The organism is Myroides sp. WP-1 (assembly GCF_014145635.1).
Lineage (GTDB): Bacteria > Bacteroidota > Bacteroidia > Flavobacteriales > Flavobacteriaceae > Flavobacterium.
This window is the reverse complement of the sequence record NZ_JACHTC010000016.1, coordinates 1-57671: the sequence shown is the minus strand read 5'-3', so window position 1 is coordinate 57671 and position 57671 is coordinate 1. Positions and strand designations below refer to the sequence as shown.

Here is a 57671-nt window from a genome sequence, read left to right as displayed (position 1 = left end):
TAGTAGAGGTAATGAAAGAATACCTTACCCTGAAAATTGATGTTCGCTCTCATACGGATAGTAGAGGAAATGACGAGTACAATAGGATGTTATCCGAGCGTCGTGTAAAAGCAACAATTCAATGGATGGTTAAACAAGGTATTAACCCAAGTCGCTTGACTGGAAAAGGGTATGGAGAAACTCAATTGTTAAACAAATGTAGTAATGGTGTTTCGTGTACAGACGAACAACACCAAGAAAACAGACGTAGTGAATTTATTATTCTCGAAATGTAACACACAGGAACACATAATTTAAAATAGCTAATCACATGAAAAAGAGATGGATTTTACTCAGTGCTTTTTGCACTGGGGCAGTAAGTTATGCTCAAGTTGGAATAGGTACGGCTACCCCTAATCCATCTGCTCAACTTGAGATAACTTCCGATAAACGAGGGGTTTTGATCCCGCAAATAGCACTGAAAAACCTTACAGACAATACAACAATAAGCAGTGGCAATGTAGAAAGTTTGTTGGTGTATAATACTACAAATAATGGAACGGTAAAGCCTGGTTATTACTATTGGAAACAAAATAGTTGGACTCGACTCTTGACGGAAATAGATGATAAAGGATTAAATTTTCCTACTAATAGCAAATTTGTAGTAGAAGATGGATTGTTGAAATTATACGATACAGAGGATAATTTTGTATTTATTGCTATTGAAGAATTAAATATAGTAACCACTTTAGTGAAAGACGCTAGTGGTAATGGTCAATACACCTATACCAACGAGGCGAATGAGAAAGTAATTATCGACGTACCAGCTGATGTGATCAACAACTTTGAAGAGATCATCAACAACACCGATGTACAGGAAATCATCAATAACATCGTCAACACTGTAGGCGGTAACGTTCACTACGACGGGAACTCTTTTACGTATACGGATGCTTCAGGTACACATACCATTGATATAGAAGCAATGGTCAAAGCCAACGAAACGGTTACAACCTTAGTGAAAGACGCTAGTGGTAATGGTCAATACACCTATACCAACGAGGCGAATGAGAAAGTAATTATCGACGTACCAGCTGATGTGATCAACAACTTTGAAGAGATCATCAACAACACTGATGTACAGGAAATCATCAATAACATCGTCAACACTGTAGGCGGTAACGTTCACTATGACGGGAACTCTTTTACGTATACGGATGCTTCAGGTACACATACCATTGATATAGAAGCAATGGTCAAAGCCAACGAAACGATTACAACTTTAGTGAAAGACGCTAGTGGTAATGGCCAATACACCTATACCAACGAGGCGGATGAGAAAGTAATTATCGATGTTGTAGGTGATGTAATCAACAATCTTGAAGAGATCACTAACAATGCGGAATTCATCACGGAGATCATCGCTAAACTAGAAGGAAAATACGGAAACGTTTTCTACAATGTAACCGAGAAGAAATTTTACTACATCAAAGCCGATGGCACACAAGAGCCGATTGATTGGTCTATCCTAAATACAACCAACGTTAGCTTTACATTGGTCAACGACAAGTTAACCGTTACCGATTCAGATGGCAACAACGTAGAGTTGGCTGTTAGTGAAATCGCGAATAACTCAAAATTTATTACCGAGCTTACCAACAATACGGAATTTGTAACGAGTATTACCAGCAATGCGGAGTTTATCACGGAGATCATTGCTAAACTAGAAGGCAAATACGGAAATGTTTTCTACAATGTAACCGAGAAGAAATTCTATTACATCAAAGCCGATGGCACACAAGAGCCGATCGATTGGTCGATCCTAAATACAACCAACGTTAGCTTTACATTGGTCAACGATAAGTTAACCGTTACTGATTCAGATGGCAACAACGTAGAACTAGCGGTTAGTGAAATTGCGAATAATTCAAAATTTATTACCGAGCTTACCAACAACACGGAATTCGTGACTAACATCACTAACAATGCGGAGTTTATCACGGAGATCATTGCTAAACTAGAAGGCAAATACGGAAACGTTTTCTACAATGTAACTGAAGATAAATTCTATTACATCAAAGCCGATGGCACACAAGAGCCGATCGATTGGTCGATCCTAAATACAACCAACGTTAGCTTTACATTGGTCAACGACAAGTTAACCGTTACCGATTCAGATGGCAATAACGTAGAACTAGCGGTTAGTGAAATCGCGAATAACTCAAAATTTATTACTGAGCTTACCAACAATACGGAATTCGTGACTAACATCACTAACAATGCGGAATTCATCACGGAGATCATTGCTAAACTAGAAGGAAAATACGGAAACGTTTTCTACAATGTAACCGAGAAGAAATTCTATTACATCAAAGCCGATGGCACACAAGAGCCAATCGATTGGTCTATATTGAACACGACCAACGTTAGCTTTACATTGGTCAACGACAAGTTAACCGTTACCGATTCAGATGGCAACAACGTAGAGTTGGCGGTTAGTGAAATTGCGAATAACTCGAAATTTATTACCGAGCTTACCAACAATACGGAATTCGTAACGAGTATTACCAGCAATGCGGAGTTTATCACAGAGATCATCGCTAAATTAGAAGGAAAATACGGAAACGTTTTCTACAATGTAACCGAGAAGAAATTCTATTACATCAAAGCCGATGGCACACAAGAGCCGATCGACTGGTCGATCTTAAACACGACTAACGTTAGCTTTACATTGGTCAACGACAAGTTAACCGTTACCGATTCAGATGGCAACAACGTAGAGTTGGCGGTTAGTGAAATTGCGAATAACTCGAAATTTATTACCGAGCTTACCAACAATACGGAATTCGTAACGAGTATTACCAGCAATGCGGAGTTTATCACAGAGATCATCGCTAAATTAGAAGGAAAATACGGAAACGTTTTCTACAATGTAACCGAGAAGAAATTCTATTACATCAAAGCCGATGGCACACAAGAGCCGATCGACTGGTCGATCTTAAACACGACTAACGTTAGCTTTACATTGGTCAACGACAAGTTAACCGTTACCGATTCAGATGGCAACAACGTAGAGTTGGCTGTTAGTGAAATTGCGAATAATTCAAAATTTATTACCGAGCTTACCAACAACACAGAATTCGTGACTAACATCACTAACAATGCGGAATTCATCACGGAGATCATTGCTAAACTAGAAGGCAAATACGGAAACGTCTTCTACAATGTAACCGAGAAGAAATTCTATTACATCAAAGCCGATGGCACACAAGAGCCGATTGATTGGTCGATCTTAAATACAACCAACGTTAGCTTTACATTGGTCAACGACAAGTTAACCGTTACCGATTCAGATGGCAATAACGTAGAGTTAGCGGTTAGTGAAATTGCGAATAATTCTAAGTTTATTACGGAGCTTACCAACAATACGGAATTCGTGACTAACATCACTAACAATGCGGAGTTTATCACGGAGATCATCGCTAAACTAGAAGGCAAATACGGAAACGTTTTCTACAATGTAACCGAGAAGAAATTCTATTACATCAAAGCCGATGGCACACAAGAGCCGATTGACTGGTCGATCTTAAACACGACCAACAAGAGTTTTACGTTAGAAAATGATATGTTAACGGTGACTGATTCTGACGGTAATTCAGTTCAATTAGATGTAAAAGAGATTGCTAACAATGCGACGTTTGTTACCGAGTTGAGCAATAATAATACGTTAATCACAAATATTGTCAACAAGTTAGCTGGTAAATATGGAAACGTAGTGTATAATGCAACAGAAGATCAATTCTACTACATCAAAGTGGATGGTACACAAGAGCCGATTGACTGGACTGATTTGAATACCATCAACGAGAGTTTTACTTTAGAAAATGATCAATTGGTTATTACTGATTCAGACGGTAATTCGGTTGAATTATCGCTTGCGGATATCGCTTCCAATAAAATCTTTGTAGAGCATATTGCAATAAACCAGAATTTCATTACCAAGTTGGGAGATAATACTGATTTTATTGATATTATTATCAATAAGTTAGAGGGTAAATTTGGTAATGTAGGTTTTGATGTTAATTCCCAAAAACTGTTCTATTATGACGAGGATTACAATATTGTCTTTATTGAATGGAAAGATATTTTCGAAGCCAATGAAACAATTACTACGATAGAAAAAGACTCTTTGGGTAATGGGAAGTACATCTATACCAACGAGGCGGATGATGTCGTGGTGATTGATATTCCGGCAGAGGTGATTAATAATTTTGAAAAAATCATTGAGAATAGCGAAGTGATCAACAGTCTAAATACGTTTATCACGTATAATGGTTATGTTAAGTTTGATGGAGAAAATTTTACCTATGTAAATCAGAATGGAGATGTTGTGATGATAAGCATTGGAGATCTTGTTAGAATGCATGAAACAGTAACCACCTTAACGAATGTAGACGGAGTTTTAACGTATACCAACGAGGCGAAAACTGAGGTAAAAGTGGATATTCCAGCTTTAATTGCGGATAACGAAACAGTAACTACATTAAACGATGTAGATGGTGTAATAACGTATACAAATGAGGAGAACATAGCTGTAACAGTAGATATTCCTGCTTTAGTAACAGCAAATGAAACGTTAACTACACTTAAAAACGTAGAGGCAATAGAGGAAAATGAAGATGGAGACGAAATTAAAACGTATACATTAACCTATACCGACGAGGCTGGAGCGGAGAATCCAATTGATATTGAGGTTTTGGTTCGCGGACATGAAACGATAACTTCCTTAGAATATGATCCAGCAAATTACATTCTAACGTATACGAATGAAGCTGGTCAATCAACCATATTAAAATTAAAAGAGTTAGTAGAAGGCGGAGAATCATTAACCAAATTAGAATTTGATACAGCTACGAATTCCCTTTTATATACCGATGAGAATCAGGTTATTCACACCATTGAAATTGATGCAATCAACAAGCATCCTTGGTTAAATTCTTCAACACATAAAATTGCTACCAATCCAAATGATAATATTTATACCAAAGGATGGGTAGGAATAGGCTTTACAGAACCTTCAAGCTCACCAAGTGAAAAGTTGAGAGTAAATGGAAGTATTACGGCTGTAAACAGCTACTATGCCGATTATGTATTTGAAAATTACTTTGATGGATATTCAGCCTTGAAATACGATTATAAGTTCAATAGCCTAGATGTGGTTGAAGATTTCATTAAAACAAATCGTCATTTACCTGGAATTACGCCTATTCACGAATTGAATAAAACAGAGGAAGGATATGCTATTAATGTGTCAGAATTATCAGTTCAATTATTAGAGAAAACGGAAGAGTTGTACTTACACATTATTGATCAAAACAAAGCACTCGAAGAAAAAGAAGCTAGAATTAAAGAACTAGAGCAAGCAAATCAAAGTGTTCAACAAAAAGTAGAACAATTGGAGCAAATGGTATTGGAATTCATGCAAAAAAACTAACTTTTTAAAATTATTCAATATGCAATATAATCACACGATATACAAGGGAATAAAATATACACTGTCCCTTATTCTGATTCTTTTTATGAGTGTGTTTTCGAGTTTCGCACAAACGCACATGACTAAAATTAAGGATGGAACACTTTCTGGAACATCAACTACGCCAAGTCTTGGAGCTGTTTTGGAATTAGAAAGTGCCAATAAAGGATTCTTAACCCCGAGATTGACCACGCAACAACGCGATGCCATTAGCGTGGCAAATAGAACGGATGGATTGTTAATTTACAACAAAACAACAGGGTGTTTTAACTATTGGAGCGATGCTCAAGATACATGGTTGAGTATGTGTGGAACACCACCGCCTGCTGTATTTGAAATTACAGATGCTCAATGTAATGCCATTAAAGCTCATGGAGTATTTAAGCAAGGAGAATTTCTGACTGCAGCAAACTATTTGACGATTCCCGTGACAGTAACACAACATGGAACTTATGAAATTACTGCATTAACGGATAATGGTTATTATTTCTCAGCAAAAGGAACATTTCCATCTGCAGGAAGTTACACGTTAGTTTTACAGGGGGTAGGAACGCCTAATATTGGATATGCTGTAGGAGAGCAAGGGGATTTGTTGACCATAACGTTAAACAATAAGACGGAGAGCTGCCAAGCGTATGTACAAGTAGAGAATGCCAATGTAAGTTATACTGTAACATGTGCTCAGATTACTGTTGCAGGTGATTATATGATCGGACAAGTTTTAGGTGATACACATAAAATGACGTTGGAAGTCAATGTAACTTCTACTGGTTATTGGAGTATCGCAACCAATACCGTAAATGGTTACTCCTTTAGAGGATCTGGGATCTTCGATGCTCCTGGAGTACAATATATTGTATTATTGGGAACAGGTACACCGTTGACTTCTGGTACAAATGAATTCGGACTAACAACAAATTCAGATGTAGATACTCGAATGTCGTGTACAAATATTCCAGTAACAGTGAAAAATACAAAATATACCGTCGATTGTACTGGGGTTTCCTTTACAGGGGTTTATAGACAAGACGAACCTGTAACTGCTTCTCATACCGCTAGAATTAGCGTGAATGTATCGGCTACTGGGGAAACACTGATTAAAACCAATACAGTAAATGGACTTTACTTTACTTCTGGACCGCTTTCACTTGATGCTTTAGGAACGAGAGAGGTAGTACTAACCGCTGTTGGAACACCACAAGCCTCGGGAAGTCATCAATATGTATTGGAAGCAGCCAATGGTATGGAAGCTATCTGTTTCTTTGATCTAGAAGTCATTGCTCAACCCGTATCATATTCAATGAATTGTCAGTCCATAACAACCTTTGGTACTTTCGCGCCAGGTGTGCCAGTAGACGCTAGAAACTTTATGACGATCAGTGTAAATGTACAATATCCTGGTCCTTACAATATTAGTTCCAATATGGTAAATGGAGTCAAATTTGAAGCAACAGGAACGTTTGCCACTACAGGAACCCAGACTGTTACGTTATACGCTACAGGTTTACCTTTAGCAGGTGGAACTCATCGTTATACAATCACTACAGATAGTTCATTTGGAGCCAATACTTGTAATAAAAATATTGATTTTACCTACCGTAGAATAAATATATTGGGATTAGGTGGAGCAGGATACCAGCCAGGATCAGCTTCAGCTAATTATTCTGCAGGTACATTGTTAAAAACACCATCTAACTTTGGACCAAATGGAATTGTAAGAGTAGAACAATTGAATGTAGTAGACGGTGGAACTAGTCAAGGTGCTGCGCTAGCTGCCCAAATCAACAACAACAAAATCGATATCATTGTTGTTGGATATAGTTATGTTGCTAATAGTCAGAGTATTTCAGTATTAGAGGATTTTGTGAAAAACAAAAAAGGAGTACTGTTTTATGGACAAGAAGGAGATGCTACTGCCGCGAGAAATTTAATCAATTCAATCGCTTATTCTGCAACGACGAATGTTATTACAGATGGTAGAAGTTATGTAAATCCAACAAGAGCAATTGATGATCCAACATTAAATGGACCGTTCAGAAATATTGCCGGAATGGATTTAGGAAGTGACTTAAATAACTCTATTTATGTTACGGGATTCTCTCCAGAATATGATGTTATTTCACATCAAGAAGGAAATACTACTCGTGCGTGGATTTTGAAGCATCAAACACTAGGTTTTGTCTTTATTGGAGACGGAGGATGGATTGCAGGTGATGTTAAGAATACACACACAACAAAATGGCCAGCCCCTAGAACAGAAGGAGGTTCTCCATTGAGTAAAGCCTATTATGGTGGAGCTACAGTACACAACAGTTTCTTCTATACTAATGGAGTCGCTTGGGCGATGAAATATGTTCAAGAACACACAATTGTCAATTACCAAGTTCAATAACTAGTATGAAATAAAAGAAGGGGAGCAGCGTGTGTTCCTCTTCTTTTTTTGCTTTCTATTAAATTATAACCTGAAGAAAAGAACATCAAAAGAAAAAAGATTCATTATCTTTTCAATTGTTTTGCAGTTTAATTAGAAAAAAAAATGAAATACTGCATAAAATGTAAAGAGAAGTCCAGCGGACCTTGTAAAAATAGTATATATTGCGCGTATGTTGTTTTAATTTTAAAAAAATGTAAAAAATACTATTGAATTTGCTTTTTATTTGTTAATAGGTTATTTTTGATTGTTGTTTAATGTGAAAAAGAGTAGTTAAAAATGGAAAACAGATTAATGTTTGACTATACAAAGAGAATACTAGAAAATGTAAGTTTCGATTCGGAACTTTTTGTAAAAGAATTTAATAAAGCCTTAATGCAGATGTTGCCTTACGATGTAGATCGCTTAGAACAATGGGTAGAAGATTATGTACAAGATAAGCCTACACTACATCAAAAATTAAGTCAATTGGAAATACAAGAAGTATAAGGCAGAACCAATTAGAACAATATTCATACAAATAAAGTAAGTTTGGTTACAGTTAGTTAAAAAAAAAGAGAGCAATTGCTCTCTTTTTTTGTTATTGTAAACCGTAAACCGCTATCTACTAATAGTAAGTATAACGTCTTACTTGTGCGATGTATTTCGCTAAGCGGATTACTTGGTGGCTATATCCATATTCGTTATCGTACCAAACGTATAGTACAACGTTTTTACCATCAGCAGAAACAATAGTTGCTTTACTGTCAAAGATAGAAGGAGCAGATGTTCCAACAATATCTGATGATACTAACTCATTGTTTAATGAATATTTGATTTGCTCAACTAAATCACCATTTAAGGCAGCTTTGCGCATCACTTCATTTAAAGCCTCAACTGAAGTTTCTTTTTCAATTTCTAAGTTTAATACAACTAAAGAACCATTAGGAACTGGTACACGGATAGCGTTTGAAGTTAATTTACCTGCTAATGAAGGTAATGCTTTAGCAACTGCACTTCCTGCTCCAGTTTCTGTAATTACCATGTTTAAAGCAGCAGCTCTACCACGACGGTATTTTTTATGCATATTATCAACCAAGTTCTGGTCGTTTGTATACGCGTGAATTGTTTCTAAGTGACCTTTTACAACACCAAAATTATCTTCCATTACTTTCAAGATTGGAGTAATTGCATTGGTTGTACATGAAGCAGCTGACCAAATGTTTACTTCTGATGGGTTGTATGCATTGTGGTTTACACCATGTACAATATTTGGAATTCCTTTTCCTGGTGCAGTCAATAATACTTTAGACGCTCCTTTTGATGATAAATGACGTTTTAATGCCTCTTCTGTAGTGAATGCTCCTGTATTGTCAATGATCAATGCATTGTCAATGTCATACGCTGTATAATCAATCTCTTCAGGTGTACTCGCAGAAATCATGTGAACTGTTGTTCCATTGATGATTAACGCATTGTTTGCTGGATCTGCAATTACAGAACCTTCAAAGTCACCGTGTACTGAGTCGTATTTCAATAAAGAAGCTCTCTTCTCTAATAATACAGCATCATTTTTATCACGTGTAACAATCGCTCTTAAACGCATTTGTTGTCCCTTTCCAATTTTGTTCATTAACTCGCGAGCTAATAAACGACCAATACGACCAAAACCGTATAGTACAACATCTTTAGGAACAATCTCTCCTGTGTTTTTAGCATCTTTTAATTTGCTTACAACAAAACCTAACGCATTGCTATGCTTGTTGTCTTCTAAATGATATTCATAGGTTAAACGACCAATGTCAATTCTTGAAGGTGGAAGATCAGCTTGTTGAATCGCTTTTGCTATTTCAACTGTATCAAAAATGTTAATTGGTTTCTCAACAAACTTAGCAGCATACTCATGTAAGTTAATGATGTCACTAACACTTCGGTCAATCAATTGATTGCGGAACATTAATAACTCAATAGATTTATCAAACCATAAATCACTGATGATCTTGATAAACTCTACACATGCTTTTCTTCTGTCTGCCTGAAAAGCCAATTCCTTTTCGTATAAACTCGTATCTTTCATATTGTATTAGATTGTGTTGTATAAATTAGTGCAAAAGTCCGCTTTTTTTATGAATAAAGCAAAAGTTAAATTCGTAATTAATAGGCTCAATCTTTTACAAATAGAGTTTGATTAATTCACCTTTTGGAGATAAAACATCTAATTTTATGCGTTGATTTTCATTTAGTTGCGATAATAATTGCTTAGCTTGTTCTATGTTGCTTATCTTTTTTTCTTGTATACTGAGTAAAATGGCATTCGTCAATTCTGCTTGATAGGGGAGAAATTTTTCTGCCGTTATAGCTGTTATTTTTACGCCATAATTGATGTTGAATTTTGCTTTTTCTTCTTTTGTTAGCTCACTAAACTCAATGCCTTGAAAGATAAAACTAGTTGAATTAGCTTGTACTAATTTAATGTCTTTTTGTTGCGTTTGGTTTTCTCTTTGAATGGTTAATTGAACAACATCCCCTGGACGTTTTGTATTGAGTACATTTTTGATATCGACAAAAGAAGAAATGTTTCTGCCGTTAATAGCGGTGATGATATCTCCTTTTCGTAGCTGTATTTTTTCTGCATCGGCGTTTTTATCGATGTCCTGAATATAAAAACCCTTGTCCGTTGATAGCTGTAATTTTTGTGCCCAAGCAGAGTTAAGCTCAAATCCACTCACCCCTAGTACACCGTGTTGTACATCTCCGTACTGTAAGAAATCTTCGACAATTTTTTTCGTCACATTGGAAGGAACAGCAAATGCATACCCCACATATGAGCCTGTATTGGAAGAAATCATTGTATTAATACCGATTAATTCTCCCTGTACATTGACTAAAGCACCACCGCTATTTCCTGGATTGACTGCCGCATCAGTTTGAATAAAAGATTGAATCCCCGTTTCGGATAAATTCCTTGCCTTGGCTGAAATAATACCAGCTGTTACTGTGGAAGTTAAATTATATGGATTCCCGACGGCCAATACCCATTCGCCAAGTTGTATGGCGTCCGAATCGCCAAAAGTAAGAAATGGCAGTTTTTCTAAAGCGTCAATTTTTATCAACGCCAAATCCATTTCTTTTTCTGTTCCTATGAGTTTAGCCTTATAGGTTTTATTGTTGTTTAAGGTAACTTCTAATTCGGATGCATTGGCGATTACGTGATTATTGGTTACAATATAACCATCTTCAGAAATTATGACCCCAGAACCTGTTCCGATTTGCGTTTGTGTACCTCCTTTATATCCATAAAAGAATTCAAGTAAAGGATTACTTCTAGTGGTGATATAGCTCAGATTTTTGACGTGCACTACCGCATTTACTGTGTTTTCTGCTGCGCTTGTGAAGTCAACAGGATTTCCTTGTACTAAACCAGATGACGACTGGATTGCTGAAGGAGTAGTAGTATTGCTTTGTGCCTTACTAGTGTTCTTTTCTATATAATAGGTGTAACCCACCAAGGTAATGGCAGCTGTAAGCAAACAAGTTAAAAAAGTAGTTAAGAATTTTTTCATCATACAATAAGAGTTAAAATGAAACGATAGTAAAAATAAAAAAGCAAAAAAGGAATTAAAAAGTGTTTAACCAATGGTTAACAAAGTACCAAATCAATGAGATTATTTGTAAATTTGGTTCCAAACTTAGCTAAAAACAATTGTTTATGTTGTCCTTTTGGAAATACCAAGGAACGGGAAATGACTTTGTCATGATAGATAACCGTCAAAAAACATTCGATGCATCCAATGTGGATCTCATTGCTCATTTGTGTGATCGCCGATTTGGTATCGGTGCAGATGGATTGATCCTCGTAGAAGAAGATGAAAAGGCCGATTTTAAAATGGTGTATTTTAATTCGGATGGAAAAGAAAGTACCATGTGTGGGAATGGAGGAAGATGTATTGTCTCATTTGCCAAACAGCTGGGAATAATTCATGAAGAATGTCACTTTACCGCTATTGATGGATTGCACTATGCAACGATAGATCAAGAACATAATGTAGCGCTACAAATGATCGATGTCATGCAGATAGACCGAAGAGAAAAAAGTGTTTTTCTCAATACCGGATCGCCACATCACGTCGAAATTGTACGCGATTTAATGTATTTTGATGTATATAAAAAAGGCAAACAAATTAGAACGAGTGAAGCCTATGCGCCTAAGGGAACAAATGTAAATTTTGTAGAGCAAGAAGGACCCAATCACTTCAGAATTAGAACTTTTGAAAGAGGAGTGGAAGACGAAACTCTATCTTGTGGAACAGGGGCAACAGCTGTCGCTTTAGCTATGCATGATTTGGGGAAAATCGATCAAAATGAAGTGAGAATTGATGTAGAGGGCGGAACACTTTTTGTCGCTTTTGAATATAAAAATAATACCTACCAACAGGTATTCTTAAAGGGGCCTGCAACTTTTGTCTTTCAAGGGAGTATTAGAATATAACACATGATTAGATTAGAAACAGACACCATTTATTTGCGTGCTTTAGAACCAGAAGATTTAGAATTTATCTATCAAATAGAAAATGATGTGAGTTTGTGGGAAGTCAGCAATACACAAACGCCCTATAGTCGTTTTTTGATTCACCAATACTTGGAAAATGCACATTTAGATATTTACGAAGCCAAACAATTGCGATTAGTAATCTGTGCAAAAGAAACAAATGAAACATTAGGATTAATTGATTTGTTTGATTTTGATCCAAAAAATAGTAGAGCAGGAGTGGGAATTGTAATTCAAAATGACGAAAATAGAGCGCAAGGAATTGGTGCTCAGGCATTAGAATTAGTGCTAAATTATAGCAGAGAATACCTATATTTGAACCAACTTTATGCTAATATTGCATCCGATAATCAAGCGAGTATTCGGTTGTTCGCCAAGTTTAATTTTCAACAGATTGGAATAAAAAAAGCGTGGACCAAAGTGGGACAAACGTTTAAAGATGAAATAATGTACCAGTTAATATTTTAAAGAAAATATGAAATTAAAAAATATACTGATTGCACTTTCTGTAATAGGTGCTTTTGTTTTTCTAGGTTATTTGTATATGTGGTATCAAAAGGCCTTTTTACCCAATGTGAAAAATTGGGATGAAAAAGAATACTTCTACATTAAAACCTCAGATAATTTTCAGGATGTTTTGCAAACATTGCGTCCGTATTTAAATGATCCAGAAGGATTTGAAGAAATTGCAAGTCAGAGAAGTTACAATAGCAATCTAATTGCGGGTCGATTTAAATTGACTAATGGAATGGATAGCTATAGCTTGATAGAGGCTTTGCGAAAAAATGTTCCTGTTCGATTGACATTTAACAATCAAGAGCGAATTGAGAATTTGGCAGGTAGGATAGCCTCTCAAGTTGAAGCAGATAGCCTTGCCATGATGGAGGTATTTTATGACGCTCAATTCCTAGAGGAAAACGGATTTACCAAAGAAAGTGTTTTAGTTTGTTTCTTGCCAGAAACGTATGAGTTCTATTGGACGGTTACGCCTCTAAAAATGCGCAACAGAATGCACAAAGAATACTTGAAGTTTTGGAATGAAGAAAGAAAAGAAAAAGCAGCTGCATTGGGTTTAACTCCAGTGGAAGTAGCTATTTTAGCTTCGATTGTACAGAAAGAAACAGGTAAAAATGACGAAAAATCCAAAGTCGCAGGTGTATATTTAAATCGTATGCGCATTGGTATGCCTCTTCAAGCTGATCCAACTGTAGTGTATGCAAAGAAATTGTATACGAACGATTTTGACCAAGTAATCAAAAGAGTCTACCTCAAAGATACAGAAATTGTGTCTCCGTATAATACATATCAAAATGTAGGACTTCCTCCTGGACCAATTTTTATGCCTGATAAAGGTACGATTGATGCCGTATTGAATGCAGAAAAACACGATTATGTCTATTTCTGTGCAAGTGTTGATCGTATGGGATATCACGAATTTGCTACAACATTAGCACAACACAATCAAAATAGTAGAAAATACAGTGCTTGGTTAAACCAATCGGGAATTAGATAGTTTACAGTTTACAGAATATATACAGTTATACAAAAACCATCCTTGTAGGGATGGTTTTTTTTGTTCGTTGATCATTGTCAACGGATAACTCCTAGTAAGAACCAACTATAGATGGGGGTTCTTTGACATGAATCTACCTTGACTTTATGATGCATCCATAGTGAGTCTATTAAAAACATCATTTTAATAGACTCACCATGGACTTACTATGGACTTACTATGGACTCATCTCGAACGAACTAGATTGAGTACTGCCCTGACTGTACAACTATAGTTCTTAAATTCAACAACAACCAACCACCGACAATCAACAACAAGCTATCCATTCATCAATCGTTGAAATTCCTCAACAAATAACCCTACATGATAACCATCAACTAAGGCATGATGTGCGTGAATTGAAATAGGCATACTCAGTATTCCTTGATTTTCTGTTACCTTGCCAAAGGAAATTTTTGGGGCACTATCAGGAAAAGAAAAACTTCTCGCATGAGAAAGTGATGTGAAATTTAACCAAGGTACTGCCGAAAAATGAATGACATTTTCACCTGTTGTAGCAGGTAATAAAACGGTTGATTCCTGCGTTTTTTTTATCTCTTCTTGAGCGCGTTGAATAAAGGTTTCTTCGTCTTCGTGGTAATTCATATACGCAAAACCAAAAGTGCCATTCGGTCTGTTTATCGTTGGCGATGCGTGGATGTGATCATATAAATATACCTGATTATCTGCTATGCGATAACGGAAGTTTTCAATGTGATTGGCAGCTTGTAAAGCGCGATATAAATAGTATAAGAAAAAAGATTGCCCTTTTTGCTTTGCATGGGTATAAGCTGTAGTACAATCTACGGTTATCGTGATGCCAAAAAAAGGTTCGTCAAAAGTAGAAAAGAAGGCAAATTGTTCTTTTCTATTCCATGTTTCTATGTTGATTAAATGTTTCATAAAGCTTATAAAAAGAGTAATAACTCGTCGAAAGTTTGTAAGGTAATCAATTTATCGTGCTGGACAGGAGCTTCTTGTTGTTCATGAGACCACGTTACAGCATAAGGGATAAAAGCAGCATGACCTTCTAGATCTAATACTGGTAGAATGTCGGATTTCATCGAATTACCCACCATGAAAAATTGTTCAGGCACACAGGCTAAGCGATGCAATAAACGTTGATAATCTGCTGTTTGTTTATCACTCATTATTTCAATGTGGTTAAAATAGTCGCCTAAGGCAGAGTTTTTTATTTTCCTTTGTTGATCGAGAAGATCTCCTTTTGTGGCAAGGATCAAATTGTATTTCCCATGCAAGGCATCGAGCGTTTGTTGAACACCTTCAAGTAATTCGATGGGTTGTTGTAGTAAATCCTGACCGAGGTCAATAATTTTAGATATAATTAGTGGGGACACTTGATGTTGACTCACGCGTTGTGCTGTTTCGATCATGCATAAAACAAAACCTTTAATTCCAAATCCATATAAAGGTAAGTTCTTCATTTCGGTCTGATACAACTCCTTTGAAAGCTGAGTCGGCGTATTATAATCTTGTAAAAAATGGACGAATTGCTGTTCCGCTTCTTGAAAATAAGGTTCATTTACCCATAGCGTATCGTCGGCATCAAAGGCAATGGTGGTTATTTTATTTTGTAGTCGCATGTTTTGTATTTTTGCAATTTATGCGGTAAATTTCTACAAATAAAAATAAACAAAAGGGACAATTGTCTCAAAAGCGTATGATACGAACCAACGAAACCTTTTTGCAGTATGTTGATGAACTTTATCATCAACAGCATTATGCCCATGATGCTATAGCTATTGTGACTTATGCTCCAGGAGATTATTTGTTTATTCAAGATGAAAAAGCTTCTAGTATTTTGCTTATTAAAGGAGGAGTAACAAAAGTTTTTTTTGAAGAAGAAAATGAAAAAGAATACATCGTTGAGTTTTTAAGTAAAGGAGAGGTGATTGGCGATATCGAGTATATTCGAAAGATTGATTCTCTTTGTAATGTACAAGCTTTGGATACAGTGGAAGCATATGTATTGTCTTATCCTTTTTTTCAATCGCTGTTAACAAAAGACAGTGTATTGTGCGAGTTGTTGTTAGATTCCTTTGCGGAGCGTATTGTCAATACAGCAAAACGCGCTTCTTATCAACAGTTGTACACCATAGAATATAGCTTACACCAATTGGTAGAGATGCAGAAAAAACAAGATCTCAACCTGAGCAAAGAAGATATGGCGGCGTATTTGGGAATCTCTGTTCGCAGTTTAAACCGCAGTTTGAACCAATTGAAAGACCAAATGATATAAGACGTTAGAGATTTAGCTAAATCAGAAGAAGAAAAGAGTAGATGATGTAATTAGGAATAAAAATAAAAGAGGGTATCAATGACACCCTCTTTTTATTTGAACAATACTCGCGTATCTATATAACTAATTATTTATTAATCTCTTCTGACGTAAAACCTAATTTTACAGTAGGGAATTTACTCTGTGTCATTTGGATAGAGAATTCGCTATCTGCTAAGAAAACCAATTGTCCTGATTTATCAAAAGCTAAGAATTTTTGTTTGATGCGTTTAAATTCTTTGAATTCCTCATTTTTTGGATCTTCTGGTCGAACCCAACACGCTTTATAAGCAGGAAAGTTTTCATACGTACATTTAGCACCGTATTCATGTTCTAAACGATATTGAATTACCTCATATTGTAAAGCACCAACGGTTCCGATTACTTTACGACCATTCATCTCTAAGGTAAATAGCTGTGCAACACCTTCATCCATCAACTGGTCAATTCCCTTTTCCAATTGTTTAGATTTCATTGGATCAGCATTGTTGATGTATCTAAAGTGCTCTGGTGAGAAACTAGGGATTCCTTTGAAACTCATTATTTCACCTTCTGTCAAGGTGTCTCCAATTTTGAAGTTTCCTGTATCGTGTAATCCCACAATATCTCCCGCATATGAAATATCAACAATCTCTTTTTTCTCTGCGAAGAAAGCATTGGGACTTGAGAATTTTAATTTCTTGTTTTGACGCACATGTAAATAAGGCGTGTTTCTTTCGAATGTTCCCGAAACAATCTTGATAAAAGCCAAACGGTCTCTGTGTTTCGGATCCATATTTGCGTGAATTTTAAATACAAATCCGCTAAATCCTTTTTCTGTTGGTTCAACTACTCTTGTATCTGATTCTTTCGCTCTTGGTGAAGGTGCGATTTGAATAAAACAATCCAATAGCTCTCTTACTCCAAAATTGTTCAAAGCGGAACCGAAAAACACAGGCTGCAATTGTCCATTGATGTAAGCATCGCGATCAAAATCAGGATAGATTTCATGGATAATCTCCAATTCTTCTCTCAATTTATTCGCTGGTTTGTTGCCAATCAATTGATCTAATTCTTCCGATTCTAAGTCAGAAATATTGATAACATCATCGATGTTTTTTCTACTATCGTCTGTAAATAAGTTGATGTTCTTTTCCCAAATATTGTAGATTCCTTTAAAATCATACCCCATTCCGATAGGGTAGCTCAATGGGGTAACTTTTAATTGAAGTTTTTGTTCTACTTCATCCATTAAGTCAAATGCATCTCTACCTTCACGGTCTAATTTGTTGATGAATACGATCATGGGAATGTTGCGCATACGACATACTTCTACCAATTTTTCCGTTTGTTCCTCAACTCCTTTTGCCACGTCTATCACAACAATAACACTGTCTACTGCTGTTAACGTACGAAAAGTGTCTTCCGCGAAGTCTTTGTGACCCGGTGTATCTAAAATGTTGATTTTTTTGTCTTTATAATTAAAAGCCAATACAGATGTAGCAACTGAGATTCCCCTTTGGCGCTCAATCTCCATAAAATCCGAAGTAGCTCCTTTTTTAATCTTATTATTTTTAACTGCACCTGCTTCTTGAATTGCTCCTCCAAAAAGTAGTAATTTCTCGGTTAAAGTAGTCTTACCGGCATCGGGGTGAGCAATTACACCAAATGTTCTTCTGCGTTCTATTTCTGTTAAAAAACTCATCTCTAAAAAAATTAGGTTGCAAAAATACTCATTATTTGCTGAAAATAATAATAATGAATGGCAATCCTTCGTTAAGCAATGAGATTCATACAGTGTTAGCGGTTTTTTAGGTACTACAATAAACGGAAAAGATTGAAAAAATACGCCTTTACATCGTGGAAAAAACTAAATAGAATGTTAATCCTTAAGGTAAATAAATGAGGTATTAGTAATATTGTTAATTAAGTTTTTTAACTTGTTTATTTAAGCGTATTTTTATCCGTTTTTTTAAAAATAATCTCGTTTACAGCTTATAAATGTTATTTTTGTTGGCGAAGTAAAATCAAATGGAAGTATGGTAATGAAGGATATCAAAGGAAAGTACATAAAATACGGTGTTGTTTTATTGGCCGTGCTTTTGGGCTATACGAGTTGTGATAAACAGAAACAATTGGATGGTGATAACTATGTAGCTCGAGTAGATAATAAGTATTTAGAGCGTTCTTCTCTTCAAAATCTTGTTCCTCCACAGAGTACAGTAAAAGACAGTATCGCTATGGTGGAGCTGTTTATCAATAAATGGGCAACCAAACAATTGTTAATGGATGCCGCCGAATTTAATCTCTCTGACGAAAAGAAAAAAGAAATAGACGAATTGGTTGCGAATTTTAAATCGGAGCTTTTAATTAAAGGATACCTCGAAAAATTGGTACAACAATCTGTTGATACAGTTGTTCGAGCGAGCGATTTGAAAGAATACTACAATCAAATCAAAGGCGGATTTAGAGTAGATGATATGTTGGTGAAATTGTCTTATGTGAATATACTCAATAATAACACCCATTTCAATAAGATTAAAAACGGATTTAACGGAGGTAAAAATGTCAAATATGAGTTGTTAGATCAGTTGTCTTTACAGATGAAGTCTTATGTATTAAACGACTCACTTTGGGTGAATGTGTCTCAAATTTATGAGAAGCTACCTTTTATTAATACCGAAAATAGAGAGCAATATTTAAAAAATAACACCTATTTCGAGGTTAAGGATGAAAATAGTACGTACTTTGTGCGTATCAATCAAGTATTGAGAAAAGGAGATGTTGTTCCTTATTCTTATTTAGAACCCTCTTTGCGATTAATGGTTTTAAATAATCGAAAAATGGAATTGTTGAAACAGATAGAAGAAGATATTTTAAAAGATGCAAAAAAAGATAAAAGTTATGAAATTTATCAGTAAGAAGGTGATGTTTGCACTGGGATTGTCATGTGTGATGATAGGCGGTATGCAAGCACAAAATCCAACAGGGAAAAGAAAGATTGATGGTGTAGTTGGAGTAGTTGGAGATTATGTAATCTTAGAGTCAGAGATTGATAAAACGTTGTTGGAATTGAAAGCACAGCGTGTTCCTATTGATAATTTGTCAAAATGTGATTTATTTGAGCGTTTATTAGAAGATAAATTATATGCCCACCAAGCGGTTCAAGACAGTATTGAAGTGAGCGATTCAGAAGTAACAAGCTTTATGAATGAGCAAATCAATCGCATGGTTGAAGAAGTAGGTGGAATTGATCGTATTTTAGGGTTTTACAACAAAAAAACAGAAGAAGAATTTAGAGATTACTTCTTTGATATTGTAAAACAAAATAAACTAACGCAAGCCATGCAAAGACATATTGTCGAAAAGGTGTCTATTACTCCGGAAGAAGTAAGACAGTTTTTCAAGGCCATTCCTGAAGATGAGAGACCGACAATAGGGGACGAAATTGAAATTGCTGAGATTGTTGTAAAACCAGAAATTTCAAAAGAACAAAAGCAAAAGGTGATCGATCGCTTAAACGAAATGCGTAGAGATGTTTTAGAAAATGGTGCTAGCTTTTTTAGTAAAGCAGTATTGTTTACAGATGATAAAGGATCCGCAGCTAATGGTGGGTTTTATTCCATCACAAAAAAAGATCCTTTTGCCAAAGAATTTAAAGAAGTTGCCTTTAGCTTAGCAGAAGGGGAGATTTCAGCTCCATTTGAAACCGAATTTGGATATCACATCATCTATTTAGAAAAAATTAGAGGACAACATCTAGACGTTCGCCATATTCTATTGGTACCAAAACCAACAGAACAAGCACTAGAAGATGCAAAGAAAAAAGCAGAGAGTATTCGCGAAAAAATCGCCAATAAAGAGATTTCTTTCTCTGATGCCGCAGCTGCTTCATCAGATGATAAAGATACTAGACAAAATGGTGGGGTGTTGAGAGATCCTATGACCATGGATACTCGTTTTGACCTTAATAAAATGGAAGATAGAGATCTTTATTTTTTAGTGAATTCACTAAAAGAAAATGAAGTTTCTCCCGTGTCTTTAAAAACAGATTATAGAGATCAAAAAAGCTACCGTATCGTAACGATTAACAAGAGAATTCCTGCGCATAAAATTGACTTTGTTGACGATTATACCAAGGTAAAAAACATGGCATTGAACAAAAAACAGGAAGAAGAGTTACAAAAATGGATTGCTAAGAAGATAAAAGATGCCTATATTAACATTCAAGGGGAATATAGAGACTGCAAATTCCATAATAATTGGCTTAAAAACTAAGAAAATAATAATCTAAACGATTGAAAACGACATTTTAGCAATAGACTAAAATGTCGTTTTTTTATTAAATAAGAATGAAAAATTGAAATTTCTTAATTTTATAAGGTAAATAATAATTAATTTCAGATTTATTAATCATAAACGCTAAAAGTATTGTTGTTTCTTCATCAAAGTAGAATGTTTATAAATAATAATTTTTGGATTTGTGGGAAATATTAAAAACTTTTGAAAATTAATTAGATTGATTAAATTTGCGACGACAAAAAATAAATACAAGTCAAACGCTCTTTTTGAACAGCAGACTGTGGGTTTAAATTTTGCACGAAATAACAGGTGATAAAAGTTCTCATACAATCGCATAGAATTTTGAATCCACAGTTGTTTAGATATGACAAAAGAAGTGTTCTTCTGTTGCGCAAAAAATAGATCAACAATGTTGTAAGAAGAGAAGTACAAGTGAAAAAATAACTAATACAAAATAATCAGTTATGGGGGAGAGGAGATCTCTGATTTTCATTAACCTGTAAGTAATAGATCTGAATTATGAGCTTTTATAAGGATTACATCAACGAGATTGAAGAAAGAAAAAATCAAGGACTTAACCCTAAGCCAATTGATGGAGCTGAGCTATTAAGTGAAATTATAGCACAGGTAAAAGATACAGAGAACGAGCACCGCGCTGAATCTCTTAAGCTTTTTATTTATAACGTTTTACCGGGTACTACTAGTGCAGCAGGCGTTAAAGCTAAATTTTTAAAAGAAATCATCTTAGGTGAAGTGATAGTGAATGAAATCACTCCTGCTTTTGCTTTTGAATTGTTATCACACATGAAGGGTGGACCTTCTATTGAAGTGTTATTAGATTTAGCTTTAGGTAATGATGTTGCTATTGCACAAGAAGCAGCCAAAGTATTGAAAACACAAGTATACTTGTACGAAGCTGATACAGACCGTTTGAAGGAAGCATTCTTAAACGGAAATGCTGTAGCAAAAGACATCGTAGAGAGTTATGCAAAAGCGGAATTCTTTACAAAACTTCCAGAAGTAGACGAAAAAATTGAAGTAGTGACGTTCATTGCTGGTGAAGGAGATATTTCTACCGATTTATTATCACCAGGAAATCAAGCTCACTCTCGTGCTGACCGTGAGTTACACGGATTGTGCATGATCAGTACAGAAGCACAACAACAAATCAAAGCTTTACAAGAATTACATCCTGGTAAAAAAGTGATGTTAATTGCTGAAAAAGGAACGATGGGAGTTGGGTCTTCAAGAATGTCAGGGGTAAATAACGTGGCGCTTTGGACAGGTAAACAAGCAAGTCCTTACGTTCCATTCGTAAATATTGCACCAATTGTTGCAGGTACTAACGGAATTTCTCCAATTTTCTTAACAACGGTTGACGTAACTGGAGGTATCGGTATCGACCTTAAAAACTGGGTGAAGAAAACAGATGCTAATGGTGAAGTAGTTCGCAATGAAAAAGGTGAGCCAGTATTAGAAGAAGTTTACTCAGTAGCTACAGGTACTGTATTGACTATTAATACAAAAACAAAAAAATTATACAATGGTGACCAAGAGTTAATCGATATTTCGAAAGCTCTAACGCCACAAAAAATGGAATTTATCAAAGCAGGTGGTTCTTATGCAATCGTATTTGGTAAAAAAATCCAAACATTTGCTGCAAAATTATTGGGAATGGATGCACCTGTAGTTTTTGCTCCTTCTAAGGAAATATCAGTTGAAGGACAAGGATTAACAGCTGTTGAGAAAATCTTCAATAGAAATGCTGTGGGTGTAACTAAAGGAAAAGTACTACACGCAGGTTCTGACGTTCGCGTTGAAGTGAATATCGTAGGATCTCAAGATACAACTGGATTAATGACCGCTCAAGAGTTGGAGGCAATGGCAGCAACTGTTATTTCTCCTATCGTTGACGGTGCTTACCAATCAGGATGTCACACAGCATCAGTTTGGGATAAAAAAGCACAAGCAAATATCCCGAAATTGATGAAATTTATGAACGATTTCGGTTTAATTACTGCACGTGACCCGAAAGGTGAATATCATTCAATGACTGACGTTATCCACAAAGTATTGAACGATATTACAGTAGACGAATGGGCAATCATCATCGGAGGAGATTCACATACAAGAATGTCTAAAGGGGTTGCTTTCGGAGCGGATTCAGGAACTGTAGCTTTAGCTTTAGCAACAGGAGAAGCTTCTATGCCAATTCCAGAGTCAGTAAAAGTGACGTTCAAAGGAAACATGAAAGAACACATGGATTTCCGTGATGTTGTTCATGCTACTCAAGCGCAAATGTTACAACAGTTTGGTGGTGAAAACGTTTTCCAAGGTAGAATTATCGAAGTTCATATCGGTACTTTATTAGCGGATCAAGCGTTTACTTTCACAGACTGGACAGCTGAAATGAAAGCAAAAGCATCTATCTGTATCTCTCAAGATGATACCTTAATCGAATCATTGGAAATCGCGAAAAGCCGTATCCAAATCATGATCGATAAAGGAATGGATAACAGAAACCACGTGTTACAAGGGTTAATCAACAGAGCAAACAAACGTATTGAAGAAATTAAATCAGGAGATAAACCAGCGTTAACTCCAGATGCAAATGCTAAATACTATGCTGAGGTAGTAGTTGATCTTGATATTATCGATCAACCGATGATTGCCGATCCAGATGTAAATAACGATGACGTTTCTAAACGTTATACACACGATACGATTAGAGAGCTTTCTTTCTATGGAGGTGATAAAAAAGTTGACCTTGGTTTCGTGGGATCTTGTATGGTTCACAAAGACGACTTGAAAATCGTTTCTCAAATGTTGAAAAACATCGAAAAACAAACAGGTTCAGTGAAATTTAATGCACCTTTAGTTGTTGCAGCTCCAACATACAACATTATTGATGAGTTGAAAGCAGAAGGAGATTGGGAATACTTACAAAAATATTCTGGTTTCGAATTCAGTGACCTATTACCTAAAAACAACGCACGTACAGAATACGAGAATATTATGTATTTAGAGCGTCCTGGTTGTAACTTATGTATGGGTAACCAAGAGAAAGCAGCAAAAGGAGATACCGTAATGGCTACATCAACGCGTTTATTCCAAGGACGTGTAGTAGAAGATTCAGACCGCAAAAAAGGAGAATCTTTACTAGCTTCTACTCCTGTAGTTGTTCTTTCTGCGATCTTGGGTAGAGTTCCTACAATGGAAGAATACAAAGCTTCTGTAGAAGGAATCAACTTGACTAAGTTCAAACCTATTTCTACGAAATAATTCTTTTAATAGAATCGATTCAATAAAAATGAGACCTTCTTTTTAAAGAGGGTCTTTTTTTTTGTGCTGTTTGTTTTTTGTGAGGTTTGTTTTTTGTGAGGTTTGTTTTTTGTGAGGTTTGTTTTTTGTGAGGTTTGTTTTTTGTGAGGTTTGTTTTTTGTGCTGTTTGTTTTTTGTGCTGTTTGTTTTTTGTGCTGTTTGTTTTTTGTGCTGTTTGTTTTTTGTGCTGTTTGTTTTTTGTGCTGTTTGTTTTTTGTGCTGTTTGTTTTTTGCTCGTTGTAAGTTTGCTTAATAGATCAATTAGTTTTTTAATTTTTGACGTAAACTGATTAGTTGATTCGTAATATGTTCTAATTTTTTGCGGAGATTAGTGTATTCTTCAACAGATATAAATTCCAGGTCTAAACTTAAAATGAGAAAGTTAATTACTTCAATAGCGGAAGAGTATGAAATATTTATCATACGTGCTTTGTCTTTATTTGTAGTTCTTGCCATTCCTTCAGCTATATTTGCCATTACACTTAACATTGCTCGTCTAAGTTGTGAAACTAAACCATATTTTTCTTCAATAGGAAATTTCTTAGTGAGTATATAAATATCTTTGGTTGTGTTTCTGGCATTCTGCCATACAGTGAGGTTTTCAAAAAAATATTGGTGCATATAATATAGAAAATAGGGGTTACAAGTTTATAGTTTATTCAAAATTTATTCCAATTTTTATTGAGTTTTTATATAAGAAATAAAATTCCATAAATCATACAAACCAAATAAAGTACAAACCACAGAGCACAAACCGCACAAACCGCACAAACCGCGCAAACCGCACAAACCAAGCAAACCAAGCAAACCGAGCAAACCGTACAAACCGCGTAAACCGCGCAAACCAAGCAAACCAAGCAAACCGAGCAAACCGAGCAAACCGAGCAAACCGAGCAGACCGCACAAACCGAGCAAACCGCGCAAACTACAATTCGCAAAATAGAACCATTTTAAATACAGTGCTTTAACATTTGTATAGAACTTATTAGAGGTAAAAATCTGTAAATTGTTTAGAAATTTTAATTCGTATAAATAAAAAGAATTGTTATTATGGCTTTTGATATTGAAATGATTAAAAAAGTGTATGAAAAGATGCCTGATCGCGTAGCAAAAGCACGTGAATTAGTAGGTCGTCCCTTAACACTTGCAGAGAAAATTTTATATACTCATTTATGGGAGGGAGTACCTTCTCAAACGTTTGAGCGTGGCAAGGACTATGTAGATTTCGCTCCAGATCGCGTGGCTTGTCAAGATGCAACAGCGCAGATGGCTTTATTGCAATTTATGCATGCCGGAAAAGAAAAGGTAGCCGTTCCGACCACAGTACATTGTGATCACTTGATTCAAGCAAAAGTAGGTGCAGCAACGGATTTAAAAGTTGCAGAAACTCAATCGTCTGAAGTATTTAATTTCTTGTCATCTGTATCAAATAAATACGGTATCGGGTTTTGGAAACCTGGTGCGGGTATTATTCACCAGATTGTATTGGAAAATTACGCTTTTCCAGGTGGTTTGATGATTGGTACCGATTCTCATACCGTAAATGCGGGTGGATTAGGAATGCTGGCTATTGGAGTTGGTGGAGCAGACGCTGTAGATGTGATGTCGGGAATGGCTTGGGAATTGAAATTTCCTAAACTGATTGGAGTAAAACTAACAGGAAAATTAAACGGATGGACAGCCCCAAAAGACGTAATCCTTAAAGTAGCAGATATCCTTACTGTAAAAGGAGGAACGGGTGCTATTGTTGAGTATTTTGGAGAAGGAGCTTTATCGATGTCTTGTACAGGTAAAGGTACGATCTGTAATATGGGAGCTGAAATTGGTGCAACAACCTCTACTTTTGGCTATGACGATTCAATGCGTCGTTATTTAGCTGCTACAGGACGTCAAGATGTAGTAGATGTAGCAGATAAAGTAGCAGAGCACTTAACAGCAGATGCAGAAGTATACGCCAATCCAGAAAAATACTTCGATCAATTAATCGAAATAAATTTATCTGAATTAGAACCACATATCAACGGACCTTTCACACCAGATAGAGGAACACCTGTATCAAAAATGAGAGAAGATGCTGAGAAAAATGGGTGGCCACTAAAAGTAGAGTGGGGATTGATCGGATCGTGTACTAACTCTTCTTATGAAGATATGTCAAGAGCCGCTTCAATTGTTGAACAAGCAGTTAAACATGGAATTACGCCAAAAGCTGAGTTTGGAATTAACCCAGGATCAGAACAGATTCGCTATACGATCGAAAGAGATGGTATCATTGAGACCTTTGAAAAAATGGGAACCAAAGTATTTACGAATGCTTGTGGACCTTGTATCGGACAATGGGATCGCGCCGGAGCAGATAAGGGAGAGAAAAACACGATTGTTCACTCGTTTAACCGTAACTTCTCCAAACGTGCAGATGGTAATCCTAATACGCATGCGTTCGTAACTTCACCAGAAATGGTAGCTGCCTTGGCAATTGCAGGAGATTTAGGATTTAATCCTATCACAGATACCTTAATTAACGATGAAGGACAAGAAGTAAAATTGCTTCCACCTACTGGAGACGAGTTGCCAAAAAGAGGATTTGACGTAGAAGATCCAGGCTTCCAAGCACCAGCAAAAGATGGATCAAATGTTGAGGTAATAGTATCGCCAACTTCTAGTCGTTTACAGTTGTTAGAACCTTTCGCTCCTTGGAACGGACAAAATATTACAGGAGCTAAATTGCTAATTAAAGCTTTTGGAAAATGTACAACAGACCATATCTCTATGGCTGGACCATGGTTGCGTTTCCGTGGTCACTTAGACAATATTTCTGACAATATGTTGATTGGTGCTGAAAATGCATTTAATCACTTAACAAATAAAGTAAAAAATCAGTTGACAGGTGCTTATGATGCCGTACCTGCTGTGCAACGTGCATATAAAGCAGCTGGAATCCCTTCTATCGTTGTAGGTGACCAAAACTACGGAGAAGGATCTTCTCGTGAACACGCCGCTATGGAACCTCGTCATTTAGGGGTTGCTGCAGTATTGGTGAAATCATTTGCCCGTATTCACGAAACAAACTTGAAAAAACAAGGAATGTTAGCCCTTACATTTGCTAATGAAGCTGATTATGACAAAGTACAAGAAGATGATGTTATCAACTTCTTAGACTTAACTGAATTTGCTCCAGGTAAACAATTACACCTTGAATTCGTTCATGCTGATGGATCCAAAGATGTAATTGCTGCTAATCATACCTATAATGCTAGTCAAGTGAAATGGTTTAAAGCAGGTTCTGCATTGAATCTTATCGCAGCTGGTAAATAGTGGATTGGAAAGAGGAGAGAGAGTAACTTTTTCTAAATAAGTTGAATTTTTTTAAAAAGAAAATTCACATGCATAGACTCTCTTAAAAAATTAAAAAAGGGATCGGTTTTAACAACCGATCCCTTTTTGATTTTTAAAATTGACTATTAAATTCTCGTAGTGAAAGTTTAATGTTGTTATTCAATGATTCTTTAAAAATAGCATAATCATTTTTCTGCCATTTACCTTTCAATTTTACTTTATTTTGTTTGTTGTATTGTTGTAATTTTTGTTGCCTTTCAATATCACTTATCACGGAATCAATAGAAACAAAGATATACTTATCCGTTTCGATAAAACCGTAATAATTAATCATTACACCATAGGTGCACCAAATTTCCTGAACCTGGTCTACCTTGTATTTTTCTTTAATGTATTGGTAATCGATAACTTCTTTCTTACCAATGTTTGTTGTTGGCAAGGTTGCAATACTATCGAGAATTAGATACTTCTTTCCAGTATAATCATAAATTTTTTGACATTCTTCTTTTATAGAATTGTGTATGTTCGAAGTATAGGCTTCGCTTAATAGTTGAACTGCCTCTTTGTATTTTGTTTGAGGAGTAACTGCCATGTCCAATAAACCTTGTGAACCGCCTTTTCCTACATAAGTTGTTGGTTGGTGTATGATAACGGCTACATTATTGTGTGCGTGATAATCTACTTTGTTTAGTGTTAGTTGTTTAGGACCACAAGAACTAAAAAGAACAAGGATCAGAATGATAGGTAAAGATTTGATAAAATTCATGTTTTTTTTCGGGCTAAATTATGGAATATGTTTAATTGTTGCAATAATTTAGAGAATATGTTGTTGAATGTGATCTTTTGAGAAAGTGAGCAAGAAAAAGCTGTAGAAATACATAAAATAGGATATTTATGCGTATGTAAACGCTATAAATGGCGATTCATAAATTTTCTAATCTTTTCTTTTATCTCATTGAGAACAGCTATTTGCTTTGGTATTCGATGAATCTAGGCTTCGCTGCGATTTTTTTAACGTTTGATGAATCTTTACTGCGTGTCGATTTCCTCTCTCTTCTCTCCAATTCACAACTGATTATATTCTTCCTTATCTTCTGCTTTTAATAAATCAATAAAATACAGCGCAGCCTTTTTCTGATAGCTGTCTTTTAAGCGCAAGGTAACCGCCTCTCGTCTCATGTTTTTATCTCGAATCGGAATGGCACATAATTCTTTTTCTCCGTGAACCGTCGCTAAAGTAAGAATCGTTTGAAAAGCACCTGTTCGAACCAAGTCTACAATTGTGGCAGTATAATTAACCTCTACTGTGATATTAGGGTGTATTTTATACTTTTCAAATTGACGATCTAAAAAATCTCGCGTACTAAATCCTTTAACAGGAAGTGCTAAAGTGAGCTGTTCCACTTCTTTAAAATTAATGCTCTGTTTGTTTGCTAAAGGACTATGGGCAGAAACAATCACAGACATGTCTGAACTCATGATCGGTTCATGCACGAGTTCGTCGCTGTGTTTTCCTTCGTAAAAAGTAAGTGCAAAATCAATCTCTTGCTTGAGTAAGGCATCAATTAATTCAGTGGTTGTACCAAAGGTAACTTGAAGCTTGATTTTGGGGAATTGCTCAATGAAGTTTTTGAACGCATTGATGACAATTGACTTTAGTCCCCAAGTCAATCCGATACTCAAGGTTCCCGTGTTGATTTGTTTTAAATCCTCAAGGATTAGCTTACCGTCATTTGACGCTTGAAGACTCTTTTCTGCATACGTAGCAAAGAGTTCTCCTGCTTCTGTAATTGAAACGCGCTTGCCAATGCGATCAAATAACGGAATGCCCAATTCTTCTTCTAATTGTTTAATCTGTTGAGAAAGCGTGCTTTGTGTGATGAATAGCTCTTTAGCTGCTTCTGTAAAATTGAGCAGTTCTTTTGCTTTTAGAAAATATTTGAGTTGTCTTAGTTCCATGATTAATCGGTTTTATCGATTGATGTTATAGAAAAATACCGTTTTACAAATTTAGAACTTAAGCTTAACTTTACTTCAAATATCAAGAAAAAAATGGCAACAACGACGTATATTGACTTTAGAGATACCGAAAAGGCAGTCAAGGGCAGCGTGCGATATAAACGAATCAAATGGGGGATTTTTTTAATAGGAGTCTCTGTTTTTGCACAACTGTATAATTATCAACCGTTGTTGTCTGAGATTACACATTATTTTGCCGTTACTCCTGCTGAAAGTAGTTATTTAGTTTCGGCTTCGACTTTTGGAATGGCAATAGGATTGCTGTTATTTGCTTTTATTGCAGATCGTTATCCGAGAAAAGACATTATGCTCTTTTCGCTAATTACCTCAACTTTATTGACGTTAACTTCTGTGTTTGTTACGGATTTCTCACTTTTGATTAATATTAATCTAATCAAGGGAATTTGTATTTCGGGAGTATCTGCAGTAACCTTAGCGTATTTGGCAGAGGAAATTGATGCTAAATCCATCGGAACAGCTATCAGTTTTTATTTGGCAGGAAACACTTTTGGAGGAATGTTTGGTCGTATTATTGCTGCCTTAGTCAGTGGTTGGTTTAATTGGCAAGTAGCGGTTTTGACTATCGGTTTATTGGCCTTAGGAATTGCTATTCTCTTTTATTTTCTCTTTCCTGAATCTATTTTTTTTCAACCACAAAAGGTCAAATTTGACAAAAAACTAAGACAAATGCAACGCATTTTTAGAAATAAGAAAATTTTAGCTATGTATGTGGTTGCGATTTGTTTAATGGGAACTTTTGTTAGTATCTACAATTATCTCGGATTTAAGTTAGAAGCACCCCCTTATAATTTACCGCATTATATTATTGCGTTGATTTTCTTAATGTATGCCTTCGGAATTGTTGGCAATTTAGTAGCAGGGCGATTATCAGATCGATACGCCGCAAAAAATATACTTCTTTTAGCTCTTATCTTATTGTTTGTGGGATTGGGATTGATGTATATTTCTAATTTGTTCATCATCTTAATAGGACTGACAATTTTTACAGTAGCGTTCTTTAGTGGTCATACCATAGCGAGTAGAGTAGTCACTCAATTAGGGGGAAAAGCCAAGAGTTCTGCTACCGCGTTATATTGGTTTTTTTACTATATGGGATCTACGTTAATTGGCAGTTCTACCGGTTTTTTTATTAATAAGGATAATTGGGGTGGTTTCTTTTTAACCCTATTGGTTTTAGCTTCTATCGCCCTTGTGGCAACCTATATCACCACGCGCACTAAATCCGTTAAATAAAGAGTATCCTAATCGATTGTTTCCTTTTTGTTTGAAAATGATCTATTTTCGTATCAATTTAAAAAGAAAAACACGATGAATGACAATCAGGATCAAAAGATCGTCTTGGCAATTGATGAGAAACCCCAATTAGGACAATGGTTATTGTTGAGTATTCAACATTTATTTGCCATGTTTGGCGCAACGGTTTTAGTGCCAACTTTAACGGGAATGGATCCTGCCATTGCTTTAATATCTAGTGGAATAGGTACCTTAGTGTTTATTGCTATTACAAGGGGAAAAGTTCCTTCATATTTAGGTTCTTCCTTTGCTTTTATCAATCCTATTATAGCCATTAAAGCCATGGAACAAGTCACCTCGAATGATGTACCAGTAGGTAGTTTTCTAGTAGGTAGTTTTTTGGTTGGTGTTGTGTATTCTCTCGTTGCTCTTTTAATTGCAAAGGCTGGAACAAATTGGTTGATGAAATTATTACCTCCAATTGTCGTAGGTCCTGTAATTATGGTGATAGGCTTGGGATTGGCGAGTACTGCTGTAGGAATGATTACCAATAATCCAACAGGAACGTATGATATTACGTATGTGACAATTGGTTTAGTAACGTTGATGATTACGATTGTAGCTGCTATTTTTACACGTGGGTTTTTAAGTGTAATTCCCGTTTTAGTGGGAATTATTGGAGGTTATGTTTTTTCTGCCACTATGGGGGTAGTAAACTTCGCACCTGTATTAGAGGCTTCGTGGTTTCAGGTACCTAATTTTACAATTCCATTTGTCGATTATACACCTAGCATAACGCTCTATGTTATCTTTGTGATGCTTCCCGTTGCGATTGTTCCTATTGCAGAACATATCGGACATCAACTGGTGTTGAGCAAAGTGGTTAATAAAGACCTAATTAATGACCCAGGATTAGATCGTTCCATGCTTGGAGACGGTGTAGCAACCATGTTAGCTGCAATTATCGGAGGTCCACCAAATACTACGTATGGAGAAAATATTGGTGTTTTAGCTATTACACGTGCTTTTAGTATCTATGTATTTATAGGCGCAGCTTGTTTTGCAATTCTCTTTGGATTTTGCGGTAAAATAACAGCCCTATTGGCTACAATACCCTCGCCTGTGATGGGAGGTGTTTCGATTCTGTTGTTCGGAATTATAGCCTCTAGCGGTTTGCGTATGCTTGTCGAAAATAAAGTGGATTTTAAGATCAAAAGAAATTTAATTATCTCTTCTGTGATTTTAATCATCGGAATTGGCGGTGCAGCGATCCATATCGGTGATTTAATGTCAATTGAAGGGATGGCATTAGCTTCCATTATTGGTATTATTTTAAATATTGTATTGCCAGGAAGAAAAGAAATTACCTTTGATGATATGTTTAAGGAATAAAATTGTGAATATATTAAATAAAAAAGGTTAAAAATTATTAAAATTAAAATTAATAATTTTTATTTGGCACTATAGGTGTAAAGTTCATATATTTATGCTAAATAAAATTAGGTATGTTTAATAAAGGAGAAAAAAAGAGAAAAGGATGGATTGGAAATCTGTTTTTTATCCTTATTCTTTTTGTGTTGTTATTCACTCCATTAGGGACGACGTTTAAGGTGTGGATGAATCAACTATTGGCGATGAGTCCCAGTTTAGAGAAACAAGAGGACTTTGAACAGGTAAGCTTGGATGGTTGGACCTTGTTAGATGAGGAAGGTCGTGTATTCGATATGACTACAACCAAAGGAAAAGTAGTGATCCTAAACTTTTGGGCTACTTGGTGTCCTCCTTGTATTGCTGAAAAACCTAGTTTTCAAGCGCTATATGATGATTACAAAAACAGTGTTGTCTTTTTGTTTGTCACAACAGATGATGCCGACAAAGTAAAAGCTTTTAAAGAAAAACACGGCTATACGTTACCTACTTATTTCCAACAAGACGGGCCACCAGCAGCTTTGTATTCTACCTCTTTACCTGCTTCTTATGCTCTGGATAAGAAAGGAAATATCGTAGTGAAAAAGACTAGAGCCGCTGATTGGAATAGCTCTAAGTTTAGAGTGATACTAGATGAATTGATTGAAGCAAAATAAAAAAAAGTCTTTGGGAAACCAAAGGCTTTTTTATTTACAGGCTAGATACGAGGCTAATAAGTAAAGGAAGAAGATAAAAGAGAAATCTCCTTTGTTATATTTAGTCGAGCCTGGTTTTCGTATTTTGCTTTGAAATGCACCGTTTTGAAGATTTCTGAAAAGGTTAAAAAATGAATTAACGCCTTCTTCCTTCCTGCATGGTATAAATGATCGGGATAAATAGCATATTCTTTTCGAATGTTTTGACTATAAACAATATATTGTTCCCAGTCTTTTCCCAAAATTGAAAGATCCGCATCAAGTAAGTAATTGGTATCTGTATAGATAGATTTTTGATGCTGTTTGGTGGATATAATTTGATTATAGATTACGAGGAGGTCTGCCTCAGGTAAATCAATCTGGGATAATCGTTTTTTTGCTAATAAAGCACTTTGTTCTTCGTTATCTTGAGCACTTGCTTGGTATATGATATCGTGATAAAACACAGAGAAAAGTAGTAGTTCCCAATTGTCAATTTCCTTTTGTAGAGGAGCTAACTCATCAATTATATTCTCGAGATGTGTTAAGTTGTGATAGTAGCGATTTGATGCTTCATAGTGTAGTTCAATTTCCGACCAAAAGGATTGTATTAGATCTTGATCAATCGAATAGCCCTTGAACAAGTTGCGAAATTGAAATTGAAGTGATGTGGTCATTTTATTTAACTATTAAAACAAATACAAAGTGGATGTGAAAAAATAAAAGATGGGAGGCTTTTATATATTATGCCCAATACGCCAAAGCACACCTGAAGGATCAATCAATATAAAATCACGCATCTTCCATTCTCTATCTTCAGGAGTGGTTACTTTGCAGTCAAAGGTTTTACATAAGTTTAGCGTTTGAATGTGATTATGCCAATCATCCGCATTTTCTACATGAAGGTGGAGCATGGTGTTTTCAGCTAATTCTTGGTTGTAAAAATGCTGTAAGAAAAATTTAGTATTGCCTAAGCCAAATAAACAAAGTTGATCATCTTGCCACAAAATTTCAAAGCCCAATGCCGTATAAAAAGCAAGAGAAATTTGAAAATCCTTAGTGGGAATAAAACTCTTTAATTCAATTGTTTTTAAGTTTAAGGAAGTTATCGTCATTAGGTTATGAAATTAAAAAAATAAAGATAATTTTTTATTGTTTACAATTACATTTTTTGAAGATATAAGTAATAGGGTTAGTAGTTATATTTGCTTATTTACTTAATTTTTAGTATCTTACGGATTATATCATTTAAAATTTACAAATATGACCTCAAATGAGATTTTTGAGCTAGATACCACTAGCATTTGCGAATTAGTAGGAAAAAGGTTTATGGTTTCGTATAAAGAAGAGCAAGGCGGAACAATGAAATCCGTTCAACGAGACAAAAAACTCATTGCACTTGATTATTCAGAAAAACAACAAGTAAATCACTACATTTTTAGTGATGGGACGCAACATTTTAAGGTGCCTCATTCCCATTTAGTAACAATGACCCAATTGTAAAGTATATAAAAGACTCGCTAAAAACGGGTCTTTTTGTTTTTTAAAAAGCGCTACCTTTGTTGTTGCTTCGTATAGCAAAGTTGAAATACCTGAGAGAACAGTGTTAGGATACCGTTTGATAATCTAAAGGATACATGAAAACAAAGGCAAAAGTTGTTCAAGTACAACAAATGGATAAAAATATTCCTATCGAATTCTATCGAATCGAGGAGAGTATTGATCTCTTTGAATTCGAAGGACGTTATCAATACGATTTTTATCAAATTTACTGGTTTGTTTCAGTTGATACCCCCCAAGAACACGAGATTGACTTTATATCCTATCCGATAAAACCTCAAGAAATTTGGATTATTTATCCTGGTCAAGTGCACCATTTTGATCCGCGCTTTAGCAAAGGATATTGTTTGGTGATCGATAAGCATTATTTTAATAGTGTGTTGTTTAAAGAAGCGAAACAACAATTTTTTACAGGACACAACCAATTGAAGTTTACTGTTACAACGCAGGAAAATCAGCGGTTGGAGTACCTGCATCTCCTGATCGAGATTGAGTTCAATTCTTTTAAACGCCCCATGGTCTTGGAACAATACCTACAACTATATGTTGTTCACTTGCAAGATTTACCACGCATTGAAGAACGACACATGGTCTTAGATGAGCGCTTACACAAATTGTTACAACTTATTGAAGAACACTATATCACACAGCGAAAAAATGAATTCTACGCGGATCAGGTATCTCTTTCAGTGAAGCGAATGAATGAAATTTTATTTCACGCTATCGGCAAAACACTGAAACAACAACTACAAGAGCGATTGCTGTTAGAAGCCAAGCGCTTAGTAGGGTATAGTCAAGAGAATATACAAACGATCGCCGATACTTTAAACTTCTCTGAAGTGTCTTATTTCAATCGATTTTTTAAAAAGCTAACACAGCAAACGCCTAAAGAATTCCGTGAAGAGGTGAAAAAAGTCCAAGGATAAGTCTTATTTGGATAAGCTTGTACTGCTGTTGTCGAAGTACTTTTGCGCTTTTAGAAAAATAGTATGAGTAAATTAAAGAAACAGCAATTTATCGTTGTATTTATTTTAGCGCTTTTGTCGGCATTAGAGCCTTTTAGTATTGATTTGTATTTACCGGGATTTTTGAAAATCTCCCAATATTATCACACGGATTTAAAAGCCGTTCAGTTTTCCATTTCTACTTTTTTAGCAGGATTTGCCGTTGGCCAATTGTTTTGGGGAATCATTTCAGACAAGTATGGTCGTAAATGGCCAACCATTATCTCTCTATTGTTGTTTATCGCAGCCACAGTGGCGTGTATTTATGCGACTAGTATCGAGCAATTTTGGATCGCTCGTTTCTTTCAAGCTTTTGCAGGTTGTGCGGGTGTGGTAATTGCTCGTGCTATTGTCAACGAATATTTTGAACAGGACGATACCATGCGTGTATTTTCACTCTTAGCCATAATTGCGGGTGTAGCACCTATCATTGGTCCTGTAGCGGGAAATTTCCTGGTGTCTCATTTTGAATGGCAATCAACTTTTGTAACTTTATTCGTGTTGGGGGTGATCTCTTTATTGCTTGTTGTTTTCTTCTTACCTGAAACGAAAGTGAAAACAGCGCTCAATGCTCCTAAACGCAATCTTATGCAAGATTTTAAAGCGGTATTTAAGGTGAAAACCTTTTTAAAATATACCCTTATTGGCAGTGTAACGTACAGTATTTTGATGATCTATTTGGCGAATGCTCCTTATTTGATCATGGAGTACGGTCAGTTATCGTCCGCAACCTTTAGCTATATCTTTGCGTTTAACGCGGTGGGATTAATGGTAGGAGCGTGGATTTCCAATAGCTTTACTCGTTGGTGGTCCATTCGTCAAATTATTTTCTACACCACAATTGCTGGACTTATTTGTAGTGTTGTTTTCTTGGGATTCTGTATTGCGCAACAACCCATCGAATGGCTGCTTATTCCGTTGTTTTTTATCATCCTAACGTTGGGGGTTTTATTTCCTACTACAACTAAATTAGCCCTTGAACCTTTTCACGAAAATAGCGGATCGGCTTCTGCCTTACTCGGTTCTCTTCAGCTAATGTTGACGTTTATAATCTCAGCAATGACCAATCTTATACCATTAGATTTATTAATCTTAACAGGAATCGCTTTGTTTGTGTGTCATATCTTGTATTTACTTTGCTATTGGATTAAAGAGAAATAGGGAGATGGTTTACGGTTGGCAGTTTATGGCTCACGGAAGATTTAGTAGAGAAAGTGGTTCGAATTTTTATTTAATGGTGCAAAAAACGAATATGAGGAAACCTAGTAATTTGCTCAAAATTTAGTTGCCCTACTCCATAGATCATCTCGAAATTTATATCTTTAGAAAGAAGAATAAAATTTCATTTCGATCAAATCCTCACCAACCCATTTACTAATGAGAAAATACTATATTCCCGGGATGATTACCATGTTGTTACTTCCCTTACTTGGCTATTGGTATATCCAAAAAACGATCCCTACTCGCGATTGTAGAATGATAGAAGTGAATTTTGAAGAGATAGGTTATGTTACCTGTATAGAAGGTGAATTATTTGAAGGTGTGTTGTTTGAAAATTTAACGTTTACTGGAAATTCTATACAAGATGAAAAGCTTTTACAACAAGCAGAAGATAAAATAGAGGCGATTCTCTCGCATGATGAAAAGAAGAGAGGTTTAGTGTTTACTTTTGAAACAGTTCCTTATTCGACTTATATTAAGGTATTAACTATTTTATCAAAACACAGAAAACGAGTGATTATGTATGCGGATAGTATAAAGTTCTCCAATGATCAAAATTCTATGAATCTCAATTTTACTAGAGAAGAACTCAAAGAAATGTATCCGCCATTAGAGTTAGCAGATGGTACAATAGAAACGGAGGTAGAAGAAGACAAAGTCGCTTTAGTATTACATCAAATAGGCAATTATAAATACATTATTGGAATAGGATTTCTACTTCTTGTTTATTGTTGCTTTTATGTTGTGTATCGCTTGAGAAGATGGGAGGATAAAAAGGAATAGGTTGTTGTCTTTTTGATGATACGTTCAAATTACTGCTAAAAAGGAATGTTTCTAAATAGAAATACAGTTATATAGGATTTGATTTAATAGTCTAGTTTTGTGGTAAACTAAATAACAACAATAAAGATGTCAAAAACAAAACTTACAATTAACAATAACGGATCAGTCAAGGTAGAAGGCGATTTCGAGATCGTAGATAAAGATGGAAATGTGTATGGATTAGAAGGTAGAACTGTACTTTCTATCTGTCGTTGTGGACTTTCACAAAACAAACCATTTTGCGATGGTGCACACAAAGGACACTTTGAACATGAAGCGGTTGCCTTCAATCTACCACCAAAGAAAGTTTAACTATACGGTATAAAAAAAGCCTCAGCATGTGCTGAGGCTTTTTTTGTGATCCAATCAGGATTCGAACCTGAGACCTACTGCTTAGAAGGCAGTTGCTCTATCCAGCTGAGCTATTGGACCATTAAATCATCAAGTGATTTAAACCATCAAAATGAAAAAGCATTATACTTTCTTATTTTGATGGTGCAAATATATTCTATTTTTTACAGAAACACCAAGGATAATCGCATAAAAATGAAAATAATAAAATAACTGATTGAAAATTAGAAATTTGTCCCCTCTGTTTTTAGACGATTTTCCTTGGTTTCTAGATTAGATTAGCGTTCATATTGACAACAACCATGCAAATTCGCATAGGTTTTGTCTGTTGCTTTGTCTAGAGCAGTATCATGTCCTGCGGCAGCAACGGCTTTACTGATCTTTTTTTGATCCGTTTTTGTTGGATCAAAGTTGAGGTGTAACACCTTTGCATTTACATCCCAATTCGCCGTGGAAACTCCAGCAACACCTTTAGCAGCTGTTTCGATGCGTTCTTTACACAATCCACAGTTTCCTTTGACAGGAAGCATGGCATGTCCTTGATGTCCTTCTTTAGACATTGGTTTAGTTGCGCTAGTGGAAGGAGTATCGTGTTTAGTGTGATCTCCATGATCCGCCTGTTGCTTGGGTTTCGCTTGATCTCTGCTATACAAACAACAAGAAGGCAAAGCATTATAAGCCTTGTCTGCAGCTTTGTCTAGCGCTGTATCATGACCAGCGGCTGCAATGGCTTTACTTACTTTTTGTTGATCCGTTTTTGTCTTGTCAAAGTTGAGGTGGAGCATTTGATCTTTCGAATTCCAAGTAGCACTCGTTACACCTGCTATGCTTTTTGCTGCTTTTTCAATGCGCGCTTTACACATATCGCAGTTTCCTGAAACAGTAAACATGGTGTGTCCTTCCTCACCAGGAGCAGGATGTGTTGAAGCTTCATTATTCATCATACTAGGTTTTCCTTCCAATTGCGCACTAGAATCAACAGTAAATACCCCACGTGTTACCACTTCTTCACCATCTTGTAAACCTGAAACTACCACGTAGTTTTCTCCTAATGACGGGCCTAATACAATTTCTCTCATCTTAAAAGCTGGTGTTGTAGTGTTCGGTTGTTTAACGTAAATCACCGAGCGTTTCCCTGTCCATAAAACAGCCGATTTTGGAATGGTCAATTGATGACTTTCCGTACCGCTAATGGCTGCCTTAATCGTTGCTGTAGCATACATTTCAGGTTTTAGCGCCTGATCTTTATTGTCTGCTTCGACGCGAATTTTGGCTGTGCGGGATGTCGCATCAATAATTGGATTGATAAAGGATATCTTTCCTTTGTATACTTTACCAGGAATACTTTGAAGGGTGTATTCTAAGGTATTTCCCTCTTTGATAAAAGGCAAATCTGCTTCATAGGCTTCAAATACGGCCCAAAGCTTATTCATGTTTGAAATGCTATACAAGACAGAACCTTGGTTGATGTAATCTCCTTGATTGACGTTTTTAGCGGTAACTATTCCACTCGTATTAGCCGTAATGCTTACATAAGGAGAAACTTTACCTGTTGCTAATACTTTGTTGATTTGGGCATCAGACATTTTCCATAATCTCAATTTTTCCTTAGCTGCATCAAGCAACATCGGCTGGAAGTCCGTAAGTTTTTGTGCTTCTAAAAGTTCTTGTTGTGCATTGAGTAGATCCGGAGAATAGATCGTTGCAATGAGTTGTCCTTGTCTGACAGATTCACCCGTAAAATTGATGAACAATTTCTCAATACGACCGTTGACGTGTGAGGTTTGCGACTGTTGTAAGCGCTCATCTACTTGAATAGTTCCATAAAGTTGAAGGTCTTTGATAGCCTCTTGACGCCCAACAACAGTTGTTTGAATATTAGCTAAAGCAATCGCTTCTTTCGACATTTGGATGGCATCGTCGTCAATAGCATCATCACCGCCACCGGATGATTTTAGCGGAATTAAATCCATAGCACATAAAGGACATTTGCCCGGTTTATCCATTTTGATTTGTGGGTGCATAGAACACGTCCAAACAACAGCCGCTTCTTCAGTAGGAGCAGGCTCTCCATTGTGCTCATGGGTGGCTGATCCTCCAAAAATCAACCAACCTAAAAGAAGTCCAACCAATAAAATAACTCCGTATTTTACTGCTTTATTTTTAATTATATCGTTTAATTTACTCATAATTTCTGTCTTATAAATCGTTAGGAGTAGCTGTCATATTTTCAATTGAGGCTACAAGTGTATTGTAATTGGCAATCGCTTCTGCTTTTTTAAGCTGATAATCCAATAGCTGACGCTGTACTTGGATAACGTTTGTTAAATCGCTTTTGCCCGTTACAAATTCCTTAACGATGAGGTTAAAGGTTGTCTCTGCTAAAGTAGATTGCTTTTCAAGTAGCGTAATCGTGCGTTCCGCATCTTCTACTTGATTTTTAAAACTATAGTAAGAAGCAACTAAGGTATTATAGGTGTCTTTGTATTTTTCTTCACTTGATTTCCACCATTTTTTGCCTTCTTCTTGTTGCGCTTTGTATTTTTTTCTGAATATCGGAAGTGAGAGGGTAACCATAGGCATGATCATATCCTTCCCATTCATATCACCCATCGCTAGCATGGCATCATTGGTTTTTCCAATAATCATGTATTGAACACCCAATCCCAACATAGGATAGCTCATTTTTTTATCCATTTCCGCTTTGGCTCGATATGCTAACCCTTCTTCTGTTAGCATGGCCAACATTGGATTATTGGATTCAATCATTGTTTGTGCTTCTTCATCCGTTAAGAAAAAAGGTACTTTTTCAATCGCTTGCGGAACGGTGATAGCCGTTTGAACCTCTTGATCGAGTAGGGCGTTGAATTTTGCTTTTTCGGCTTTGATTTGCGCCTGTAAGCTTTCAATGGTGTTTTCAATTTCAATTGTTTCCAAGCGGATACGCAATACATCAGACATGCCAGAACCACTACTGCCACCGCTCATTCCGCCCATTGCTCCGCTACTAGATGCGGTAGAAGTGGAAGAGGGTGAAGCGCTTGCTGTTGTTCCGCCACCCATAGCCATGCCACCCATACCACTACTACTCGTAGTTGTTGCAATAGTAGGTATACTTATTGCACTGCTGTTTGATGCTGTTGCGCCAGAAGGAGCAGAAAATTTTTGTATCGCCAATTGTTCTAGTTGCTCTAAAAGCGTTTTGTTTTGCTGAGCATTAAGAACTTGTTGTTGCAATTTTTGTAGGACATACCATTGGGTGTGTACTTGTAAAATAACCATTTCTCTTGCTTCTCTATATTGTTGTAATTGCATGCTAGCCATGTGATTGGCTTCTTTTTTGGCAGTTTTTTTTGTGCCAAACCAAGGAAGCATTTGCATTAACGTAAGATCTCCAATTTGTCTTCCCCCAACAATATCCATCGGTTTAGTATAGAAACCCATCGATAACTCGGGATCGTCAAAAGCACCGGCTTGTGGAATTTTATCGAGAAAGGCTTCATACGCTAAGCGTTGTGATTGTAATCCAGGATTTTGTTCTAACGCTAGTTGGGTATAGTAGGCCAATGAATCTTTTTTACTCTCTTGTGCCCACAGTTTCGTTGCAGAAGGAAATAACCCTCCAATAACGAAAAGTATCGCATATATCTTATTCATTTTCAATGGATTTTTCAGTTGATTTTTGTTCTTTTTTAATAGCCCATTCTCTCCACCAGCATTGGAATACAGGAACGACAAACATCGTCATCGATTGGATGAGCATTCCTCCAAAAGTAGGAATAGCCATGGGAATCATAATTTCAGCTCCTTTTCCCGTTGAGGTCATCACAGGTAGTAAGGCAATCAAGGCCGTTGCTGTAGTCATTGCTGCAGGGCGAACACGTTTGAGACCTGCATATACAACTGCTTCTCTAATTTCGTGCTTGGTTTTTGGATTACGAGCCTCAAAAGTATCGTGGATATACGTTCCCATTAAGACCCCATCATTAGTAGCCAGTCCGAAGAGTGCAATGAAACCTACCCATACGGCAATACTCAAATTGATACTGTGCATTTGGAATAAATCACGCATATTCATATCGCCAATAGAAAAGTTCATGAACCACGGTTGTCCATAGAGCCATAGCAAGATAAAACCACCAGCAAAAGCGACAAAAACACCTGAAAAGTGAATTAATGATGCTGTTATTGTTTTAAATTGGAAATACAAGATTAATAGAATCGCCAATAAACTCATCGGAACAACGTATAGTAAACGTTGCGCAGCTCGTTCTTGCTGTTCGTAATTTCCAGCAAAAGTATACGTTACTCCTTTTGGTAAGGTTAATTCACCAGAGGCAAGTTTAGTTTTTAGTATTTCATCTGCTTCATGTACCACATCAACTTCAGCTTTTCCACTAATTTTATCGAAGATTACATAACCCAATAAAAACGTGTTTTCGCTTTGAATCATTTGCGAACCTTTAGCATAGGTGATATCAGCTACATCGCTTAGGGGAATTTGAACACCTGTAGCGGTAGGGATTAATAACTTCGCTAAAGCGTCAGGATTATCTCTTAACTCACGAGGATAGCGCAAGCGGACAGGAAAGCGTTCGCGTCCTTCAACAGTAGTTGTTAATTGCATACCACCTACTGCAGCTTCAAGAACTTCTTGTAAATCCGCAACCGTAATACCATAACGAGCCATATTATTTCGGTTTAAGTGAATCTCTACATACGGAGCACCAACAGCACGGTCATAAAATACGGTAGAAGCCATGATGGAAGGAATATCTTTAAGCGCTGTTTCTAGTGCTTTTCCGCCATCTTCAATTGATTCTAAATCCGGACCAGATACTTTTAATCCCATCGGAGCACGCATTCCTGTAGATAGCATGACTAAACGCGCTTCAATGGGTTGCAATTTAGGAGCAGAGGTTAATCCTGGTATATGAGATACATTGACAATTTGTTGCCAAATGTCATCAGCACTTTTGATCTCTGGGCGCCATTGACGGAAGAATTTTCCTTTTTTATCAGGAATTAAACTATCTCTGGGTATTTGTCTATAACCATTGGCAACGGCGTAAGTCGAACCATCTACTAATTCAAATTCTCCATTTTTAGCCACTTTGAAACGCTCACGATGTCCCGCTTCATCCAAGAAGTATTCTGGTTTATACGTAATGGTGTTTTCAAACATTTGCGTAGGAGCAGGATCTAGGGCAGAATTTACTCGTCCCCATTTACCAATCGTCAATTCGACTTCCGGAATATGTTGAATGCGTTTATCTAATGTGCGGATAAAATTTAAATTTTGCTCAATTCCCGTATGAGGCATACTCGTTGGCATCAATAAGAAAGATCCTTCGTTTAAGCTCGGCATAAATTCCTCACCAATACCAGGAAAGGCTTGGGATGATTTTTGCCAAAATGAAGTTTGTCGAATGGATTTCCAACCTACAGTCTCAAATCCTTTCGCTACAAATCCAAAAGAAGTATTGAAGCCCAGCCAAACAAGCATACCAAAAACAACCGTAATAATGGGAATTGTCATAAATTTCCAACGATTCGCTAAGGCCCAACGCAAGATTTCTTCATAGTAAATAACCAATAACCACAAAATACCTAAAATACTACCGATGGCCAGAATCACAAAAATAAAGTTAAGACCAGTACTCGCTTGTGTTCCTAGAGGTAACCACTCAATAGCAAGGTAATAAACTGCGATACACAAGGTAATCCCAATATTGACATAGTTGGCTACTTTTTCGTTTCTCCATTTGGGGGTGTATAAGTTGTTGATACCTACTAAGGTTAAGGCAATTGCCGTAAAAACACCCGTGTAAATCCAAAGGGCAATACCCAATACACATAACGTGTAATTGGCGATGTTTCGCACTTTTGTTTTGTTGATTTTGATCGAATAGATATAGTAGGCTAGTGTAGGTAAAATAATGATACCTAAAAGGAAAGCAGACACTAGAGCAAATGTTTTAGTATAAGCTAAAGGTTTAAATAATTTACCTTCTTGCGCTTCCATGGCAAAAACAGGTAAGAAACTGATGATTGTCGTTAACATAGCTGTTGATAGCGCACCAGAAACTTCAGAAACTGCTTTGACAATTAAATTGACAAAAGCCTTTCCTTTACTTTCAACTCCATTGGCTCGTTCTTCTTCCATATGTCGGATGATACTTTCAACAAAGACGACACCAACATCGACCATAACACCAATGGCAATGGCTATTCCAGATAAAGCAACAATATTTGCTTCAACCCCCATATACCTCATGATGATAAAAGTTGCTAATACTCCAATAGGTAAAATGCTGGATATGATGATAGAGGCACGTAAATTAATTACCAATACAATCACCACAATAATACAGATGAGTATTTCATGAGCCAGAGCGGTTTCTAACGTACCGATGGTTTCTTTAATTAAACCCGAGCGATCGTAGAAAGGAACAACCGTTACTTTGGAAACAGTGCCATCTGCTAGTGTTTTTTGTGGAAGTCCGGCTTCCATTTCTTTAATTTTACTCTTTACATTGTTAATGACCTCCATGGGATTGGCGCCATAACGTGCCACAACAACCCCACCAACGGCTTCGATACCTTCTTTGTCTAAACCACCACGACGAGTAGCTGGACCTAAGTTGACTATGGCGACATCTTTGATCTTGACAGGTACATTATTTCGAACGGTGACCACGGCATCCTCTAAGTCTTGAATACTCTTGATATACCCCAATCCGCGAACGAGATATTCTGCTTGGTTTATTTCGATGGTTTCGGCGCCAATATCTAAGTTGCTCTTTTGAATGGCAGTCATAATGTCCATAATACTAACATTATACGCACGCATAGCATCGGGTTTAACCTCTACTTGGTATTCTTTTACATAACCTCCAATTGAAGCTACTTCAGATACACCTTCAGCAGAAGCTAGACTATACTTAGCGTAGAAATCCTGTATAGTACGCAGTTCGTCAGGATCCCATCCACCAGTCGGCTCACCTGTTTGTGGATTGCGTCCTTCTAAGGTATACCAATAAACCTGACCCAAGGCCGTAGCATCTGGACCTAAAGTCGGAATTACACCTTCTGGAAGTGTCCCTGAAGGTAAAGAATTTAACTTTTCTAAAATACGCGATCTACTCCAGTAGAATTCGACATTTTCTTCAAAAATGATGTAGATAAAAGACATACCGAACATCGAACTACTTCGAATCGTCTTTACACCCGGAACTCCTAATAACGAAGTTGTTAAGGGATACGTAATTTGTTCTTGAATGTCTTTTGGAGATCTTCCCATCCATTCTGTGGCAACAATTTGTTGGTTTTCGCCAATATCTGGAATAGCATCTACGGGAACAGGATCACTTGGCAAAAGGTTCTGATGCCAAGTAAAAGGGGCAGTTATTAATCCCCATACTATAACGACAATTAGGATCAACATCGTAATTAGTCGATTATGAAGGAAATACTTAATGATTTTATTAAGCATATTTGATGTCTTTAAAGTGTTAATGATACGCTATAAGAAACACCGATTGCATCACTTCATTTCAAAAATGAGGCTATTTATGCAATTGACCATATTAAAGATAAGTAAAATACATATACAATGCATTGATTATAATGAAGTTGTATATCATTCAAATCTGAATAAAGCAAGTCAAGTGTTTCGATAAATAAAATAAGAATAGGCTAGATAGCACCTCAATGGATTAAGAAATATCCGTAGAAAGGAGAAAAACTCAGCCTAAGAAAGGTATCATATACGATAAGTACAAATGTAAGAAAGCCGGTCGACGGAACTGAATTTAAATCCATCAACGGCTAGGGGAGTTGTATAAGCAAGGGTTAAATCAACTGATTTTAAATCGGTCAGGTAGTTTGAGTTAAACCACTTGGCGCGTATAGCTGCTTTTTTTTCTTTGGTGTTTGGTGTAGCTTCCGTTTGTTCAATCTGTAAATCTGCCTGAACCGTATTGATTCGAGCCATAGGAGAACAACAAAGCATATCAGCCATACTGTGATGGCTATCCATTCCGTCTGTAGCACAGCAAGGCATTACATCTTCTTCCATCTCCATACAACTAGCCATAGCCGTAGTCATCTCATTACAATTCCAACTGATAATTGGATTCGCTGTAACAAGTACGGATAAAGAGAGTACTAATATGGATAGATATTTCTTCATGGAATAAAATGAATGTTTAAAAAGAATGATCCATTTAATGACAAAGATATAAAAAATAGTTTACAGTTTACAGTTAACCGCGAACAGTTAACTGTAAACTGTAAACCGTTAGCTGTTAACCAACATTATATCGAATAACTGCATTCGTTCTAGCATTTCGTGTGCTGCTAAAAAATTGAGTTAAGCTATATGGAGATCTTGTTTCTTCACAACTCTTTTTGATTTCTTCCATAGAGTTTTGTGAAAACAGAAGTAGTTCGAGCGATTTTAAGAAACGTTCTTTTCTTTGATAGTTTGATAAAGTATCTCCATAAAAATACAAGATATTGGTATTAAATTCTTCTAGAGATAAATTGTGGTTTTGTAATAAAGAAAGTAGTTTTATATCATCGGCAGTTTCTGTTTCTACTAAGTTGTTATAAATCGATTGATGTTTGTTTTTGTCTTTGAGGTAGAAATTAAAGTCTAAGAGTAAGTCTTCCAAATGGGTTTCTATTTTCAAATAGAAGAGGTTGACTGTAAATTCCCTGTTTTCTGAAATGTGGATGGTTCCAACTAAGGCACACATTTGTTTGGTTCGGTCTAAACAGTTGAACGTTATACTGGTGTATGTATTCGGTGGTTGTTGATGAAATTTATCTTTTATTTCTTGTCGAACCGCTGCTAGTATTTTAACCTGTTTTTCCGAATTTATTTTCGAAAATTCAATTTCCCGAATTAATTCGTAAGAATCATTTAACGTGATCGAAAACGGAGTGTTGTACGTTATCTTGTCTTCGCTTTTTTGAAGTTGCGCATAGTTAATATGCAGTAAAGCTTCAAAAAGAGTGGAGGTCATTGCTTTAAAATTATTAAAATGATAATGTTGAAAAGCGAGTGAGTTTAGATTTCCATGCGGAAAGATTTTGGCAAAATGCCGAACAAAGTGTTGAAGGGTACGTTGTACTTCTTCAAATAATTCAAGTTTCATAAGGTTAGCTAGTGTTGTTTGTTTGGTTGTCAAAACTGCATTCTAATTATTAATCTAGTTTTAATGCAATTTTAATGCTAGTTTAATAAGAATTTTGTAAAAAACCAAATCGAAAGGTGATGATATGGTAGTTTTGGCCTGTTAAATTAATAGGGTAATCTTTGTTTTTTATATTTTTAAAGAGAAAAAGTTATTTTATTTTAGCTTTAAATGCATATTATTTTTGTTGATGTTGAGGTAATTTTAAATTAAATTTTTTTTTATTTTTAGGGCTAAAAATGTGAAAATCATAGGAGTTATGGAAGTAAAAAAGTTATTTAAGAGGTAATCTTAGTCTTTTTTTGAGGTGTGTTTAGGATACAATGCGTCACGCTGAATGAAAAGACAGCTTGTATGAGATTGAAAAGTAAAAAGGAAAGTTACTGTTTCAACAAGAATAAATAGGCGTTTGGCAAATGATGAGACATAATATTCTCTGGTTTATTGAATTGCTTTAGATAAGCTTGATTCGTTAGTCCGTCTAATATAATAGGATTACCACAGCGGCTGTAGTTACTTTCCTGACGGTAGGTAGGTTCTTGCAAGTCAGGAAGTGTTTTATTGATTTGTTTAAACAAAAAAGGGCCGAGTAATTTGGCGTAGCGCTTGACGCTCTTTTTCGTTGGGTTGCTTACGCGATTATACAAACCACGGGCAAACCAGCGTTTAGGCCAACTAACTTTCTTAATCGTTGCATCTATGTTTTCTTTGCTAAATGGGCTGACAGGGTTAAAGTCTTGTATGCGCTGTGTAGTAGGGGGTACTTCAGGTACCCAATCTTGTGTATTCACGATAGAATAGCTCCATTGCGTCATTGTTTTTTCATACTGATAAGCGAAGTAATTATTTCCTGGTTTGGGAGCAGCTAACGTATAAGTTTTAAATAGAATGTCTCGTGGTAAAATTTCTTCTTTTTGCCATTGTTTAAGCTGTGCAGTAATTAAATAGGCAATTACCCCTCCTTGACTATGTCCTGAAATGAGAATTTCTTTGTTGTTTGTTTGGTACAAACTGTCTATTTTGGGTTTGATATCTTGTAGCAAATAAACCGAAGCGATCGTCCAACCTGCGTGTACACTTGCTTTATCATCGTCCGAAAAACGATAAGAAACGGGATGATCAGGCGTTAAAAAAATTGTGCCATTGGCAGGAACCATAGCCGCATAATAATTGGCGAGCCAGCTAATTCCCTTGTTAACAGAACCGCGAATAACGATTTCAGCAACACGGGATTCCTTATTATAATAAAGTCCCCATTGATTCGTTAATCCCATTTCAGGTGAACGATAAATATTTTCGTATTGAGTTAAGAGAAAAAGAGAATCCTTGGTATAGGGTTTGTGAATATCTTCAGCTAAGTACAAGCTGTGTTCAATTTCTTGCAGGTCTGCTGTGGGTTTTAACTGTTGTGCAAACGAAAAGAAATTCAAGAAGAGAATACAAATACACGCAATCTTTTTCATGGCAAAAATCAATTTAAACAATACCATAAATGTAAAGGATTGAAGCGAGAAATGTCGTTTTTTGTGAATTTGTTTTTTTCTTTGCCAAAAGAATCTTAGTTTTAGAAGTACTAAAAGAAGTTTTGTCTGGGGCAGGATAAAAATGCTAAAAATGTCTTAATAAGTAATTCTGCGTATGAATTAAACAATACATTTGAAAAAGGTAAACAAGAAATGTTATGAAAAAATTGATGTTATTATTTGCAGTGGTAATCGGAAGTTTAGTAACCGTTAGCTGTGAAGGACCTCGTGGACCACAAGGTGCACCAGGACCGGAAGGACCTGAAGGAGTTGTCCTAGGTAAAGTATATGAGTACCATTTAAATTTTAATCAAAATTTAAATGCTAATATTGCAGGGCAAGTTGTCAAGCACCCAATCAAAGTTTATTTTGGTGATACTGTTATGATCTATGTTCTCGATGGGACAGATAAAGACAAAAATCCTATCTGGTCACCTTTGCCTATGCGTTATTTTGTACAAGACAATGCAACACAAAAAGACGAAGAGTTGGAGTATATCTATAATTTTGGACTACAAGATTTTGAGATTGTTGCTCGCGCAACTGCACCTCTAGGGTTATTCAACGGAACACCGGGTTCTGATAAAGATCCAGGTTATGTTACGAATATGATTTTTAGAGTGGTTTACATAGCAGGTAAAGATCCAATACAGATGAAAGCAAATGCTGTAGGTGGAGAGGATAAAAAACTAAGTTACGAGGAATTACTTCTTAAGTACAACTTAACGAAGGCACCTGTACAAAAAATGTATTAAGAAAAATGGACGAATGTAGATTCGTCCATTTTTTTTTGCTTTTAGAGGAGTAGTAGTAAGGCGCTATGCGTTTATAGTTAAATTAGGTTGTATAAATCTATTTTTGACTACATAATTAAAGAGCAAAGTTTAAAATAAAAAAAAATACAGTAAAAAATAGGGGGTATGTGTTGTGTTTTTATGTTTTTTATTATTTTTGCATCATAAAAATAGGGGGTACCCCATTAAAAAGTGTATTTATGTCAACATTTCGTTTTCGAGCAATTGAAAAAGCAGCCTCAAGAAGCGCTGTGAAGGTAGAAGAACTGGGTAGAAAATCATTAATATTTGGAGATCATGTCTTTAATGACAAGTCGATGCGCCAATTTTTGACACCCGAAGCTTATCAGGCGGTAAAGAATGCACAACTAGGCATTAAGATTGATCGTCGATTAGCAGATTACATCGCATTAGGGATGAAAGAGTGGGCACTTTCAAAAGGAGTGACACACTATACACACTGGTTTCAACCTTTAACAGGAACGACAGCAGAAAAGCACGATGCTTTTTTCGAAACGCAATTTGACGGTGATCCAGTAGAACAATTTAATGGAGGGCAATTAGTACAACAAGAACCCGATGCATCGAGTTTTCCGAATGGAGGAATTCGCAATACATTTGAAGCAAGAGGATATACAGCTTGGGATCCAACATCTCCAGCGTTTATATTTGGATCTACTTTGTGTATTCCAACTGTATTTATTTCTTATACAGGGGAAGCCTTAGATAATAAGACCCCACTTTTAAAAGCAATCAACGCTATTGACGATGCTGCAACAGAAGTAGCGCGTTATTTTGATAAAAACGTAAAAAAAGTAACACCAACGTTAGGATGGGAGCAAGAGTACTTTCTTGTTGATGCTGCTTTAGCTGCATCAAGACCTGATATTCTAACAACAGGTAGAACCTTATTAGGTCATACTGCTGCTAAAGGACAGCAATTAGATGATCACTATTTTGGTTCTATTCCTACCCGTGTTTTGAACTATATGCACGACTTGGAAAACCATTGTATTTTGTTGGGAATTCCTGTAAAAACACGACACAATGAGGTAGCACCTAATCAGTTTGAATTAGCACCTATTTTCGAGGAAATTAACTTAGCAGTGGATCACAACTCTTTGTTGATGGATGTTATGAAGAAAGTTGCAGAAAAGCATCATTTCAAAGTTTTATTCCACGAAAAACCATTCAAAGGAGTAAACGGATCAGGAAAGCACAACAACTGGTCTTTAGCAACTGACACAGGTGTTAACTTATTAAGCCCAAGTAAAACGCCTAAGAGCAATTTACAGTTCTTGACCTTCTTTATTAATACCATTAAGGCTGTAAATGACAATGAAGAATTGTTGCGTTCAGCAATTGCATCAGCAAGTAATGATCACCGATTAGGAGCGAATGAAGCACCACCTGCAATTGTATCTGTATTTATCGGACAACAATTAACTAAAGTGTTGGAAGAGTTAAAAGAAGTAACAGATGGGAAATTATCTCCAGAAGAAAAAACGGATTTAAAACTAAATGTAGTTGGTAAAATTCCAGATGTATTATTAGATAATACAGACCGAAATAGAACATCTCCATTCGCCTTTACAGGAAATAAATGGGAATTTAGAGCCGTTGGCTCAACAGCAAACTGTGCAGGTCCGATGACTGTTTTAAATACAATTGTAGCCAAACAATTGAAAGAGTTTAAAATTGAAGTAGATCGCTTGGTAGATCAAGATGGATTGAAAAAAGACGAAGCTATTTTTAATGTGTTGCGTGAGTATATCAAACAAAGTGAGCGTATTTTATTTGAAGGAGATGGCTATAGTAAAGAATGGGAAGAGGAAGCTGCAAGACGCGGATTGAGCAACCATAAAACAACGCCAGAAGCTTTAAAAGCAAAAGTATATCCTGAGTCAATTGCAGTATTTGAAGAAATGCAAGTAATGACAAAAGTTGAGGTTGAGGCGCGTTATGAAATTGAATTGGAAGAGTATGTAAAACGAATCCAAATTGAAGGACGTGTTTTAGGAGATATCGCTAAGAATCACGTAATTCCTACAGCAATTAAGTATCAAAACTTGGTGATTGAAAACGTAAAAGGCTTGAAAGAAATTTTTGGAGAAGAGGACTATCAAGAATATGCAGAAGAACAATTGCGTATTTTAAAGAAAATCTCATACCACATTGCACAAGTGAATACAAAAGTTGCAGAAATGGTAGATCAACGAAAAATTGCCAATGCGATTGAAGATGTAGAAGAACAAGCAAAAATGTATTGCCATATTGTAAAACCGTATTTTGATATTATCCGTTACCACAGTGATAAATTAGAAATGATGGTTGACAACGAATTGTGGACTTTGACTAAATACCGCGAGTTATTGTTTACGAATTAATTGGAAAGTGGAGCGTGGAGATTTTTCTTAGTAAGATAATATTTTTCAAAAGAAATTTCACATGACGAAAGTGCCAATTACTATAGATTAAAGAAAGGGGAAGCAGATGAAGAATAGTAACAGTAGGACTCTGTCTAACCAACTTGGAAACGAGATTTTTTCTGAATCTTTATAAACTAAGAAAGGGGAATTGCATTGCAATTCCCCTTTCTTAGTTTATTTAATATGCTGTAAATCATTAATTTAGAGTATGTATTCTCATTTAGATCATTTACTCCTCTCTACTTTCCTCTCTCTTCTTTCCTTTATAAGCCCAATAAAACACTTGAGGTAAAATAGTAAAAGCTAAAATCATACCGATAATTAATCCACCTACAATCATAATAGCTAATGGTTTTTGAATTTCAGAACCCATTCCGTTGGATAAAGCCGCAGGTAGGAGTCCCATTGATCCCATTAAAGCAATCATAATAACAGGTCTAATACGGCTTTTAACACCATCGCGAATCGCATCTTCTAAAGACATTCGCTTCTTGAGGTTTTCTTTCATTACTCCAATGAGGACAATTCCATCAATGGTAGAAACTCCGAATAAAATAATAAAGCCTATTCCTGCTGAAATTCCAAACGTTGTTCCCGTTGCCCAAAGGGAGATAAATCCACCAATAAAAGCAAAAGGCAAGGTTAGGGAAGCGATTGCTGTATCTTTTACATTACCAAAGTTGAAGTATAGTAGAATTAAAATGAGCACTAACGATACAGGAACAACGAGAATTAGCTGTTTTGCTGCTCTTTCTTTACTCTCAAATTCACCTGCCCATTCCATTTTATTGATGGCAGGAAGTTGAACTTCTTTTTCTACTTTTGCTCTTGCTTCTGCGATGGTACTACCCAAATCACGTCCTTCAATACTAAAGCCAATACCGATGTAACGACTATTCCCTTCACGATAGATAAAAGCAGGTCCGGTATGGTAATCAATGGTTGCTATTTCTTTTAAGGGAACTTGTTTACCATCCAAACTTGGAATTAAAATTTCTCCAATTTTTTCAGCAGAATCACGGTAATCTTTATCGAAACGCAATACGACATCAAACATGCGTTCATTCTCGTAAAAGGTTGTGGCTGCCTGACCACCAATTGTCATTGCGATTACAGCTTGTGCATCTGCAGTCGTAACCGCATATTTCGCCATTTTTGTATCACTCAAAGAGATGCGTAATTCAGGAAGACCAATGTTTTTAAATATATTTAAATCTGTAATTCCCGGCACATCTTTGATACTTTGTGCAACTTGAGTGGCATATTTTTCTAAGTCAAATAGGTTGTCACCAAAGATTTTAATAACAAGAGAGCTTTTAACTCCCGCTACGTATTCTTCGACATTATCTTGGATCGGTTGACTAAAACCAAAGTTAATTCCCGGATATTTTTCTAGAGAAATACGCATTTCTTCAAGTAGTTGATCTTTAGATACCGAGCGTTTCCATTCCTTTTCAGGTTTAAGTTGGGTGTGAAATTCAATATTAAAGAATCCTGTTGGATCTGTTCCATCATTTGGACGCCCTGTCTGCGTTAATACAAACTTTACCTCGTCAAACTCGCGTAAAATTCCCTTCATTTCTTTTGCCAAACGCACAGATTCGTCTAAGTTAATACTACTAGGTAAAGTAGCGCGAATATAGATTGCTCCTTCGTTTAATTTGGGAAGAAACTCAGACCCATAGTAGTGGAATCGAACACCACAAATAACTAAGATCAAACCAAAGAGACCGAAAGTTAGCTTTTTGTGATAAAAACTCCAGTTGAACATTTTATAAATGTAAGTTTTGAAAAATCTAGAGATAACGTTTTCTTTTTCTTCTATATTTTTAGTCAACAAGAGTTTACACATTGCAGGTACATACGTTAAGCTTAGTATTAGTGAACCTAATAATGCGTAACCTAGAGTAAAGGCCAAAGGAGAAAACATTTTTCCTTCTACTTTTTCAAAAGAGAAAATAGGCATTAAGGCTACAATTAAGATCAACAAAGCGAAGAAAATGTAACCTGCAACACTACTAGCGCTTTTTCTAATCGTGCCTAATTTAGACATTTTATTGAAGCGCTTCATGCCGACAATTTGAGCTTTTTTCTCTAACCCAACAAAGACGTGTTCTACAATTACCAGTGTACCTTCTAGTAGTAAACCAAAATCTAAAGCTCCCATGGAGATTAAGTTTGCAGGAAGTCCCTGAATCTTAAGCATAATGATTGCAAATAAGAAAGACAATGGAATTACTGTTGCAACAATAAAGGTTGTTCTCCAATTATATAAAAAGATAAATACAATAACAGATACTAATAAAACCCCTTCGATCAAGTTTTTCGTTACGGTATGTACAGTCGTGTTTACCAAGTCCGTTCGATCAATGATTGGTACTATTTTTACATTTTTAGGTAAAATACGATCGTTGAGATCTTCGATTTTAGTTTTCAGCTTGCTGATGACATCACTTGGATTTTCACCGCGTAACATGACTACAATGCCCTGTACGACATCGTCTTTATCTTGATAACTTACCTGACCTAATCGCGGTTTAGCGTTGATTTCAACCTTAGCAACGTGTTTAACTAAAATGGGAGTATTGCCTTTTACTTCGATCAGAATATTCTCAATATCTTCTAGGTTGTCTAGTAATCCAACACCGCGAACCACATACGCTTGATCTCCACGTTGAATAACGTCTCCACCTACGTTAATGTTACTTTTTTCAACAGCCTCATAAACATCCAAGGGAGATAAACCGTAATTTACTAGTTCTGTAGGGTTAATTTGGATTTCGAATATTTTTTCTTCTCCACCAAAACTCACCACATCCGCAACCCCAGGTACAGATAATAATTCGCGTTCAACAACCCAATCTTGAATTGCTGTTACCTCTTTTATGGGTAAATCACTTTCGATAATATAACGGAATATTTCGCCTGTAGCTCCCGAAGGCGGCTCGATTTCAAAATCTGCACCATCAGGTAGATTGACGTTTCCCATTCGGTTTGACGCATATTGTTGAGCGTAAAAATCGTCAATTTCGTCGTTGAAAATAACCGTTACTACAGATAGGCCAAAGAGTGAAATGGATCGAACTTCTGCTTTGTTCGGAATTGTATTCATTTCTTTGGAAATGGGTAAAGTAATAAATTTTTCTATTTCCTCAGCACTTCGTCCGGGCCATTGCGTAATGATACGCGCACGGGTGTTGGTAACATCAGGAAAGGCCTCAATAGGCGTATGAATATAGCTGTAAATTCCACCAAATAACAACAACAACACGCCAAAGAGCACGATGAACGTATTTTTTAGGGAAAAGGCTACAATATTTTTGACAAATTTTTGCATTTTCTACTCTTCTTTATGGGTTATAGATGATTGTTTAATTGTTCGTAAATCAATAGTTCGTTTGTGGTAATGACAGTTTCACCTTCTTGAACGCCACTAGAGATATAGGTAAATTCTTTATTCTTTGTTAGGGGAGTAATTTGGCGAATTTCTTGATGACAAGCATCTTGGTAGGTCACCACATAGTTTTGATTGTTGTCGAAAATAATAGCGTTGTTTGGAACAGCAAGGGCTTCCCCTTGGTTGTCGTCAATGAGTAAATGAATTTCAGCAGACATACCAGGACGTAGCTTCATGTCGTGATTCCCCATGACAATACGCGCTTTTAATACGCGTTCTTCGGCGTCAAATACTTGCGAAATATTAGATATTTTACCCTCAAATTTCTCATCAGGATAAGCAAGTGTACTTACTTGTACCTCCGCATTGAGATGGATATAACGCATTGACGTAGCATAAACATTAGCCATAATCCAAACATCATTTAAATTAGCAATGGTAAATAACGGTTCGTCAGTATCTGTTAAGGTCATTCCTGCAACAATGTTTTTAGTAACAATATAACCATCTTGAGGGGCTAGGATTTGATAGATCCCTTCCTTGTTTTGTCCGTTAAACATAGCAAGATTGCTCTTTGCAGAACGCAATTTACTCTCTAATACCTGTACATCTTCTTCTGCTTCCATAAGTTCTTTTTGAGAGGAAAGCCCATCTTTGTACATCGAAGAAACGGATTCTAATTCGCGTTTAGCTACTTTTAATTCTGCCTCTGTTGCTCGTAACTCTGTTTTGAATTCATTGAGATCCGTGCTTCTAATTTCTGCAAGCAGTTGTCCTTTTTTGACAAAATCACCTAAAGAAAATTTAGCACTGAGTACAATTCCCTCTACAAGACTGTAAAAAGGAACCGTTTTATCTTGGTTGTACTCTACCGTACCACTTAAACTAATGGTGCGTTGGATAGGACGTTGCGTGACTTTAGCGAAATTGAGCCCTTGACCAATTTCTTCCGGAATGCAATAGTTCTCTTTTTGTTTTGTTTCCGTTTCTTGTTTACATGATGCTAAGGTTAGCAAGGCTAATACAGCATAGCTTAGGGTATATTTTGAAGTCATTTTTATTCGTTTTATCATTATATATCTTTGCCAACAGCAAATTGTAAATTTTCAAGTTGTTCGTGTAGTTCTTTTTTTGTCTCTAACAAGATGTTTTTATTGTCGAGATATGCCTCTACAAAGTCTAAGTATTCAATTAGACTAACATTCTTTTTCTGGAAGTTTTTTACATAAGCTTCGAGCAATTTATCCAAATCACTTTCGTAAGTACTTTCAATTTGATCATACAAATCTTTGGCTTGGATGTAGTTTCTCAAAGCCTCAATAATATCGTTGGCAATTTCGTTTTTCTTTGATTTTGACTCTAATTCTGCTAGTTGAACTCCAATTTTTGCTTCTTTGATATTTCCTTTGTTGCGATCAAAAATTGGAAGATCAAAAGAAAGTCCGAAGCCGACAAAATCACGCATTATATTTCCTCCACGATCGTAATCTACTCCTAAGGTGATATTAGGTGTGCGTTCTGCCTTTTCGATCTCTACTTGTTTTTTGGCCTGGCTTACTAAGTTGTCGTGTAGCAAAATATCAGGTCTATTTTCTTGTGCGTGAACAATCCAATCTTCAATTTGCAACTCACTAACCATCGCCGTCGGAACATCAAGAATATCTGTAATAACAATAGTTGTGTTAGATCCGATGTTGATGAAGTTTTTCAAATCTTTTAACGACTCCTCTAAATCTTTAGATAGATCGACAACTTCCTTTTTAAATTGAAGTTGAGCTGCTTTTAAACGGATGTATTCACTGTGACTAATATTACCTTGGTTCAGTTGATTCTTGTAACCTGTAATCAGTTGATCCGTATTTTTTATTTGTTGTTGATAGATATCGCGTTGTTGTTGTAATACTTGAATAGAAGTTAACGTATTGCGCAAGGATAATTTAGATTCGCGTAAAACAATTTCGAAATCAGTTTTTCGTTCTTCAATAGTTAATTTATGCAAATCGATTCTCTTGCGTCTTTTTCCAGCTGTTTCGATTTCTTGCTCTAGATGCAAGGAAATTTGTTGAGAAGTTCCCCAATTTCCAAAAATAAGGGGTTGCTCTTCAATGTCTGTAGTTCGCCAAACGTTGACTTCTGAAATTTCAAAGGTGGGATTAGGCCATAAACGCGCCTGAATTAGCTGAGCTTCAGCCTGTGAGATTTCTAATTTTTTTGCAAGTAAATCTAAATTTTGCTCCAGAAATACGTGTTCTATTTCTTGTTTACTCATATTCAGTGTTTGCTGCTTCTCTTGCCCTAAGACGAGACAAGTAGAAAAAACGAATAGAGATAAGGTTATTACATTTTTAAACATGGTGCTCATAATTAATAGATCAAAATTACAAACCCCATATTATAAGGGCTTTGGAATAGCATTAATAGGATATTAAAACTAGATTAGAATTCGATTAGAATGGGGGAACTGTTGTTTGTTGATGAGGTGATGAGGTGTTGAGGTGATGAGGTGTTGAGGTGATGAGGTGTTGAGGTGATGAGGTGTTGAGGTGATGAGGTGTTGAGGTGATGAGGTGTTGAGGTGATGAGGTGATGAGGTGTTGAGGTGGTGAGATGGTGAGATGGTGAGATGGTGAGATGGTGAGATGGTGAGATGGTGAGATGGTGAGATGGTGAGATGGTGAGATGGTGAGATGGTGAGATGGTGAGATGGTGAGATGGTGAGATGGTGAGATGGTGAG

The 57671-nt window shown here is 36.2% G+C and carries 41 protein-coding genes, 1 tRNA gene and 1 pseudogene (1 of these 43 running past the window's edge); 22 read left to right on the top strand and 21 right to left on the bottom strand.

What is annotated here, in order from left to right:
* The 4 genes from H4K33_RS13205 to H4K33_RS13190 all read left to right on the top strand — a co-directional run.
* Window positions 1-275: the 3' end of an OmpA family protein gene (locus tag H4K33_RS13205; protein WP_182649736.1), read on the top strand. Its footprint begins 1687 nt before the window's first position; 275 of the gene's 1962 nt are visible here — the last part of the coding sequence; the start codon falls outside the window, past its left edge; it ends in the stop codon at window positions 273-275.
* Window positions 276-310: 35 nt separating this feature from the next.
* Window positions 311-5473: a hypothetical protein gene (locus H4K33_RS16590; protein ID WP_255493718.1), complete on the top strand. Its 5163-nt coding sequence runs from the start codon at window positions 311-313 to the stop codon at window positions 5471-5473.
* A gap of 118 nt (window positions 5474-5591) precedes the next feature.
* Window positions 5592-7904 carry a hypothetical protein gene (locus tag H4K33_RS13195; protein ID WP_255493717.1) on the top strand — a complete coding sequence of 771 codons (2313 nt, stop codon included), beginning with the start codon at window positions 5592-5594 and terminating at the stop codon, window positions 7902-7904.
* 318 nt (window positions 7905-8222) lie between these two features.
* Entirely contained in the window at window positions 8223-8432 is a 210-nt protein-coding gene (locus H4K33_RS13190) for a hypothetical protein (RefSeq protein WP_182649732.1), read from the top strand.
* Between the two features lie 118 nt (window positions 8433-8550).
* On the opposite strand, the gene H4K33_RS13185 is transcribed toward H4K33_RS13190, so the two are convergent.
* Window positions 8551-9999 (bottom strand): glyceraldehyde-3-phosphate dehydrogenase, encoded by a 1449-nt coding sequence (locus H4K33_RS13185; RefSeq protein WP_182649731.1) that lies wholly within the window; start codon window positions 9997-9999, stop codon window positions 8551-8553.
* Window positions 10000-10093: 94 nt separating this feature from the next.
* Complete coding sequence (locus tag H4K33_RS13180) at window positions 10094-11485, bottom strand: S1C family serine protease (protein ID WP_182649773.1); 1392 nt, start codon at window positions 11483-11485, stop codon at window positions 10094-10096.
* 146 nt (window positions 11486-11631) lie between these two features.
* Between H4K33_RS13180 and dapF the strand changes: the two genes are divergently transcribed.
* Genes dapF through mltG form a run of 3 tightly spaced genes read left to right on the top strand, consistent with a single transcriptional unit; the run spans window position 11632 to window position 13984 of the window.
* Complete coding sequence (gene dapF, locus H4K33_RS13175; protein WP_182649728.1) at window positions 11632-12411, top strand: diaminopimelate epimerase; 780 nt, start codon at window positions 11632-11634, stop codon at window positions 12409-12411.
* Window positions 12412-12414: 3 nt separating this feature from the next.
* Window positions 12415-12939 carry a GNAT family N-acetyltransferase gene (locus tag H4K33_RS13170; RefSeq protein ID WP_182649726.1) on the top strand — a complete coding sequence of 175 codons (525 nt, stop codon included), beginning with the start codon at window positions 12415-12417 and terminating at the stop codon, window positions 12937-12939.
* Window positions 12940-12946: 7 nt separating this feature from the next.
* On the top strand, window positions 12947-13984 hold the full coding sequence (gene mltG / locus H4K33_RS13165; RefSeq protein ID WP_182649725.1) for an endolytic transglycosylase MltG: 1038 nt from the start codon (window positions 12947-12949) through the stop codon (window positions 13982-13984).
* A 318-nt stretch (window positions 13985-14302) separates the two neighbouring features.
* Here the strand turns inward: mltG and H4K33_RS13160 are convergent, their stop codons facing one another.
* Window positions 14303-14926 (bottom strand): chloramphenicol acetyltransferase, encoded by a 624-nt coding sequence (locus tag H4K33_RS13160; protein ID WP_182649722.1) that lies wholly within the window; start codon window positions 14924-14926, stop codon window positions 14303-14305.
* Between the two features lie 5 nt (window positions 14927-14931).
* A complete protein-coding gene (locus H4K33_RS13155; protein ID WP_182649721.1) occupies window positions 14932-15627 on the bottom strand; it encodes an HAD family hydrolase in 696 nt (231 codons plus the stop codon).
* 77 nt (window positions 15628-15704) lie between these two features.
* On the opposite strand from H4K33_RS13155, the gene H4K33_RS13150 reads away from it, so the two are divergent.
* Window positions 15705-16283 (top strand): Crp/Fnr family transcriptional regulator, encoded by a 579-nt coding sequence (locus H4K33_RS13150; protein WP_182649718.1) that lies wholly within the window; start codon window positions 15705-15707, stop codon window positions 16281-16283.
* A 127-nt stretch (window positions 16284-16410) separates the two neighbouring features.
* Here H4K33_RS13150 and H4K33_RS13145 read toward each other — a convergent pair whose 3' ends face one another.
* Window positions 16411-18006 (bottom strand): peptide chain release factor 3, encoded by a 1596-nt coding sequence (locus H4K33_RS13145; RefSeq protein WP_182649717.1) that lies wholly within the window; start codon window positions 18004-18006, stop codon window positions 16411-16413.
* Window positions 18007-18340: 334 nt separating this feature from the next.
* On the opposite strand from H4K33_RS13145, the gene H4K33_RS13140 reads away from it, so the two are divergent.
* The 3 genes from H4K33_RS13140 to H4K33_RS13130 all read left to right on the top strand — a co-directional run bounded on the left by H4K33_RS13140 (window position 18341) and on the right by H4K33_RS13130 (window position 23885).
* Complete coding sequence (locus tag H4K33_RS13140) at window positions 18341-19222, top strand: hypothetical protein (protein ID WP_255493716.1); 882 nt, start codon at window positions 18341-18343, stop codon at window positions 19220-19222.
* Window positions 19206-20579, top strand: a complete 1374-nt coding sequence (locus H4K33_RS13135; protein WP_182649715.1) for a peptidylprolyl isomerase — start codon at window positions 19206-19208, stop codon at window positions 20577-20579. Before H4K33_RS13140 ends, H4K33_RS13135 begins: the two co-directional genes overlap by 17 nt.
* Before the next feature lie 543 nt (window positions 20580-21122).
* Complete coding sequence (locus H4K33_RS13130) at window positions 21123-23885, top strand: bifunctional aconitate hydratase 2/2-methylisocitrate dehydratase (protein WP_182649713.1); 2763 nt, start codon at window positions 21123-21125, stop codon at window positions 23883-23885.
* A gap of 300 nt (window positions 23886-24185) precedes the next feature.
* Here H4K33_RS13130 and H4K33_RS13125 read toward each other — a convergent pair whose 3' ends face one another.
* The gene (locus H4K33_RS13125; RefSeq protein ID WP_182649711.1) at window positions 24186-24545 is read right to left on the bottom strand and encodes a four helix bundle protein; all 360 of its coding nucleotides are present in this window, start codon (window positions 24543-24545) and stop codon (window positions 24186-24188) included.
* 429 nt (window positions 24546-24974) lie between these two features.
* Between H4K33_RS13125 and H4K33_RS13120 the strand changes: the two genes are divergently transcribed.
* Entirely contained in the window at window positions 24975-27236 is a 2262-nt protein-coding gene (locus H4K33_RS13120; RefSeq protein ID WP_182649709.1) for an aconitate hydratase, read from the top strand.
* A 133-nt stretch (window positions 27237-27369) separates the two neighbouring features.
* Here the strand turns inward: H4K33_RS13120 and H4K33_RS13115 are convergent, their stop codons facing one another.
* Entirely contained in the window at window positions 27370-28023 is a 654-nt protein-coding gene (locus H4K33_RS13115; protein WP_182649707.1) for a hypothetical protein, read from the bottom strand.
* Window positions 28024-28322: 299 nt separating this feature from the next.
* Window positions 28323-29216 carry a LysR substrate-binding domain-containing protein gene (locus H4K33_RS13110; RefSeq protein WP_182649705.1) on the bottom strand — a complete coding sequence of 298 codons (894 nt, stop codon included), beginning with the start codon at window positions 29214-29216 and terminating at the stop codon, window positions 28323-28325.
* A 93-nt stretch (window positions 29217-29309) separates the two neighbouring features.
* On the opposite strand from H4K33_RS13110, the gene H4K33_RS13105 reads away from it, so the two are divergent.
* The 3 genes from H4K33_RS13105 to H4K33_RS13095 all read left to right on the top strand — a co-directional run bounded on the left by H4K33_RS13105 (window position 29310) and on the right by H4K33_RS13095 (window position 32614).
* On the top strand, window positions 29310-30530 hold the full coding sequence (locus tag H4K33_RS13105) for an MFS transporter (RefSeq protein WP_182649703.1): 1221 nt from the start codon (window positions 29310-29312) through the stop codon (window positions 30528-30530).
* A gap of 75 nt (window positions 30531-30605) precedes the next feature.
* Window positions 30606-31922, top strand: coding sequence for a solute carrier family 23 protein (locus tag H4K33_RS13100; RefSeq protein WP_182649701.1), 1317 nt, complete (start codon window positions 30606-30608; stop codon window positions 31920-31922).
* A 113-nt stretch (window positions 31923-32035) separates the two neighbouring features.
* The gene (locus H4K33_RS13095; RefSeq protein WP_182649699.1) at window positions 32036-32614 is read left to right on the top strand and encodes a TlpA disulfide reductase family protein; all 579 of its coding nucleotides are present in this window, start codon (window positions 32036-32038) and stop codon (window positions 32612-32614) included.
* 53 nt (window positions 32615-32667) lie between these two features.
* Here the strand turns inward: H4K33_RS13095 and H4K33_RS13090 are convergent, their stop codons facing one another.
* Together H4K33_RS13090 and H4K33_RS13085 are read right to left on the bottom strand one after the other, a co-directional pair.
* Complete coding sequence (locus tag H4K33_RS13090) at window positions 32668-33309, bottom strand: hypothetical protein (RefSeq protein ID WP_182649697.1); 642 nt, start codon at window positions 33307-33309, stop codon at window positions 32668-32670.
* A 60-nt stretch (window positions 33310-33369) separates the two neighbouring features.
* The gene (locus H4K33_RS13085) at window positions 33370-33747 is read right to left on the bottom strand and encodes a VOC family protein (RefSeq protein WP_182649695.1); all 378 of its coding nucleotides are present in this window, start codon (window positions 33745-33747) and stop codon (window positions 33370-33372) included.
* 148 nt (window positions 33748-33895) lie between these two features.
* Here H4K33_RS13085 and H4K33_RS13080 point away from each other — a divergent pair, with 148 nt between their 5' ends.
* The 5 genes from H4K33_RS13080 to H4K33_RS13060 all read left to right on the top strand — a co-directional run bounded on the left by H4K33_RS13080 (window position 33896) and on the right by H4K33_RS13060 (window position 37551).
* Complete coding sequence (locus H4K33_RS13080) at window positions 33896-34135, top strand: hypothetical protein (RefSeq protein WP_182649693.1); 240 nt, start codon at window positions 33896-33898, stop codon at window positions 34133-34135.
* A gap of 134 nt (window positions 34136-34269) precedes the next feature.
* A complete protein-coding gene (locus H4K33_RS13075; protein WP_182649691.1) occupies window positions 34270-35118 on the top strand; it encodes an AraC family transcriptional regulator in 849 nt (282 codons plus the stop codon).
* 63 nt (window positions 35119-35181) lie between these two features.
* Window positions 35182-36357, top strand: a complete 1176-nt coding sequence (locus H4K33_RS13070; protein WP_182649689.1) for a multidrug effflux MFS transporter — start codon at window positions 35182-35184, stop codon at window positions 36355-36357.
* A gap of 216 nt (window positions 36358-36573) precedes the next feature.
* The gene (locus tag H4K33_RS13065; RefSeq protein ID WP_182649687.1) at window positions 36574-37200 is read left to right on the top strand and encodes a hypothetical protein; all 627 of its coding nucleotides are present in this window, start codon (window positions 36574-36576) and stop codon (window positions 37198-37200) included.
* 126 nt (window positions 37201-37326) lie between these two features.
* Window positions 37327-37551 (top strand): CDGSH iron-sulfur domain-containing protein, encoded by a 225-nt coding sequence (locus H4K33_RS13060; RefSeq protein ID WP_158962895.1) that lies wholly within the window; start codon window positions 37327-37329, stop codon window positions 37549-37551.
* A 46-nt stretch (window positions 37552-37597) separates the two neighbouring features.
* Here H4K33_RS13060 and H4K33_RS13055 read toward each other — a convergent pair.
* The 7 genes from H4K33_RS13055 to H4K33_RS13025 form a co-directional block, all read right to left on the bottom strand.
* Window positions 37598-37671 (bottom strand) — tRNA-Arg (locus tag H4K33_RS13055).
* A 197-nt stretch (window positions 37672-37868) separates the two neighbouring features.
* Window positions 37869-39779: an efflux RND transporter periplasmic adaptor subunit gene (locus H4K33_RS13050; protein WP_182649685.1), complete on the bottom strand. Its 1911-nt coding sequence runs from the start codon at window positions 39777-39779 to the stop codon at window positions 37869-37871.
* Window positions 39780-39789: 10 nt separating this feature from the next.
* Window positions 39790-41247, bottom strand: coding sequence for a TolC family protein (locus H4K33_RS13045; RefSeq protein WP_182649683.1), 1458 nt, complete (start codon window positions 41245-41247; stop codon window positions 39790-39792).
* A complete protein-coding gene (locus H4K33_RS13040) occupies window positions 41240-45085 on the bottom strand; it encodes an efflux RND transporter permease subunit (RefSeq protein ID WP_182649680.1) in 3846 nt (1281 codons plus the stop codon). Before H4K33_RS13040 ends, H4K33_RS13045 begins: the two co-directional genes overlap by 8 nt.
* 270 nt (window positions 45086-45355) lie before the next feature.
* The gene (locus H4K33_RS13035) at window positions 45356-45784 is read right to left on the bottom strand and encodes a hypothetical protein (RefSeq protein ID WP_182649678.1); all 429 of its coding nucleotides are present in this window, start codon (window positions 45782-45784) and stop codon (window positions 45356-45358) included.
* A gap of 115 nt (window positions 45785-45899) precedes the next feature.
* Window positions 45900-46754 carry a hypothetical protein gene (locus H4K33_RS13030; protein WP_182649676.1) on the bottom strand — a complete coding sequence of 285 codons (855 nt, stop codon included), beginning with the start codon at window positions 46752-46754 and terminating at the stop codon, window positions 45900-45902.
* A gap of 419 nt (window positions 46755-47173) precedes the next feature.
* Window positions 47174-48256, bottom strand: a complete 1083-nt coding sequence (locus H4K33_RS13025) for a lipase family protein (RefSeq protein ID WP_182649674.1) — start codon at window positions 48254-48256, stop codon at window positions 47174-47176.
* Between the two features lie 218 nt (window positions 48257-48474).
* Here H4K33_RS13025 and H4K33_RS13020 point away from each other — a divergent pair, with 218 nt between their 5' ends.
* Window positions 48475-49071 carry a hypothetical protein gene (locus H4K33_RS13020; protein WP_182649672.1) on the top strand — a complete coding sequence of 199 codons (597 nt, stop codon included), beginning with the start codon at window positions 48475-48477 and terminating at the stop codon, window positions 49069-49071.
* Between the two features lie 239 nt (window positions 49072-49310).
* The gene (locus H4K33_RS13015) at window positions 49311-51497 is read left to right on the top strand and encodes a glutamine synthetase III (protein WP_182649670.1); all 2187 of its coding nucleotides are present in this window, start codon (window positions 49311-49313) and stop codon (window positions 51495-51497) included.
* 271 nt (window positions 51498-51768) lie between these two features.
* Here the strand turns inward: H4K33_RS13015 and H4K33_RS13010 are convergent, their stop codons facing one another.
* The 4 genes and pseudogenes from H4K33_RS13010 to H4K33_RS16450 form a co-directional block, all read right to left on the bottom strand.
* A complete protein-coding gene (locus H4K33_RS13010) occupies window positions 51769-54876 on the bottom strand; it encodes an efflux RND transporter permease subunit (RefSeq protein WP_182649668.1) in 3108 nt (1035 codons plus the stop codon).
* Between the two features lie 20 nt (window positions 54877-54896).
* Window positions 54897-55991 (bottom strand): efflux RND transporter periplasmic adaptor subunit, encoded by a 1095-nt coding sequence (locus tag H4K33_RS13005; protein WP_182649666.1) that lies wholly within the window; start codon window positions 55989-55991, stop codon window positions 54897-54899.
* A gap of 17 nt (window positions 55992-56008) precedes the next feature.
* Window positions 56009-57289, bottom strand: a complete 1281-nt coding sequence (locus H4K33_RS13000; protein ID WP_182649664.1) for a TolC family protein — start codon at window positions 57287-57289, stop codon at window positions 56009-56011.
* 83 nt (window positions 57290-57372) lie between these two features.
* Window positions 57373-57671, bottom strand: a pseudogene (locus tag H4K33_RS16450) (hypothetical protein); the annotation flags it as partial.

Coding starts and splice junctions, on each gene's coding strand:
- H4K33_RS16590 (WP_255493718.1), top strand. CDS start 311: ATGAAAAAGAGATGGATTTTACTCAGTGCTTTTTGCACTGGGGCAGTA.
- H4K33_RS13195 (WP_255493717.1), top strand. CDS start 5,592: ATGACTAAAATTAAGGATGGAACACTTTCTGGAACATCAACTACGCCA.
- H4K33_RS13190 (WP_182649732.1), top strand. CDS start 8,223: ATGGAAAACAGATTAATGTTTGACTATACAAAGAGAATACTAGAAAAT.
- H4K33_RS13185 (WP_182649731.1), bottom strand. CDS start 9,999: ATGAAAGATACGAGTTTATACGAAAAGGAATTGGCTTTTCAGGCAGAC.
- H4K33_RS13180 (WP_182649773.1), bottom strand. CDS start 11,485: ATGAAAAAATTCTTAACTACTTTTTTAACTTGTTTGCTTACAGCTGCC.
- dapF (WP_182649728.1), top strand. CDS start 11,632: ATGTTGTCCTTTTGGAAATACCAAGGAACGGGAAATGACTTTGTCATG.
- H4K33_RS13170 (WP_182649726.1), top strand. CDS start 12,415: ATGATTAGATTAGAAACAGACACCATTTATTTGCGTGCTTTAGAACCA.
- mltG (WP_182649725.1), top strand. CDS start 12,947: ATGAAATTAAAAAATATACTGATTGCACTTTCTGTAATAGGTGCTTTT.
- H4K33_RS13160 (WP_182649722.1), bottom strand. CDS start 14,926: ATGAAACATTTAATCAACATAGAAACATGGAATAGAAAAGAACAATTT.
- H4K33_RS13155 (WP_182649721.1), bottom strand. CDS start 15,627: ATGCGACTACAAAATAAAATAACCACCATTGCCTTTGATGCCGACGAT.
- H4K33_RS13150 (WP_182649718.1), top strand. CDS start 15,705: ATGATACGAACCAACGAAACCTTTTTGCAGTATGTTGATGAACTTTAT.
- H4K33_RS13145 (WP_182649717.1), bottom strand. CDS start 18,006: ATGAGTTTTTTAACAGAAATAGAACGCAGAAGAACATTTGGTGTAATT.
- H4K33_RS13140 (WP_255493716.1), top strand. CDS start 18,341: ATGGTAATGAAGGATATCAAAGGAAAGTACATAAAATACGGTGTTGTT.
- H4K33_RS13135 (WP_182649715.1), top strand. CDS start 19,206: ATGAAATTTATCAGTAAGAAGGTGATGTTTGCACTGGGATTGTCATGT.
- H4K33_RS13130 (WP_182649713.1), top strand. CDS start 21,123: ATGAGCTTTTATAAGGATTACATCAACGAGATTGAAGAAAGAAAAAAT.
- H4K33_RS13125 (WP_182649711.1), bottom strand. CDS start 24,545: ATGCACCAATATTTTTTTGAAAACCTCACTGTATGGCAGAATGCCAGA.
- H4K33_RS13120 (WP_182649709.1), top strand. CDS start 24,975: ATGGCTTTTGATATTGAAATGATTAAAAAAGTGTATGAAAAGATGCCT.
- H4K33_RS13115 (WP_182649707.1), bottom strand. CDS start 28,023: ATGAATTTTATCAAATCTTTACCTATCATTCTGATCCTTGTTCTTTTT.
- H4K33_RS13110 (WP_182649705.1), bottom strand. CDS start 29,216: ATGGAACTAAGACAACTCAAATATTTTCTAAAAGCAAAAGAACTGCTC.
- H4K33_RS13105 (WP_182649703.1), top strand. CDS start 29,310: ATGGCAACAACGACGTATATTGACTTTAGAGATACCGAAAAGGCAGTC.
- H4K33_RS13100 (WP_182649701.1), top strand. CDS start 30,606: ATGAATGACAATCAGGATCAAAAGATCGTCTTGGCAATTGATGAGAAA.
- H4K33_RS13095 (WP_182649699.1), top strand. CDS start 32,036: ATGTTTAATAAAGGAGAAAAAAAGAGAAAAGGATGGATTGGAAATCTG.
- H4K33_RS13090 (WP_182649697.1), bottom strand. CDS start 33,309: ATGACCACATCACTTCAATTTCAATTTCGCAACTTGTTCAAGGGCTAT.
- H4K33_RS13085 (WP_182649695.1), bottom strand. CDS start 33,747: ATGACGATAACTTCCTTAAACTTAAAAACAATTGAATTAAAGAGTTTT.
- H4K33_RS13080 (WP_182649693.1), top strand. CDS start 33,896: ATGACCTCAAATGAGATTTTTGAGCTAGATACCACTAGCATTTGCGAA.
- H4K33_RS13075 (WP_182649691.1), top strand. CDS start 34,270: ATGAAAACAAAGGCAAAAGTTGTTCAAGTACAACAAATGGATAAAAAT.
- H4K33_RS13070 (WP_182649689.1), top strand. CDS start 35,182: ATGAGTAAATTAAAGAAACAGCAATTTATCGTTGTATTTATTTTAGCG.
- H4K33_RS13065 (WP_182649687.1), top strand. CDS start 36,574: ATGAGAAAATACTATATTCCCGGGATGATTACCATGTTGTTACTTCCC.
- H4K33_RS13060 (WP_158962895.1), top strand. CDS start 37,327: ATGTCAAAAACAAAACTTACAATTAACAATAACGGATCAGTCAAGGTA.
- H4K33_RS13050 (WP_182649685.1), bottom strand. CDS start 39,779: ATGAGTAAATTAAACGATATAATTAAAAATAAAGCAGTAAAATACGGA.
- H4K33_RS13045 (WP_182649683.1), bottom strand. CDS start 41,247: ATGAATAAGATATATGCGATACTTTTCGTTATTGGAGGGTTATTTCCT.
- H4K33_RS13040 (WP_182649680.1), bottom strand. CDS start 45,085: ATGCTTAATAAAATCATTAAGTATTTCCTTCATAATCGACTAATTACG.
- H4K33_RS13035 (WP_182649678.1), bottom strand. CDS start 45,784: ATGAAGAAATATCTATCCATATTAGTACTCTCTTTATCCGTACTTGTT.
- H4K33_RS13030 (WP_182649676.1), bottom strand. CDS start 46,754: ATGAAACTTGAATTATTTGAAGAAGTACAACGTACCCTTCAACACTTT.
- H4K33_RS13025 (WP_182649674.1), bottom strand. CDS start 48,256: ATGAAAAAGATTGCGTGTATTTGTATTCTCTTCTTGAATTTCTTTTCG.
- H4K33_RS13020 (WP_182649672.1), top strand. CDS start 48,475: ATGAAAAAATTGATGTTATTATTTGCAGTGGTAATCGGAAGTTTAGTA.
- H4K33_RS13015 (WP_182649670.1), top strand. CDS start 49,311: ATGTCAACATTTCGTTTTCGAGCAATTGAAAAAGCAGCCTCAAGAAGC.
- H4K33_RS13010 (WP_182649668.1), bottom strand. CDS start 54,876: ATGCAAAAATTTGTCAAAAATATTGTAGCCTTTTCCCTAAAAAATACG.
- H4K33_RS13005 (WP_182649666.1), bottom strand. CDS start 55,991: ATGACTTCAAAATATACCCTAAGCTATGCTGTATTAGCCTTGCTAACC.
- H4K33_RS13000 (WP_182649664.1), bottom strand. CDS start 57,289: ATGTTTAAAAATGTAATAACCTTATCTCTATTCGTTTTTTCTACTTGT.